Genomic DNA, 56394 nt, shown 5'->3' with positions numbered 1-56394 from the left:
CGTGGAGGACAGCAGCAGCAAAACCGCCGCGGTGGCGCAGCACAAGGTGGCCCGAAGCCAGGCGGCAACCGCGGTGGAGGACAGCAGCGTTCCGGTGATCGTCCGGCACCACGTCCAGGCGGAAACGCCGGCGCAGGTGGTGGCGGTGGACGCGGACGCACCCCGTCGCCAGCGGAGATGCCATCACACCCAAGCCCAGGTCAGATGCCGTCTAAGGCACCTGGTCGTCGCTCCGGCGGCGGAGGACGTGGCGCTGGTCGCGGTGGCCAGGGCAACGGTCCAAGCCAGGGAGGCGCACCGGGTGCAGGTGGCGGTTTCCGCGGCCGCGGCGGTCGTCGTGGCGGTACCGCTGGTGCATTCGGACGCCCAGGTGGCGCACCGGGTCGTGGACGCAAGTCAAAGCGACAGAAGCGCAGCGAGTACGAAGAGCAGCAGGCACCAAACGTAGTCGGTGGCGTACGCCTTCCAGATGGGCGTGGCGAAACGGTACGTTTGCGTCAGGGTGCCTCCTTGTCTGACTTCGCTGAGAAGATCGGCACCGATGCTTCGAACCTGGTTCAGGCTCTGTTCAACTTGGGCGAGATGGTCACCGCGACACAGTCTGTGTCCGAGGAGACCTTGCAGCTGCTGGGCGCTGAGATCAACTACGAGGTCCAGCTCGTTTCCCCTGAGGACGAGGATCGTGAACTACTCGAGTCCTTCGACCTACAGTACGGCGAGGACGCGGGAGAATCCGAGGATCTTGAGCGTCGCCCGCCGGTAGTGTCCGTCATGGGTCACGTTGACCACGGTAAGACTCGACTGCTTGACAGTATCCGCAAGGCTAATGTTGGTTCCGGCGAGGCCGGTGGCATTACCCAGGGCATTGGTGCATACCAGGTAACGGTCGACGTTGACGATCAAGAACGCACCATTACCTTCCTGGATACCCCAGGTCACGAGGCATTTACCGCCATGCGTGCCCGTGGTGCTCGCTCGACCGACTTAGCTATCCTTGTGGTCGCAGCGGACGACGGCGTCATGCCGCAGACCGTGGAGGCGATCAACCACGCGAAGGCAGCCGACCTGCCAATCGTCGTGGCTGTGAACAAGGTGGATAAGCCAGAGGCGCAGCCGGAGAAAATCCGTGGTCAGCTGACTGAGTACGGATTGGTTCCGGAAGAATACGGTGGCGACACCATGTTCATCGACATCTCTGCAAAGCAGGGCACCGGTATCGATGACCTCCTAGAGGCCGTTACCTTGACCGCTGATGCGGCGCTGGAGCTCACTGCGAACCCAGACATGGATGCGCAGGGTATCTCCATCGAAGCTCACCTCGACCGTGGTCGCGGTCCTGTCGCTACCATTTTGGTTCAGCGCGGTACCTTGAACGTCGGTGACTCCATTGTCGTTGGTTCCAACTTCGGTCGCGTTCGCCGCATGGTCGATGAGTGGGGCCACGACGTGGAGGAGGCAGGTCCATCCCGCCCAGTCCAGGTCCAAGGCCTCAACGGTGTTCCTGGGCCAGGCGACAACTTGTTGGTCGTTGAAGATGACCGTGTTGCACGTCAGATTGCTGCGCAGCGTGACGCTCGCCAGCGTTCCGCACTGCAGGCGCGTCGGAAGAAGCGCGTTTCCCTGGAGAACCTGGATCAGGCGCTCAAGGAAACCAGCATGCTCAACCTCATCCTCAAGGGCGACAATGCAGGTTCTGTCGAAGCGCTCGAGGACGCGTTGCTCAACATCGAGGTCGACGACGAGGTACAGGTCAACATCATCGACCGTGGTGTCGGCGCTGTTACTCAGACCAACGTCACCCTCGCTGCGGCATCCGATGCAGTCATCATTGCGTTCAACGTTCGCTCCGAGGGCAAGGCCACTGAGGAAGCCAACGAAGAGGGCGTGGATATTCGTTACTACACGGTTATCTACGAAGTCATCGAACAGGTTGAGGCTGCTCTGAAGGGCATGCTCAAGCCGATCTACGAGGAGAAGGAAGTTGGTGCTGCGGAGATCCGTCAGATCTTCAAGGCATCCGCTGTCGGCCTCATCGCAGGTTGCATGGTTACCGAAGGCAAGCTCAAGCGCAACGCGAAGGCACGTTTGGTCCGCGACGGCAACGTCATTGTTTCCGACGCGACGATCAACTCGCTGCGTCGCGAGAAGGACGACGTTACCGAGGTAGACAAGGGCTACGAGTGTGGTGTGGTTCTGTCCTACCCAGAGATCCAGGTTGATGACATCATCCAGGTCTACGAAATGGTCGAGGTCCCACGCACCTAGCACCAGCACGCTTGACGACGACACCCCCGCTCGCGGTTTTGAACCCGTGGACGGGGGTGTCGTCGTTAAGCAGGTTGAGACTTAACAGACTGTGTGCGACTGGGTACACTGGTTAGGCTAGACATACCCGACCGACTCGCAAGGAGATGACATGGCTGATAGTCCACGCGCGGCCCGCCTGGCCAAGAGGATCCAGACGATTGTTGCCAGCGCTATCGAGCGTTCCGTTAAAGACCGACGCCTTGAACTAGTCACCATCACCGATACCCGAGTAACTGGCGATTTGCACGATGCAACTGTGTATTACACGGTTCGCGGTCGCACGATCGACGAAGAGCCCGACGTAGCCCAGGCAGCAGAGGCGCTGCATAAGGCGCGTGGTCAGCTGCGCAAGATCGTCGGCGATGAACTCAACGTGCGCTTTACCCCAACGCTGTCGTTCGAGCTTGACACCGTCCCGGAGGCATCTGCCCGAATGGAAGAGCTTTTGGCTAAGGCACGCGCACGCGACGAAGAGCTGGCTAAGCTGAAAGCGAACGCAAAACCAGCTGGCGATGCGAACCCATACAAGACCGAAAGTGACGGTCAGTAGATGACTCACGCCAAGGCGATTGATGTAGCTGGAGCTGCGCGTGCCATTGCTCAAGCAGCAACGGTAACGATTGTTACCCACATCCGCCCCGACGCCGATGCCATTGGATCCGCGTGTGCGCTCGCCGCTGCGCTGGAGAAGAATGGCCAGCGCGTCCACGTCGTCATTGGCGAAAACGGCTCGATCCCGGAAAACCTTCGGTGCATACCTGGATCCTCGTCGATTGTGTTCACCGGCGAACTTCCCGACGCAGATCTCATCGTGACCGTGGACTGTGCGTCGCTCGATCGCACCGGTGCACTGGCGCCAGCGATCGATACCGTGAAGGACCACGTTCTGGTCATCGACCACCACGTAACCAACCCAGGTTTTGGCGGTATGAACCTGATCGCCAATGCGGAATCCACCACGACGATTCTCTATGACATTATCGGTGAGCTCGGGATCGAGCTGGATAACACCATTGCGTACTGCCTATACGCGGGATTGCTCACCGACACAGGTAGTTTCCGCTGGGGCACGCCACATATGCATACCTTGGCCGCGAAGCTGATGGAATATGGGCTGGATACACGCCAGATCTCGACTGATTTGATGGATGCGGTGACCGCCGAGGATCTCCAACATCTGGGAACAGTATTGTCTCAGATCCAGGTCAAGGAAGCACACGGTCTCAAACTCGCGGTGCTCGTAGCGCGTGACGAACACTTGTCGCACATGACTCAGCAAGCCATCGAGGTGCTGATCGACTACGTGCGGGTTCTGATCGGCACCGACGTCGGCGTAGTGTTCAAGGAAATCGCGCCTGAGCACTGGTCAGTCTCGCTGCGCTCCATCGCCATCGATGTTTCCCAGGTAGCTGGCCGACTTGGCGGTGGCGGGCACAAGCCGGCTGCAGGGTACTCGACGTCCGGGGCGCCTGAGGCAGTTGTCGACGAGCTGATCGGCGTGCTTGCATAACAGTGACCCCAGAGATACGAGAGATTTCTGCCCGCACCATCTTTTCACTCGCTTTTCCCGCACTAGGGGTGCTGGCGGCGATGCCGTTGTACCTGCTGCTGGACACTGCAGTGATTGGCCGGCTCGGCTCCGCTGAACTCGCCGCCCTAGCAGCCGGCACTACAGTGCAATCGACTGTAACCACGCAGCTGACCTTTTTGTCCTACGGCACTACTGCGCGCTCGTCGCGTTTGTACGGCCAGGGGCAAAGGGACAAGGCCATCGCAGAAGGCGTGCAGGCCACGTGGGTCGGACTTTCCGTGGGTCTGATTCTTGCCACCATCGTGTGGGTCTTCGCGTACCCCATCGCATTGGGGTTGACAGGAGAGCCTGACACCGCGGAGCGATCTGCGGCTTGGCTCCATGTTTCCGCCTTCGCAATCCCACTGACGCTGATCGTCATGGCTGGCAACGGTTGGCTCCGTGGCATACAAAACACCAAGTGGCCGTTGTATTTCACGCTGGCAGGTGTGGTTCCAGGTGCGGTCGCGATACCGATCTTCGTGGACATGTGGGGCTTGGTCGGATCTGCTGCAGCGAATGTCCTGGGAGTAACGATCACAGCAAGCTGCTTCCTGGTTGCTTTGCGACGACAACACCGAGGTAGTTGGCGCCCAAAGTGGGCCGTGATGAAGCGCCAGCTTGTGCTTGGTCGCGACCTCATTTTGCGGTCGCTGTCCTTCCAAGTGGCATTCATTTCGGCGGCTGCGGTTGCCGCCCGTGTGTCTGTTGTAGCACTGGCCGCGCATCAGATCATGTTGCAACTGTGGAACTTTATTACCTTGGTGCTGGACTCGCTTGCCATTGCAGCCCAGACTCTGACGGGTTCGGCCTTGGGCAGCGGAAACACTGACAATGCTCGCAAAGTGGGGCAGAAGGTCACCTTGTATTCAATGATCTTCTCTCTGGGTCTTGCAGCGGTCTTTGGCATTGGTGCTGGTGCAATCCAGGGAATCTTCACTTCGGAGCAGGCCGTGCTGGAGCAGATGCAAACCCCTTGGTGGCTGCTATTGATCATGATCGTGCTCGGTGGTGTTGTGTTCGCGCTCGACGGTGTGTTGCTCGGCGCAAGCGACGCTGTATTCCTGCGCAATCTCACGATTTTGTCGGTGTTGTTGGGATTCCTGCCGGGTGTGTGGATTAGCCATTTGGTTGGCGGTGGGCTCACGGGAATCTGGATTGGGCTGCTTTCGTTTATCCTCATTCGCTTCGTCGGTGTGATCTTGCGGTTCAAATCCATGGCGTGGGCAACCACCGAGCTGGTAGAAAGTTAAGTTATGACGACAACACTGTGGGCCGTCTCCGATTTGCACGCGGCGGTGAAAGCCAATCATGCGCACATCGCTACGTTGACGCCGCCCAACCCCAACGACTGGCTAATTGTTGCCGGTGATGTCGCCGAACGAACCGACGTGGTCGTCCGCGTGCTGGGCGAATTCACGCAGCGCTACGCCAAGGTGATCTGGGTCCCCGGCAACCACGAGTTGTTTTGTCGTGCCACCGACAGGGCACGAGGCCGCCACAAGTACGACGAGCTGGTCCTCGCTTTACGACGAATCGGCGTAGTCACACCAGAAGACGAATACCCAGTCTTCGACGGGGTCACAATCGTGCCACTGTTCACGCTGTACGACTATTCCTTCCGCGGGCCGGGAATGACAGTGGAGGAAGCCGTAAAGGCAGCCGAAGAGAAGCACATCATGATGACGGACGAGCTGGCTATCGCGCCGTTTGTCGATGTACGTGCTTGGTGCTGGGACCGCCTGACGTATTCGACCAAGCGCCTGTCACGTATTGAAGGCGAGACAATCCTGATTAACCACTGGCCGTTGGTGCAAGAACCAACGATGCGGATGCGGTGGAGCGAAATCGCGCTGTGGTGTGGCACCAGGCATACCCGCGGGTGGGCGCAGCGCTACAACGCCAAAGCAGTGGTCTACGGTCACCTACATATCCCAGATGTCACCACCTACGACGGCATCGAGCACATCGAGGTGTCCTTGGGCTACCCCAAGGAGTGGTCGAAATACGAACGTGAAGAACCGTGGCCGTATCCGGTGCTGGAGGTGGAGGACTAATGCAAGACGAAGAGCTTTTCCCGTCGGCAGCACGGTACGTCTATATCCTCTCCGAGCCCAAAGGAGTGGACCTGACTAATTACCACGAGCTGGATCCGTTGGAGCAGCTGTTGGTATCGCAGTCGGTTGATCGTCGTAAAGCAGAATTTGGCGATGCCCGCTGGTGCGCCCACCGAGCCCTGCATGAGCTTGGTGCGGACAATCGCGGCCCGATCTTGCGCGGAGAACGCGGTATGCCACTGTGGCCTGAGGGTTTTACGGGTTCTCTAACACACACGAAGGGTTTTCGCGCGGCGGTGGCGGCACCGAAATCGAAGGTGCTGGCGCTTGGTGTCGATGCCGAACCAGCGGAACCGCTTCCGGAGGGTGTGCTCGAGCAGATCGCGCGCCGTGGAGAGCTGAGCCAACTGCATAAGCTGCGCGCCGCGGGAATCAAGGGTGCCGACAGGCTTCTATTCTGCGCGAAGGAAGCCGTGTACAAGGCATGGTTCCCGATGACGCATCGCTGGCTCGGCTTCGAGGACGCCGAGATCGATCTGCGCCTCGACGGGACACTGGTTGCGTACCTGCTGGTGCGACCAACCCCATTACCGTTCATCGAGGGTCGTTGGCGAGTCCGCGGAAACTACGTCATCGTGAGCACCGCGATCAAGGCCTAAAGCGTAGATGGCCGCGCCACGAACACTGTCGAAAGACGCTTGCCCTGCTCTTTGATAAGCGCTACGACGCGACCGTCGGCGCCCACCGCCGCGTGCACGCCCTTGAGCCCGCGCGGTTCAAGCCACTTGCCCATGGACAGCGCGGCGTACTCATCGACGTTCACTTCGACGACGGGCCAGGCACGCTTCATGGCTTCGTCGATCGTGAGCGAGAATTTCGGTGCCGCTTCCAAGTCAGCCAGGGGCGTGGCGTCGTCGAGGGTGAAGGAACCCACTGCTTCTCGTCGCAAAGCAGTTAGGTGCCCGCCGACTCCCAAGGCTACACCGAGGTCGCGCGCGAGTGCGCGGATGTACGTGCCCGAGGAGCAGTGCACCCACACGTCGACGTCGATGAGCTGGTCGTGGCGACGGATTGCGCGAACATCGAACGTGAAAATCGTGACCGGGCGGGCCGGGATATCAACCTGCTTGCCTTCGCGCACCAACTCGTGCGCTCGTTTGCCGTCGATCTTGATCGCGGACACGCTCGACGGTTTCTGCTCGATCTCGCCGGTCAGTGCGGCTACCCCGGTCATGATCTGCTCGTCGCTGATCGACGAAGCATCCACCGTACTCGTGATCTCACCCTCAGCGTCATCCGTGGTTGTCGCTTGCCCCAGACGGATCGTCGCAGCGTAGACCTTGTCATGGGCAACAAAGTGAGCGAGAAGCTTAGTGCCACGACCGATACCTGCGACGAGCACGCCAGTGGCCATTGGGTCCAAAGTTCCAGCGTGGCCCACTTTGCGGGTAGAGAAGAAGCGGCGCAGACGGGCGACGACGTCGTGGCTTGTCATACCTTGTGGCTTGTCCACGACGACGATTCCGGATTGATGAAGGGGATCGGTCATAAATATCAAGTATGCCGTACTCTTTACGGTGTGGATATTTGGTATGGACTAGATTCAGTTCCCGCTTTAGAAAAGGGAACTGTGGTCACCATCGGTGTTTTCGACGGTGTTCACCGCGGTCATCAGCGGCTGATCACCAACGCGGTAGAAAAAGCACGCGACCTTGACGTGCCGTGTGTGCTGATGACATTCGATCCGCACCCAGTTGCCGTTTTCGCCCCGGAGCGCACCCCGACGATGCTGGCAACTCCAGCAGAGCGTGCGGATCTCGTTGCCGAGTTGGGCGTCGATCACCTGCTGATCATCGATTTCACTGAGGAGCTCGCAGGGGAGAGTCCGCAGGATTACTTCCGCAACGTGATCGTCGACAAGCTTAATGCGAAACACGTGTTGGTCGGGCAGAACTTCACTTTTGGCGCCGGTGGGTTGGGTACGTCCCAGACCATGGAGTCGTTGGGGGAGCAGTACGGTGTGGGCGTGACCATCGTCGAGTTGCTTGTCGACGATGGCGTGCGCGTGTGTTCCACGAATATTCGAAACGACCTCACCGCGGGCGACGTGCGCGGTGCAGCGGAAGCCCTCGGGCGTCGTTTCAGCGTGACTTCTGAGATCGAGCGAGGGGCTGGCCGTGGTGGCAAAGAGCTGGGCTACCCGACAGCTAACCAATACTTTGACGAAGCGGAAGCACTTCCAGGCGATGGCGTCTACGCAGGCTGGTTTACCGTAGTGGATGAAGGCGAGCTGGATGGCGATATGGAACCAGGCGTGCGCTATCCCGCGGCGATTTCGATCGGCACCAACCCGACTTTCGGGGACAATCAGCGGTCCGTGGAATCGTTTATCTTGGACCAAGATGCCGACCTGTACGGCCGTATCGCAACCGTTGAATTTGTGGAAAAGGTTCGTGACATGGTGAAGTTCAACTCCGTCGACGATCTTTTGGTCAACATGGCTAACGATGTGGCAACGACTCGCAAGATCCTTCAGCTGAATTCCTGAACCGGGTCTACAGTGTAAGGCGCATTTCTACTTTTCATTTCAAGGAGATTCTTTTATGGCCCGCAAGATCATTTTGGATCTGGATACTGGTATCGACGATGCTCTGGCGCTTGCATACGCGTTGGGCTCCGACGAACTAGAGGTGATCGGAGTTACCGGCACGTACGGCAATGTCTTGGTGGAGACGGGAGTGCGTAACTCACTAGCCATCTTGGAGCTCTTTGGCCGCGATGATGTTCCCGTGTTTGCAGGCCCAGATCACGCGCGCAAGCGTGATTCGTTCGAAGTATTAGAGATCTCCGAGTTCATCCACGGCACCAACGGGATCGGCGAGGCAGTACTTCCTGAGCCGAAGCGCCATGCAGAAAAGAAGTCCGCGGTGGATTTCCTAGTCGAATCAGTGCGTAAGTACGGCGACGACCTCGTGATCGTACCAACTGGCCCGTCGACCACCATCGCGGCAGCCATCGAAGCGGACGAAGACTTTGCCAAAAACGCCCACATCGTGATGATGGGCGGAGCCCTGACCGCACCGGGCAACGTTTCCGCGTGGGCCGAAGCAAACGTGAACCAAGACCCTGAAGCGACCAACCTACTCTTCCGTCGGGCCCAGGACGTGACCATGATCGGTCTTGATGTCACCCTGCAGACTCTGCTTACCACCAAGGAGACCACCCAGTGGCGCGAGCTCGGCACCCCTGGTGGCACCTTCCTCGCGGACGCTACCGACTACTACATCAAGGCATATGAGACCACTGCGCCTCACCTGGGTGGTTGCGGCTTGCACGACCCGTTAGCCGTGGCGGTTGCGGTGGATCCCTCGTTGGTTACCACCATCGACATCAACATGAAGACAGAGGTCGACGGCTGCACCCGAGGTCGCACCATCGCTGACGAAGAGCGCTTGAACGATCCGGTGAAGACCGCCAAGGTTGCAGTCGGTGTTGATGTCCAGCGTTTCCTGGGCGAGTTCATGCAGCGCCTGACCGCGCTGGCTTCCGCGAAGGCTTAGTGGAGGCCAAGGTCAGCGATTTGGAGTTCTCAGTCCGCGTCGCGTAAAGTCTCGTGAGGCTTTTAACACCGATGACTGTGGTTCGCAGCAGTCAGTCTAAAGCCATTCCGAAGAATGCGGACTGAAACAAACAAGGAGACTCCGATGGCACTGACCACCGAGAAGAAATCTGAAATCTTGAAGGAGTTCGGTCTTCACGAGACCGACACCGGTTCCCCAGAAGCACAGGTCGCACTGCTGACCTACCGCATCAACAACCTCACCGAGCACCTGAAGTTCCACAAGCACGACCACCACTCCCGTCGTGGCCTGCTGCTGCTCGTCGGTCGTCGTCGTGGCCTGCTGAAGTACCTGGCAGACAACAACGTCGAGCGTTACCGTGATCTGATCGCGCGCCTGGGTCTTCGTCGATAAGCTCAGCGCAGCTTTTCGATCCCAATCCCGTCCTGGCAACAGGGCGGGATTTTTGCGTCCTCACAACGGACCTCGTGCTTTTCGGGAGTGCTCGGCGCAAATACCGCGAGCCGACGCTAGTTTCACTCCGACTATTCGATCCGCTGAACGAGAATGTCCGTGAGTGACGTTGAAACCCATGGGGTCATATTGTTTGAACTGTGCAAACGCCGTGCGGACTGATAAAATGGCTCGCGTTACGAAAGTTCATCACGTCGGCGGCACCGAAGATCGCCGGGATTGACCCAACGAAAGGGCACACTTGAGTAAGCACACCCCCCAAAACTCCGTTGAATTCGCAGAATACGACGACTTTGGAATCACCGAAGCAATTGCAACGATCGACAATGGCGACTTCGGTACCCGTACCATCCGCTTTGAAACCGGACAGCTAGCACGCCAGGCTGACGGCTCCGTCACCACCTACCTTGACGACGACACCATGCTGCTGGCTACCACCACAGCATCGAACAATCCTCGGGAAGGTTTCGATTTCTTCCCGCTGACCGTTGATGTTGAAGAGCGCATGTATGCAGCCGGAAGCATCCCGGGTGGTTTCTTCCGCCGCGAAGGTCGCCCGTCTACCGAGGCAATCCTTGCTTGTCGCTTGATTGACCGCCCGTTGCGCCCGACCTTTGTCAAGGGCCTGCGCAACGAAGTCCAGGTTGTCATCACGGTTATGTCGATGAACCCAGAGGACTACTACGACGTTGTCGCTATCAATGGTGCATCGGCCGCGACCCAGCTGTCGGGTCTGCCTGTTTCTGGCGCCGTTGGCGGTGTACGCATCGCGTTGATCGCTGACGACAAGCACCCAGAAGGCCAGTGGGTTGCATTCCCTAACCACGAGCAGCACGAGCGTGCGCTGTTCGAGATGGTTGTCGCCGGTCGTATGGTTACTCGTAAGCGTGGTGGAAAGACCGTTGACGATGTAGCGATCATGATGGTCGAGGCTGGCGCAGGCAACAATGTTGTCGAGCAAATCAAGAACGGTGCACCCGCGCCGACGGAGTCCACCGTCTCCGAGGGCTTGGAAGCTGCGAAGCCATTCATCAAGACTTTGTGCGAGGCCCAGGCTGGTCTGGCAGAGCGCACCGCGAAGGAAACGCAAGAGTTCCCACTGTTCCCTCCGTACATCGACGAGGTGTACAAGAAGGTTGACAAGAAGGCGCGCAAGAAGCTCTCCGAGATCATGACCATCGCGGGCAAGCAGGAACGCGAAGACGCTTCCAACGCCTACATGGAAAAGATCGTTGACGATCTTGTCGACGACTTTGAAGACGAGCTTGACGACGACGCCGCCGAGAAGCAGATTCGCGCTGCTTTCAACGCTGTGATGAAGGACGTTGTTCGTGGCAAGATCCTTGCAGAGGGCTACCGCATCGACGGCCGTGGTACCACCGACATCCGCGATCTCGGCGTCGAGGTTGAACTCATCCCACGCGCCCACGGTTCCGCACTGTTTGAGCGTGGCGAGACCCAGATCCTCGGCGTGACCACCCTGGACATGCTGAAGATGGAGCAGCAGCTCGACTCCCTGCACCCAGATAAGTCGAAGCGCTACATCCACCACTACAACTTCCCGCCATACTCCACCGGCGAGACCGGACGTGTTGGCTCCCCGAAGCGCCGCGAGATCGGCCACGGTGCGCTGGCGGAGCGTGCGTTGCTTCCTGTGATCCCATCCCGCGAGGTGTTCCCGTACACCATTCGTCAGGTGTCGGAGGCCTTGGGCTCCAACGGCTCAACCTCCATGGGTTCCGTTTGTGCGTCAACTCTGTCGCTGTACAACGCAGGCGTACCCCTTGAAGCGCCTGTCGCTGGCATTGCGATGGGGCTTGTGTCCGGCGATGTCGATGGACAGGAAAAGTTCGTCGCTCTGACCGACATCCTTGGCGCGGAAGACGCATTCGGTGACATGGACTTCAAGGTCGCAGGTACTTCTGAGTTCATCACCGCATTGCAGTTGGACACCAAGCTCGACGGCATCCCATCCCAGGTCCTTGCAGACGCTTTGGATCAGGCGAAGGAGGCGCGCGATGCAATCCTGGAGACCATGGCTGTGGTCATTGACACTCCGGACGAGATGAGCGCACTGGCTCCGAAGATCACGACCGTGAAGGTCCCAGTGTCCAAGATCGGTGAGCTCATTGGCCCGAAGGGCAAGACCATCAACCAGATCACTGAGGACACCGGCGCAGACGTTTCCATTGAGGACGACGGCACCGTGTTCGTGTCGGCAGCTTCCGGCGAGGCCGCTGACCAGGCGCTGGAGAAGATCAACGCGATCGCTAATCCGCAGCTTCCTAAGGTCGGAGAGCGCTTCTTAGGTACCGTTGTGAAGACCGTGGCGTTCGGCGCATTCGTGTCGCTGACCCCGGGCCGCGACGGCTTGGTCCACATCTCCAAGCTCGGTGACGGCAAGCGCATCGAGAAGGTCGAAGATGTAGTCAACGTCGGCGACAAGATCCAGGTCGAGATCGCGGACGTGGACAACCGCGGCAAGATTTCCCTGGTTCCAGTCTCGGACGACGAGTAAGTACTGTTCGCTTAACGACGAACGCACCGCCACTGTCAACTTCAGCGGCGGTGCGTTTTCGCGTGTGCTACTTTTCTACGTCAACCACGACCCGCGTCGGGTTCTCTAGAACCGTGACAGAGTAGGGGCGCTGCTTGTCCACGCCGATGACATACTGCGTGTCTGCTTCGAATACCCCACCGTGAGTGACGCCTTGTACGTTTCCGGCTTGCAGGTCCATCGGACCCATTTGGATGAGCGGCGATTCGAGATCTCCCATGCCCATCGGCGTGCCGTGGATCATCAACTCGAGGTAGGCATCGCCCGTGACTTCGAGGGGCATTCCGGAAGCCTGCTGGCGAGGCTCGTCGGTGTAGCCCGCGTGATAGCCGGGGGTGCCGGTGCCGTCGAACTCGAAGACCACGCGGTCGAAGCCTTCGTGGGAGCCAACGCGGACATCCTTAATTACCAACTCTGCTAGTTCTGGAGTCGTGTCAGAAGTAGGGGCGACGTTAGCGGTACCAAGCATGACCTCTGGTTCGTCTGAAGCGATGGTCGATGTCGACTGATCGGAGGCTCCGTCTACTGAGTCTACTGAGTCTACTGAGGAAGCAGCCTCCGAGCTCGTCGACTGGGGCGCCGTGCTGGGCTGCTCGTTAGCTGGCGAGCACCCGGTCAGCACCAATGCCGCAACTAATGGGGCGGAAATAAACGCGAGTGTCTTCTGTTTCATAGTTTCACCATATCGTGCCACGAGACCGGTGCGAACACGCCAAGTGGAATCGTGAGCGAATCGTTGTACGTCGATCTCGTAGAGTAGAAACATGTCACCGCTACTCGACGACCTCCGCCGCGCCACCCCGACCGTGTGGCTAAACCCGAATCTCACCTCGTGGCGCAGTGCCCAAGCCGACTTAGAGTACGGGCGGATCGATATCGACGATGCCGAAGCGCTCCTACTCCGCCATGCGCCGTGGATCGCCGAGCACTTCGAAGGCACAGACCACGGGATTATCGAATCCCCTTTCATCCAGCGAGGCTCCATGTGGGTCAAACTTGACTCCCATCTGCCGATCTCAGGTTCGATCAAGGCCCGAGGTGGCATCTATACGGTGCTAAAGCTTGCCGACGACCTAGGTGGCCCACTTGGTGACCAAGCCTTCTATTCTCGGTACCGCATTACCGTGGCATCCACGGGCAACCTTGGGCTATCCATCGGAATTATGTCGGCCGCAATCGGTTTTCGCGTTGAAGTCCACATGTCGCGTGAAGCAAAGCAGTGGAAGAAAGACATGCTGCGCGAGAAAGGTTGCGTTGTCGTCGAACATGAGGGTGACTTCAACGACGCGGTCGCGATCGCACGGCAAACTGGGAAGGAGCCTGACACGTTTTTCGTCGACGACGAAAACTCGGCCGACCTGTTCATGGGATATGCCGTCGCGGGACGTCGCCTGAAAGCGCAGCTGGAACGGAGCGGGGTAGAGGTCACCCCCGAAAGCCCGCTCCACGTGTACCTTCCTTGCGGTGTCGGAGGAGGGCCAGGTGGTGTGCTCTTCGGCCTCAAAACCGAATTTGAAGACAACGTCCACGGCTATTTCGTCGAACCGACTCATGCGCCTTCGATGGTGCTGGGCCTCGCCACAGGGCGCTACGACGATATTGCAGTCGCAGACATTGGTCTCGATGGCATCACCGTGGCTGATGGGCTGGCTGTGGGAAGGACGAGCGGGTTCGTCGGCAAGCGAATGGGCAGGTCGGTAACCGCATGCGTTACCACCGACGACGCGACGATGCTGCGCGATGCAGAGCGCTTCTTTCATTCCTCCGGGTACTACCTTGAGCCGTCTGCGGCTGCGGGGTTCACGGCGTATGAACAATTCGCGCACTTGCCAGGCACGCACGTGGTCTGGGCGACCGGAGGATCAATGGTGCCAGAGCAGGAACGACTTAGTTCTGCTGAATAAGTTGGATGTAGTGGCCACAGGTGTCGTCGAAAACTGCAAAGGTCACATTCTCCATGGAGGTAGGCTCCATGGAAAACTGCACGCCGAGGGATTGAAGGCGGTGAAATTCACTTTGGATGTCGTCAACTGCGAATTGTGTGAAGGGGATTCCATCGGCATAAAGGGCCTCATTAAAGGTCTTTGAGGCGGGATGGCCGGTAGGCTCGAGAAGGAGTTCGGTTCCTTCTGGGTCTTCGGGCGACACGAGGGTGATCCAGTGTGCGTCGCCTACCGGCACATTATGCTTGACCTGAAAGCCAAGGGTATCGGTGTAAAAGTCGAGAGCCTTCAACTGATCGTCAAAGTAAATAGAAGTAATATTAATGCGCATATATCCCATTCTGCCTGATGCTCGTATCCAGCGACAACGGCAGAACGACGGAAGTGAACCGCGCACGCGTTAGCGAAACGTGATAAGACATTAGGTACAAAATTTAAGGAGCTTTTAATGACAATCAAAGTTGGAGTACTAGGCGCCAAGGGTCGCGTCGGTTCTGCTGTTGTCGCAGGTGTACAAGCTGCGGATGATTTGGAGCTCGTCGCAGAGGTCGATCAGAACGACTCTCTCGACGTGCTTGTTGAAAACGGTGCACAGGTCATCGTTGACTTCACCACCCCGAACGTTGTGATGGACAACCTCGAGTTTTGCATCAAGAACGGTATCCACGCAGTCGTCGGAACTACCGGTTTTGATGACGAGCGCTACGACCAGGTCCGCGCATGGATCAACGACAATCCACAGACCGGCGTACTCATTGCGCCGAACTTTGCCATCTCTGCTGTTCTCGCGATGGCTTTTGCAAAGCAGGCGGCACCGTTCTTCGAGTCTGCCGAGGTAGTTGAGTACCACCACCCGAACAAGCTTGATGCACCGTCGGGTACCGCGGTCAAGACCGCACAGGGGATCGCAGAGGCTCGTCGTCAAGCGAACCTTCCTGCGATGCCAGACGCAACCGAGACCTCTCTGGACGGCTCCCGTGGCGCCGACGTTGATGGTGTCAAGGTACACGCGGTTCGCATGACCGGCATGGTCGCGCACGAAGACATCATTTTCGGTACACGCGATCAGTCGCTGACGATCCGTCAGGATTCCTACGGCCGCGAGTCCTTCGTGCCGGGCGTACTGACTGGTGTGCGCCAGGTTGCGGACCACCCTGGTTTGACCATCGGCCTGGATAACTACCTAGGGCTCTAAGCGCAGATCAGGGCCTGTAAGCTGTAGTACCTAATACTGTTTGCAGGCTCTACAGGCAAGGATGGGTAGGAATGGCCGAGGTTAAAGAACTCGATGTGCAGCTCATTGCGGCGACGGAGTTTACTCCGCCAGCCGACGTGGACTGGAAGGCTGACGAGTCGGCAACCGACGCGGAGGCGCTAGTCGAATTCGCGGGTAGAGCGTGTTACGAAACCTTTGACAAGCCGAACCCGCACACCGAGGCCAACGAGTCCTACCTGCGCCACATCATGGAAGTTGGGCACACCGCCCTTCTTGAGCATGCCAGCGCCACCATGTACGTCCGTGGCCTGTCACGCGCAGCTTCCCATGAGCTGGTCCGGCACCGGCACTTTTCCTTCTCGCAGCTCTCGCAGCGCTTCGTCCATACCGATACCAACGAAGTCATCGTCCCGCCGCTCATTGCAGAAGATGAGGATCTCAAGCGCATCTTCCTCCGGGCGGTGGACGAGTCTCGATTCATCTACGACGAAATGCTTGCAGGGCTCGAAGAAAAGCTTGCCGACGAACCAAACGCCCTGCTGCGCAAAAAGCAGGCCCGCCAAGCGGCGCGCGCGATCTTGCCGAACGCCACAGAGTCCCGCATCGTCGTCACTGGCAACTACCGCACGTGGCGACACTTCATCGCAGCACGCGCAACCGAACACGCAGACGTGGAGATCCGCGGACTAGCAGTTGCATGTCTCAAGATCCTCCAAGACAAAGCCCCAACGCTTTTCGACGATTTTCTCATCACCACCCTGGCCGACGGATCAGAAATGGCGGCCAGTCCCTACGTCACTGAGTTCTAGTAGGTTCTAGTAGTTCTAGTGCGTGGGTCACACGACAACTCTACGAAGAAGGTAACCTTGAGCCCCATGAGCACTCCAATGACAGCACACAACGGAGCGGAATACTTCGGACGTGTCAGCGTCGCAATGGTCACCCCGTTTGACCCAAGTGGCGCACTTGATCTCAACGCTGGACGAAAGCTCGCAGCCCACCTGGTAGACAACGGAATCGATTCCCTTGTCCTAGCAGGCACCACGGGTGAATCTCCCACCACTACCGTGGAAGAAAAGATCGCGCTGCTCAAAGCAGTGAAGGAAGAAGTGGGTGACCGTGCCAAGCTGATCGCTGGCGCAGGCACCAACGATACTGCGACCTCAGTGGCGCTTGCACAGGCATCGGCTGAAGCGGGTGCTGACTCGCTGTTGGTTGTCACGCCTTACTACTCCAAGCCATCTCAAGAGGGGCTGGTACAGCACTACCGGAAGGTTGCGGAGGCAACCGATCTGCCGATTCTGTTGTACGATATTCCTGGTCGCTCTGGCATCCCAGTTGAAGCAGACACAATTCGCGCCCTGGCCGAGATTCCAACCGTCAAGGGAATGAAGGATGCGAAGGGTAATTTCAATGAAGCAGCCCCGCTAATTCAAGAAACGGGACTAGCCTGGTACTCTGGCGATGATCCGCTAAACGTGCCCTGGCTATCACTGGGCGCCACCGGTTTTGTTTCGGTGGTGGGACACGCAGCTCCTGCACTATTGCGCGAACTATTAACAAGCTTCGAGGAAGGCGACCTCGCCCGGACACGGGAAATCAACGCCAGCACCATGCACGTGCTTGCAAAGCAGCAGGCAATTTTGGGTGGTGCGACATTTGCTAAGGCAGCTCTGCGTCTGCAGGGCATTGAAGTAGGAGAGCCACGTCTGCCTGTCGTCGGTGTTGACGAAGCACAGATGGAAACTCTCCGCCAAGAATTACAAAAGGCTGGAGTCCTCTAAATATGAATGAACCCCGTAACCGTTCCCGAAAGGTCACTCGCAAGGCGGGTCCACCGGAAGCAGGCGACCAAGCGCCCGTATTCCAGGCAGCAGAGAACACTACTGCTCCGCAGGGCGATGACACCGGAAACAATGGCTCCAACGCCAATGCCAACGGAAACAATGGCAACAACGGAAACGGGGGCAACCGCGGTGGTGGCAACCGCCGTCGTGGAGGACGTGGACGCGGCGGGCAGCAGAACCGTCGCAACCCAATGAAATCCATGCAGGGCGCGGATATGACTAAGCGCCTTCCAGCTCCGCCGAAGGCTCCAAACAACGGGCTCCGTATCTACGCTCTCGGCGGTATTTCTGAGATCGGTCGAAACATGACCGTTTTCGAGTACAACGGACGTCTGCTCATCGTTGACTGTGGCGTATTGTTCCCTTCCTCCGGTGAGCCGGGCGTTGACTTGATCCTTCCTGACTTTGGCCCGATCGAGAAGAAGTTGGACAAGGTTGAGGCGCTCGTCGTCACGCACGGGCATGAGGACCACATCGGTGCGATCCCATGGCTGCTGAAGATGCGCCCAGACCTTCCGATCTACTCGGCTAAGTTCACCAACGCGCTCATCGCTGCGAAGACGAAGGAACACCGTCTTCGCCCGAAGTTGCACGAAGTCAACGAAAAATCCGAGATCACCGTCGGGCCATTCAATGTTCGCTTCTGGACTGTCGGACACTCCATCCCAGACGCTCTAGGTCTGTCGATCCGCACCGGCGCTGGACAGGTCATCATGACAGGCGACATCAAGCTGGACCAGACCCCATACGACGGCAAGCCAACCGACCTCCCTGCATTGTCACGCTTTGGCGACGAGGGTGTCGATCTGATGCTTTGCGACTCCACCAACGCGACCACGCCTGGTTTCTCCGAATCCGAAAAGGGTATCGAGGAGAACTTCATTCGCCTGATCGCGGGTGCGAAGCAGCGCGTGATCTTGGCTTCTTTCGCCTCCAACGTGTCTCGAGTACAAATGGCGGTAAACGCTGCTGTAGCGAATGGTCGCAAGGTGGCGTTTAACGGCCGATCGATGATCCGCAACATGGAGATCGCTGAGAAGATGGGGCTGCTGAAGGCTCCACGCGGAACCATCATCAGCATCGATGAAGCATCCAAGATGGCTCCGCACAAGGTCCTCCTGATCACCACAGGAACCCAGGGCGAGCCGATGGCAGCGCTGTCGCGCATGTCGCGTCGTGAGCACCGCCAAATCACGGTCCGCGACGGTGACCTGATCATCTTGTCCTCCTCAATGATTCCTGGCAATGAAGAGGCCGTTTACGCTGTGATCAACAACCTCGCCCAGATTGGCGCAACCGTTGTGACCAACAAGGATGCCCACATTCACGCGACCGGCCACGGCTACTCCGGCGAGCTGCTGTTCCTGTACAACGCGGCCCGTCCGAAGAACACCATGCCTGTACACGGCGAATGGCGTCACATGCGAGCTAACAACGAGCTGGCAATCTCCACCGGCGTCAAGCGCGAGAACACAGTCCTGGCTCAGAACGGTGTTGTTGTCGACCTAGTCAACGGCCGCGCACAGGTGGTTGGCCAGTACCAAGTTGGTCACCTGTACGTTGACGGCGAAACCATGGGTGAAGTCGAAGCAGACGTATTGGCGGACCGCACGAACCTGGCTGCAGGCGGCGTTGTGTCCATCACCTGCGTGATCGACTCCCGAACCGGCCGCTTGCTGGAGAGTCCACAGGTATCCACCACAGGCTTTTCCGAAGACGATCGTGGTGTGACCCCAGAGGTTGCCGAGATCGTGGAGAACACGATGAACGATCTTGCGGCCGAAGGCGAGAACGATCCATACCGTATGGTTCAGCAGGTACGCCGCAAGGTGTCCCGCACCATTGAGCAGAAGTACAAGCGCGAGCCTGTGATCTTGCCTACGGTTGTTCCGATGACCTCCGACAACCACTTGCCGGTGGACGACGACACCGTCGAGGCGGCACGCGAGTCCCTCTAAAAACGAGCCGGTTCTCACTCATGCACCTCAGCTATGCTGGGGTGCATGTCTTTTGCTCAGACGGAGAGAAACCGCTTAGCCCAGCTGCTTATCGACGAAGGCCCCGACGCACCGACCCTGTGCGAAGGATGGACAACCCGTGATCTGGCAGAACACCTCTACATGCGAGAAAACCGACCAGTCGCTTTCTTACCGGGTATTGGCAACCGCGCGCGCAAGTTTGTCACTGAGCGCGATTATGAAGCGCTAGTCAAGGCTTGGGCAGCGGGACCACCTGCCCCAATCAAGCCGGTGGATTCGCTTCTTAACACTGCCGAGAACTTTGTCCACCATGAGGACGTTCGTCGAGGCGACGGCGAGGCGCGGGTGCGAGATTTTAGCAAGCAGATCGACAAGGAACTGATGAGGTGTGTGGCTCGCTTTGGGCGCGTGCTCTTGTCTAAGTCTGCGGTGCCGGTGATTTTGTCTCCAACGAGCCTGCCGCCTGTGACAGTGGGTGACAAGCGAGGTGTCACGGAGCGCGGTGACAACGTCGTGCGCGTTGTGGGTGAGCCGGGCGAGCTGCTCCTATGGGTCTTTGGTCGAGACGCTGTAGACGTCACCGTGTCCGGCGATCCGGAGTGCATCGCAGTGTCAAGGCTAAACGCTTGACGCTTGCGAGGCTGGCGGGCTAAAAATATTGCACCGTGCCCGGTGTGGCAGATGTGAAAAATGTGACAACTGGTACTAGTCTTAGTGGCATGTCTGTCAAGAGTTCCGCGCCACGCAAGTCAGCGCGTTCGACCACCGGCCCGAAGGGGCGAAATGGTCGGACGCGTTCTACTCGTTCAACGACACGAAGCACTGCCTCTGGATCATCGCATGCAACAACGACGCAGCTGGCAGCCGTTACCGCCGACGAGCGCGTCGGCTCTGCCTACAAAGCTGTAGGCTCAGCCTTTGGTGCGGTGGCGCGTGGAACCGCGCACGGGATTGGATCCTTGACCCGCGGAGTCGCCTCGATCGGTGGTTCTATGGGCGAGCATAGAAATGACATCGAAAATTCCGAGGAGGAACAGATCGCACAGCGCGACGAACGCACATCTCGATCTTCGAAGAAGAGCAACGAGAAACGCGATGAAACTGAAGAGCAGGAATTTGCAAGGGGAGAAGGTTCCCAAAGAGCCGATGCGACCGGTCTAGCGCTTCTTGGTTTGGCGGCGATCATCGGTGCGTCGGTATGGCTCGATATCGCAGGCCCAGTGGGCGCAGCGATCTCTTCCGCAGTGCATTTGGCGATTGGTGCGGGTGCGCTCATCCTGCCAGTTGTCCTCGTTGCCATCGCACTTGCCTTGATGCTGGATTGGCATGCGGAGCGAAAGACTCAGACCAATGTGGTCATCGGCGTAACTCTCATCGCTGTGTCCATGCTTAGCCTGATGCACATTATTGTGGGTAACCCAGCCGAGTGGGAAGCGCGCAAAGTGGCCGGCGGTGCGATCGGTGCCTGGATCGGCGGCAGCATAGCGGCCGGCTTTTCCAGCTACGTCGCAGTTCCACTGCTGATTCTGCTCATCATCTACGGCGCACTGAAAATCACAGGTGTCACGGTGCGTCAACTCTTCGACCAAATCGTTGAGGCAATGTCCGCGCTCGGCTCAAAGAACTTCACCGACGACCCAGCCGCGGACGAGACCGACGACTATGACCTCTACTCCTATGTTGACAACGAGGTCGAAGACATCGTAGAGGGCCGTTCCCGCCGGGCACGGCCACGCCCAGCCCCGCGTGTGAAGCCAGTCACTCCAATGGACAACTACCCGGCGGACGAACAACAGACGCTTTTCGAGGCACCAAGCGACGAATTCAATCCTGATGCTGAGCCGGAAATCGATGTTGACGAACCTGCGCCCCCTGCTTCGCAGCAACCGAAGAAGCGTGCGTCAACTCGTCGTCGCCAAGCGCAATCCGCCCCTGCGACAGCTGTGGCGAGCGACGACACCGACGAGCTTCCGGCGGTAAGTGACGATGCAGTTGCCAGCTCGCGGGAAACAATGCGGCAGGCGATCATCGCACGATCGGGTATCGATGCCACCGCAATTCCGGCTTCGACTCCAAAGTCAGAGCTGAACAAGGAGGCTCCCGCACCCGCGCCACGCAAGCCGGAAGAGCACACCGACTACAAGTTGCCGTCCGCTGACTTGCTCACCCCCGGCAAGGCTCCGAAGACACGCACTGAAACCAACGACCGCATGATCGAGGCGATCACTGAGGTTTTTGATGAGTTTAAGGTCGATGCGCAAGTGACCGGTTTCTCCCGTGGCCCAACAGTGACCCGGTATGAGGTTGAGCTCGGCCCTGGTGTCAAGGTTTCCAAAATCACTAACCTGCAGTCAAACCTTGCCTATGCCGTTGCCACCGACAACGTTCGCCTACTTGCGCCGATCCCAGGCAAGTCCGCCGTGGGAATTGAGGTGCCTAACGCCGACCGCGAGATGGTGCGACTTCATGATGTACTGCAGGCTCCTGAGATCGTAGCGAACGAAGACCCGATGCTCATTGGTCTGGGCAAGGATATCGAGGGCGAGTTTGTCGCGCACTCGATCCAAAAGATGCCCCACCTGCTCGTTGCCGGTTCGACCGGTTCCGGTAAGTCTGCGTTTGTCAACTCGATGCTTGTTTCGCTGCTTACTCGCGCGACACCAGACGAGGTCCGTTTGATCCTCGTCGATCCGAAGATGGTTGAGCTGACACCATATGAAGGCATCCCGCACCTGATCACCCCAATCATCACGCAGCCGAAGAAAGCATCCGCGGCGCTGCAGTGGCTGGTCGAGGAGATGGAGCAACGCTACATGGACATGAAGTCTGCCCGCGTGCGCCACATCAAGGACTACAACGCCAAGGTTCGCTCCGGCGAGTTGCAGGCACCGCTGGGGTCCGAACGTGAAATGAAGCCTTATCCATTCATCGTGTGTGTTGTTGACGAGCTAGCCGACCTCATGATGACTGCGCCGAAGGAGATCGAGGATTCGATCGTCCGCATTACCCAAAAGGCTCGTGCTGCCGGAATCCACTTGGTGCTGGCAACCCAGCGTCCTTCCGTCGACGTTGTCACCGGTCTGATCAAGACCAACGTGCCGTCCCGACTCGCGTTTGCTACGTCCTCGCTTACCGACTCCCGCGTGATCTTGGACCAAGCCGGTGCCGAGAAGCTCATCGGTATGGGTGACGCACTGTTTATCCCACAGGGCGCTGGAAAACCGCAGCGTATGCAGGGCGCGTTTGTTACCGACGAGGAGATCCAAGCGGTTGTCGATGCAGCCAAGGATCAAGCCGAGCCGGACTACACCGATGGTGTCACCGAAGACAAGCAGGCCGAGAAGAAGGTCATCGATGATGACATCGGCAAGGACATGGACGATCTACTCGAGGCGGTTGAGCTCGTAGTAACTGCCCAGCTCGGTTCCACATCCATGCTGCAACGTAAACTGCGTATCGGTTTTGCCAAGGCAGGGCGCCTGATGGATCTCATGGAATCCCGTGGAGTCGTCGGACCATCCGAGGGCTCCAAGGCCCGCGAAGTATTGGTCAAGCCCGAGGAGTTAGACACAATAATCTGGATGATTAAGGGCGCTGACCCGGCCGAGGCTCCCAAGGAAGTTCTCGAAGAAGAGGCGATGCTTGACGACGACCCCGCCGCCCCGGAAGAGTCATCCAGTGATGATGACACCCGCGTGGTTCAAGCCACTTACAACCCATCGGCGGGTGCCTTCTAGTGTTCGACACCCCGGGGTGAGGAGAAACCGTAGGTCAGAGGCCTACGGATTCTTTTCGTATATGGGTGTGAGATCTGCACGCGTCGAGCACTCTCGGTCCTGCTGAGCATTCTGACTATCCTGGGACACATGGATACTAAGAACACATATCTCAATCTGATCGACCGCGTCGAAGCACAGGTGGACAAGCTGCCACGCCTGTCAGAGAAGCAGTTGAACTTCAAAGCAGCGGGCCATCCAAACACCATCGCATGGAATCTCTGGCACGCAGGTCGCGTCCTCGATGCGATGATCGCACCGGTCGCCGGCACCGAACAGGCGTGGGACACCCAAGGCTACCGCGAGAAGTTCGGGCTCGGGGACGCCGCCGAAGGAACGGGCTTTGGACACACGAGTGCAGACGCTGCCCAGATCGTGGTGAACAACAAAGAGGTCCTAGTCGATTACATCAAGGTTGGGTTAGAAAATCTGCGCGCCTTTGTCAATACCATCGGTGAGCAACAGTGGGACGAGATTATCGGCGAATTCCACGGAAAGCCGGAACGCCGTCAGGATCGCATCAGCCTTGTCATTGTTGATTCTCTGCAACACATCGGCCAAGCAGCTTTCCTAGCTGGCGCTCCCCACAATAAGTAATCTTTGTGTATAGTTTGCGGGGTATCTTGGAGGGGAGTACCCCGCAATCGGCTCCGATCGTCAACACGGTTCTTTAATGAACCCGGTCGAGTCGGCCTAGCCCGCTAGCTGGGCGGGGGAGACCTCCGGTCAACACACAGTTACTCAACGCTTATTAGACCGGAGGAAAAGTACGCATGTCCGTACCTTTGTGGATCTGGGCAGTCACGCTCATTGTGATTGCTGGGTTCTTCATCTTTGACTTCTACTCTCACGTCCGAACGCCACACGAGCCTACGCTCAAGGAATCGGGATTCTGGACACTCTTCTACGTCACAGTCGCGCTGCTTTTCGGCGTCTTCGTCTGGTTTGTTTGGGACCATGAACATGGTTTGCAGTACTTCACCGGCTATGTGACGGAAAAGGCTCTCTCGGTAGACAACCTCTTCGTGTTCGCGCTGATCATGGGAGCATTTAAGATCCCGCGTAAGTACCAACAGAAGGTATTGCTGCTAGGCATCGTGATCGCTTTGATCGCCCGCCTGATTTTCATTCTGCTCGGAGCGGCAATGATTGCGGCATGGTCGGACGTGTTCTACCTGTTTGCTATCTTCCTGCTCTACACCGCGATCAAGCTCTTCGTCGATGAGATCCGTGACGCTCCAGAAACAGACCCCAACGACATGCTGGTTGTCCGTTGGCTGCGCAAGGTCGTCCCAGTGACCAAGTCCTACCACGGTGATCGCCTTTCTTCGAAGGAAGAAAACGGCAAGTTCGCGCTGACCCCTTTGTTTGTGGCCCTCGTGGCGATCGGTCTGATCGACGTCATGTTCGCATTCGATTCCATCCCTGCGATCTACGGCATCACCTCTGAGGCATACCTAGTGTTCACCACCAACGCATTCTCCTTGATGGGTCTGCGCCAGATGTACTTCTTGCTGGATGGACTCTTGGATCGTCTCGTGTTCCTGCCATACGGTTTGGCGATTATCCTGGGCTTCATCGGCGTGAAGCTGATGTTCCACGCGCTACATGAAAATAACCTTCCATTTATCAATGGTGGCGAGAACGTGCCTGGAGTCCCAGAGATCTCTACGGTGGGATCACTGGTGACAATCATCGGTGTCTTGGTAATCACGGTCCTTGCCTCGCTGCTGAAAGATAAACGTGATGAGCTCCAAGGTGGCCACCGTGGGCCAGCCACCCGAATCGACTACGATGACCACGGCAACCGTCGGCGTGTAGACACCCGAGGTCGCCACATCGAGTGGATTGACGATCCAGCTACCTCGGGCCGCGGAGACCACACCGCATCTGGCTCCCGCGATGTCGATCACCTCGAACCCGAACCACACCCAGACGATCTGTAAACGATCAAGAGAATGCCCTCCCTGGCGCTAGCTAGGGAGGGCATTTGTCGTCGACAAGTTTTTTAGTCTTGGAAGACGTTCATCACGGGGTTCCATTCGCGGATGCTACGTCCCGCGAGCGCGTTTTCAGTATGGAATGGATCGCTGTCCATAAGCTCGGCAGCATCGTCGACGGTGGCTGGCTCATCTAGGCGGATGATGATTAAAGCGGATCCCAAGCCGTCGGTGTAAGGACCAGACCCGACGAGTTTTCCTTCGTCGAGAAGCTTGCCCAAAAATTCGCGGTGGGTCGGGCGGAGAGCGACGATGTTCTCGTCCTCGTTGGCGTAGGTGTAGTGCACTGCAAAGTATTTCATGGTTTGAGTCTAGCTATGGTGGGGTAGCAGTGAGGGGAAAATCCGCAGACGAGTAAGGTGAAAGCCGTGGAAGACGCAACGAAGAACACCGAGGCAGGCGAGAAGCCTTCAAATTTTAATCTGCCCAATGTGCTGACATCGATGCGCATTCTCTTCATCCCAGTTTTTGCGTGGCTTGCGTTGACGCAGCAGTGGTGGTGGGCGTTCGGCGTGTTTGTCGCCTTGATGATCACCGACAAACTCGACGGTGACATCGCTCGCGCTCGAGGGCTGGTGACTGATTTCGGAAAGATCGCCGATCCGATCGCGGATAAAGCGCTTATGATTACCGCGCTGATTTCGTTGAACATTGCGTCGACACTGCCGTGGTGGATGACAATAGTCATTGTCATTCGCGAACTCGGAATTACCTTTTGGCGCATGGCCTTGCTGCGCCAAGGAAAGGTCGTTCCTGCTTCCAAGGGCGGTAAGATTAAAACAACGTTGCAAGCCGTTGGCGTGGGCATGTACTTGTGTCCGTTGCCGGACTGGATGGACATTCCGACCTATCTCGTCATGCTGCTTGCAGTAGTGGTCACTGTAGTGACTGGTGTTCAGTACCTCATCGATGGTCAACGCGCGAATAGGAAATAGTATGTCTCAGGCACAATTGCTTATCGACGAGCTCGTAGCCCACAACCAAACGATCAGTTTTTGCGAGTCGCTCACCGCAGGTCTGGCGTGCGCAACTGTGGCCGATGTCCCTGGGGCCTCACAGGCGCTACGCGGTGGCTTGGTCACATACGCAACAGATCTGAAGGCATCCGTGGCTGGAGTTTCCCAGTCGGTATTAGACGACCATGGTGTGATCTCTCCCGAGACCGCGCGTGAGATGGCGCGCGGCGTGCGCCGGGTGTGCGGCTCCACCTGGGGCGTATCCCTGACCGGGGTGGCCGGACCAGATGAACAAGACGGGCACCCAGTTGGCGAGGTCTATATCGGAATCTCCGGCCCAGCCTGGACAGCTGCTTGGCCTGCCGGTGAGGTGGTTGATCCGGCTTTGGCGCAGTTCCGATTGTCGTCGGCGAACGCAACCCCGATTCATGTGCTCACTGGATCGCGCGATGATATCCGCAAGAATGCAGTTGCAGCTGCGATCAATGGAATCCTCCGCGTCGTGCGGGAACAAAAGTAGGGCATTGTCCGTTGAACATCATGATGGCAACTACAACAGCACTTTTAGAAAAACCGACTCTGGGAACCGAGCTCATTGATTCTCCAGTGCCTTCAGTGCAACAACCTGAGCCACTGTTGAGAGAAGCTCTTGGTTTGTCCCTCCGTGCCTTCCGTGCGGACAAAGGGGTTACCCTTCGTGAACTGGCGCAGCGCGCACGTGTGTCGCCGGGCTACCTGTCTGAACTGGAACGTGGCAGGAAAGAAGTCTCGTCTGAACTGCTCGCTGCGGTGTGTAATGCACTTGGCACTACGGTGGCCGAAGTCCTTGTCGAGGCGGCACAAAACATGACTCTGCAATCCATGGCAGAGGAGCTCGCACAAACTTCTCCTGCTGCAGCGGAAGCGTAGCTAGGCTCGCTCCGCTACTATGGAACCGCAACAAGAGTTGAAACGAAACTTTTTCCTTCACGAAAGGTCGGATTAACCGAGATGGCTAACCCATTCAGCAAACTGTGGAACTACCTCATGGCCCTCTTCGATTCTAAGATCGAAGAAAACGCCGACCCGAAGGTACAGATTGAGCAGGCCATCGGTGAAGCTCAGCGTCAGCATCAGGAGCTGTCCCAGCAGGCAGCTGCCGTCATTGGCAACCAGCGCCAGCTGGAAATGCAGCTGAACCGTCGACTTGGCGATATCGAAAAGCTGCAGGCAAACACCCGTCAGGCGCTCGAGCTTTCCGACAAAGCACGTATGGAAGGCGACGAGAAGAAGGCAACCGAGTACGAGAACGCTGCGGAAGCTTTCGCTGCGCAGCTGGTGACCGCTGAGCAGAGTGTCGAGGACACGAAGCAGCTCCACGACCAGGCACTGCAGCAGGCACAGCAGGCAAAGAACGCTGTTGAGCGCAACTCCATGGCATTGCAGCAGAAGGTCGCTGAGCGCTCCAAGCTGCTGAGCCAGTTGGAGCAGGCAAAGATGCAGGAGAAGGTGTCCGAGTCTTTGAAGTCGATGAACTCGATCACCTCCGGCTCCACTCCTAACCTGGATCAGGTTCGCGACAAGATTGAGCGTCGTTACGCAGATGCGCTTGGACAGGCTGAACTCGCTCAGAACTCTGTCGAAGGACGTATGGCAGAGGTTGAGCAGGCAGGCATCCAGATGGCCGGTCATTCTCGCCTCGAGCAGATCCGCGCGGAAATGAAGGGTGGCGCTCTTGGCTCCGGCGAGAAGCCAGCAATCGAGGGCGGCAACGCGAATAACTCCCCGGTTTCTGATTCTGCAGTTGAGCAGCGTATGCGCGAGCTTCGTGGCGAGTAGTTTTTAGCGTCAAATTCTTTCGGCCCGCTTTCTCTTGGTGAGGAAGCGGGCCGAAAGTCTTTGGGAGTATTGGCAATGAGGCTAGTCTGTGACTTTGTCCGCTAAATGGCGTGACATTTTGATCGCTGTGTGGCGCCCTCAGAGTGTCCACTCGTGAGACGCGTCGCCGGTAGGGTGAACAGGTATGAAACCCACCTGTCTCACAAACGCATCAACGACAGACGGTGACACCGCTCTGGCAGGCCTTCTACTCAACTCCTTGCCGCTCAACCGCCCCGTCTATGCCGCCTGTCTCGCCACAGTCGGCCCGGCAGGCGCTCGCATCGCCACGATCGGGTGCGACCTGCAGAAAACGTTCCACATCGGTTCAATCAGCAAAGCCCTCAACGGCTTGATCTACACCGACATGGTGCAGACCAGGCTGATCTCACCGCACGACCGGCTCGAAGACTACCTCCCCCTGGCCGGAACAGCTGCCGGTGAAGCGACTTTGGAGTCCTGTCTGACCCACACCTCAGGACTGCCTGCCACCGGCGGGGAATCCGCTCAGCAGCCCGAGCGCTCAGTGCTGTACTGACAGGTGGTGATCCACAACCCGAGAACCTCGCCGATCTGATGAACCAACTTCGCCGATCGCGTGTCCGTCATGCCGGGCGCTTCAGCTACTCCAACCTCGCTGCCTCAGCATTGGGCCACGCGTTAGCGGCCGCCGACGGGGCGGACTACCCGACGCTGGTGCGAAACAGGCTGACGATACCGCTGGGGTGTTCACGCCTGCGCGCTCAGCAACCTGCACAGCGAAACCTCCCGCATGACCTCAACGCTGTCACCGTGTGGGGCACTGACCAACTGCCCTGGACCGGGCAAGGCTATGGACCGGCCGGAGTGATCAGGGGAAGCGCCCATGATTTCGCCACGGTCATGTCAACCCTTCTCGCCGATGACTGTGTCTACGAGGATGCTTTCCGAGTGCGCTTCACTGATGACACTGAATCTGTCGCGGCGGGGTGGTTTGTTGAAGACAAATCCGATCGACCCCTGGTGTGGCACAACGGTTACGCCTCCGGATTCGGCGCTCACATGGTGCTGGATCGCCAGCGCCGACGAGGGGCGTTCATCTCGGTGGTCAGCCCGTATCCCGACGCGGACATCGAGCCCGTCGCGATGACAATGCTGGATGCGGCGGTGTAAGCGACATCCTCTGTACGAGGCCACGACGACAGCAGGACGTTCTCGTCAGTGCCCGAGGACCAGGGTGCTGGCAGCAGCCTCAATGACATCGTCGGTGATGGTCTCCAACTCGTTGATCTTCAACACCCGCTTGATCTGGGGGAACAATCGCTCCACTACGCGGAAGTTGCCGCGGGTCAGTCGCTCGATCGCGGCGATGGCTTGCGCATCTGTGAAGTCCTCCGGGTCCAGTTCTCTACCTAGGCGCTTGTAGTGCCGGTTCAGCACGAACAGCAGCTCGTCTTTGCCCAGGGCACGGTAGCGATGAGAGAAGCCCAACCGGCTGAACAACTGGGGGTAGTGCCGGAAGCGCTGGTCAATGCCGGGCATGCCGATGAACATGATCGCCACACCGTCACGATCATGGATGTCGCGCAGCATCTCCAGGGCGGTGGGAGGCAATCGTTCTGCCTCATCAATGATAATCAGTTGGGTGAGCTTCTCACCACTGGATCTGCGCATGTGGAGCCTGTCTCGCTGCCCGGTGGCCATCAGATGCTCCATGATGCAGACATCGAGTTTGCCCTGGTAAAACTCGATATCCTTGATCAACGTCCGGTACTTCGGTTGGACCTCAGGGGTGCAGAACACCGTGCGGGCCCGGTGGGCTGCCGCGTAGATGGCCAGGTCTGATTCACTGCGCGGTCCCCATTCATCGATGAACGTGCCCAGGGTGTCCCAGTGGGCGTACCGTCTGGCGGACTGTGTTTTGCCGACTCCTGCCTCGCCGTGGCAGATGCCGATGGTGGTGTCTTTTCGGATGGCGTTGGCGAACTCGACGAAGCGACGGTGCTCTTTGGTGACAATGAAATCGCGGCTCATGGTGACAGGTCCTCTTCATAGGTCCGCAGGCGAGATGCACGGTCACGCGGAACTGGCGTTTCGGCGTTCACAGGCCCAAGGGCTGGTGGTCGTGGTTCGTGGGTAGGGATGCGATCGTTGATTTCGGCACGTAGTTGACGTCGTCGGCGTCGACGAGCGGCCTGGATATCTGCCAGGCTGTAGCGCTGGTTGGGGTGGTCTTCATCCACGGCGACGCACAGCAACGTGTCGTGGTCGTAGACCCGGATCTCGGAGAGATCCCTCGGGTCGTAGCGGATGGTGACGTCATGGCCGACAAAAGGTGCCAGGGTCGGACTGAGGTAGCGCTGTCCTTGGAAGTGGATGCCGTCTCGCTGCACCCGGCGGTGGGTGGAGACCCGCAGCAGGAGCCCGTCGAGTTCTTCCAGGTTCTCTGGCATCCTGGGAATCCATCCCCGTCCGATCCACGCGGCCTTCGGGCTGGTGTTGATTGAAGAATGCGTGCGTTGGTTATAGCTGCTGATGAACTCGCCGACAGCGGTATCCAGGCTTGTCAGGTCCAGTACGGGGTGTGGGTTTCGGACGCCAGGGGCGAGGTGGCCGGGCAGGGTGGTGAGCAGTTCGGTGTTGACGGTGCTGAAGAACCGCTCGATCTTGCCGCGCCCCTGCGGACGGGCAATAGTTGAATGGATGATCCGGATCTTCAGCGCTGTCGTGGTGTATGTGATGTGGCCACTGGTGAAGTCGGAGCCGTGATCGACATAGAGGACGTCGGGAATACCGCACATCGCCCAAGTGGGGTCTGTTTTCCGCCAGATAGCTTGGCGTAGTGCCAGGGCGGTGTTCATCGCTGAGGGCGCGGTGGTGGTGACCATGTAGCCGCACACTGCCCGGGAGTAGTCGTCGATGATGATGGTGAGCCAGGGGCGAGTCGGCGTGCCGTCCGGGTTCTGGATGAGAATGTCGAGTTGGGTGTGATCGGCCTGCCAGATGGAGTTGGGGCGTTCAGCCCGGTGCCGGTAGACGAGTTCGTGTCGATCCCGGTAGGACGCCGGGCCCTCCAAGGCGAGGGTGACCATCGCCGGGTCAAGCGCTTGGATGATGCCACGCACCGTGGCGTAGCTGGGTGGTTTCACCGATAGTTGCTGTGCTCGGGAGTTCACCAGGCGGTGCAGGGCGGCCATCGATGGCCGTGGCCTGGTGAGCCCGAGGTGTTCTATGTAGGCGACCAGTTCCGCGGATATGCGATGTGCCCCGGCATCGGATCGTGTGGTGGTGCGCAGACCGTGGATTCCGTCGGCCCGGTAGCGGGCAGCCCACCGGGATAGAGTGCGGGTGCTGATGCCGGTGGACCGTGCCAGGTCGGTCAGGGTGATGCCGTCTTCGATGTGCAGGCGAAGGATCTCCCAGCGCTGCATCTCGTCCATCACCATCACCTCACGACCTGGTCATTGTGCCCGCATCAGGCGGGCAGTGCTGACTGTCGTCGTTTAGCACCCTGCAGATGCCGGTACAGTGTTGCCCTCGACCAGCCGACCATGCTCGCGGCGTCTCCGGCACTACGGCCTTTGGCTCTCTCCTCGGCGACGATAGCGAGCTTGCGGTCGACCACCTCTGGATCCACAGGTGGTCGGCCGAAGCGGGTGCCCTGGGCTTTCGCTGCGGCGATGCCGGCGTTGACGCGTTCGGTGATCAGTTCTCGTTCGTACTCAGCCAGAGTCCCCAGCATCCCGAGCATCAGCCGACCCGAGGACGTCTCCGGGTCGATGCCGTCAGAGACCGACTTAATCTTCACCTCTCGTTCGCGCAGCAGGTTCACCGTGTTGAGTACGTCGAGCAGGGATCGGCCCAGCCGGTCGATGCGCCACACCACCACCGTGTCACCGGGTTGGGCATAGGCGAGAAGTTTCTTCATTCCGGGACGCTCGATCGCATTCTTCGCCCCGGAGGTGACATCGCTGAAGACATCACGGTTCTGGACCCCGGCGGTGACCAAGGCGTCGTGTTGAAGTGTCGGATCCTGACCGACGGTGGATACCCGGGTGTAGCCCAACAGTCTCATACCCACCATCATGCCTCACTAAATCCCAGCATGGAAGAAGGCGGGACACTTTTCGGTGAGACAGGTCGGTAAGACATTTTTCGTGTTGGTTTCCGCAGGAGCCGCGGATTTTGAGATGCTCGTTGTGCGTGTCTTGTAAACCTTTTGGTTTAAGAGGCGCCCACACTTGGAGCTAGGAACATACACCGTTTATATGTTTTTTGCGGACGGAGATGTATGCGGTCACCACCCAAGGATCTGAATGATCTTTTCGGCGATGTCGTCGGGCTCTAGGGTGTCGGTGGCGATTCGGTGAGCGGCGCTTGGAGATCGAGCGTCGAGGAACCGGGCCGCCCGTGCGCTCCTGCTGACATGTTCACTCAGGCTGTCGCCTTGTTCGCGGCGCCCCAGTCTCTCTTCCGTTGTCTTATCAGATGCTTGCAGCAACACGGAGGTTACTTTTGTCTCTTCCCCCAGTGCCCAGGCAAGCTTGTCTGCTTCCAGAACACTGACGGTGTTGGTGTAGATCAGCCGGCGATACCCGTCGGCGGCGTAGTTGTTCCACATGGCCCTGAGGTTTCGCTCTGCCATCTGCTGTTCCCACGGTGCCGGATATGCGAGATCGAGCGCATCGCCCTCGATGACGGCGTGCTGGACACCACGTGCTGACAGTAGGTCATGGAGGGCGAAGGCCACGGTGGATTTTCCTACACCGGATCGCCCTCCGATCAGAAGCATATGCGCGCTGTTCATGAGCTCATGATGCCATGTCCGGAGGTCGGAAAACGGTCAATGGTTTCTCTACCTAGTGATGTCATGATCTTCTCGCGTATGTGGCAGCAGGCCACTTCGAGTGAGCCAGGGGTATTGAAAGGTAAACTGGCCGCATGCAGCAGACTCAGCCACACGTCATATGGATCAACGGTGCGTTCGGCTCAGGCAAGACGACGGCAGCGAAGTTGTTGGCCCAGAAAGTTCCCGGTGCGGTGATCGTGGATCCTGAAGAGATCGGGGCTCTTCTAAGACCTGTTCTTCAGCCGGTGGTGCCAGTCCACGACTTCCAGGAGTGGCCTGCGTGGAGGAAACTTGTGGCTTCTACGCTTAACGCTGTCCTCCGGGAGTTGCCGGAAGACAGCCCTATGATCATCGTTGTCCCTCAGACTGTGACGGTGGAGGACTACTGGTCGGAGATTACTTCAGACCTTGATCCATCAGTCCGACTCACGCCTGTGGTACTGAACATCGACCTGGTAGAACACCGACGCCGCGCAGAAGAGGACACCGAAGAGCCTGATGCTCTGCGATGGCGGCTGAACAACTTCCCAGTCTCTCAACAGTCGGCATGGCTCCGACGCGCGTTTACCGACATCGACGTTTCCTCGTTGACCCAAGAACAGACGGTCGCAGCTATCAGGGCGGTGGCGTTCCCTCCCGACCCTGAAGCCGTGTGAGGGGCAGGGCACGATCGGATACAAAACCTCATGCCCCTCTATATATCGCGACCCCGTTTAAGATGACAGCTTTCGGTGACGTGTCGGGCCTGCACGCCACAGAGCGATCACAGAACCACGCCATATAACGATCACATTCACAGGCTAGTCGCCGACGCCTCGGGCCATAAGTGCCTCGCCAAGCTGTCGAGCACGACGAATGCTGCGAATGACCACGGGAGTGCCAAAAGCCGCAACGCTGAATCCGGCGCCGCGAGCTTTGCGGGCCTCGAGAACCTCGTTCACCGTGGACAGCATTAACGGGATCAGCCGAATTGTGAGAGACAGAGCCAGGCTAATAGTCTCCACGGGAAGCCCGAAACGCTCGAAGGGGCGAAGCGCACTCTCTAGAGATTCCATAAGCTCTGCAATGGTCGTGGTTAGCGTGAGCAAAGTCGCGGCAGCCACAGAGGCAAAAAGACCTACAACCAGAGCCACTGCTTCGAACCATGATGCCTGCCAGACCTGGAACGCTCCGATGATCAGCAAGAACGGTAGAACAGGAAGTGTCTGCTCTGCGGCGGTTCGAAGGGGAATACGCGCAATAAGATACCCAATGACGACGATCGCGAGCGCGATGCCAGCTTGCGTGGGTGTTTTGGCCCAAATGGCCACGACGATGATGAAAGCAATCAGACCAACGAGCTTGGCTGATGCGGGCAAACGGTGGATGGCCGAGTTGCCCGGCACGTACGCGCCTAGTGGGATGGATTGGATCATGATCGTTGTTCCATGCGATCAACGTAAAACTCGATTGCGTCTGCTGCGGGGCCATCAAAGACAAGCGACCCGTCGTCGAGACAGATCACGCGCTCGTAATCCGCGACCAGTTCTAGATCGTGTGTGACTACAACCAACTGCTGGTCAAGCGCGGCAAATTCACGTGCGATTCTGCGCCGATTTCTCAGATCAAGCAGCGTTGTGGGTTCGTCGGCGATGATCGTGGCAGGGTTGAGCACCAAGACCGAAGCTAGTGCGAGAAGTTGTTTCTCTCCGCCGGACAGAGTGTGCGGGGAGTGGTCGGCGAGTTCTTTGAGATCGAAACGCTGCATGACGGCTTCCACTTTGGCATCTCTTTCCTCTTTGGGAAGCTTCATGCGGCGCAGAGAAAAAGCGATATCATCGGCTACTCGTGGCATCACGATTTGGGATTCTGCATCGGAAAATACGAACCCGACGTTCTTGCGAATCTCTTTGCCGTGGGTGGCAGTGGAAAGGTCGTCGTAAAGCACTGTGCCGGAGGTAGGATCGACAAGGCCGTTAATCATGCGCGCAAGGGTGGACTTGCCGGATCCGTTTGCACCGATGATGCCGATCCGATGTTCGCTGAGCGTAAGCGATATGGGGGCGAGCACGACGCGATCGTCATACTCAACGCTTACCTGATCAAAAGTGATGGTGGGCACAGCGAGAGGGCCTACTTACGACGAGCGAGATCAGGGAACGCTTGGTGCACGGCAAGAGCGATGATCACCATGACTGCAACCTTCGCGGAATCCGGAAGAAGGAACGGCACCTGCGCTACCGCAGCCGCAGCAAGGTCCATGTCAGCGCGGAACATCAGGCCGAGCGTGCCACAACCGTATTGGCAAGCGAGTCCCGCGATTCCTGCCAGGATGAACCAGACAACGCGAGTAGCGGGCTTGGATTTCACGCCGGCGTAGGCAATCGCGCCAGCTACGAAAGCCGAGACGAGGTAGCCCACCAAGTAGCCGACAGTCGGGCCCGCGAGCGCGGCGAGCGTTGTGCGGCCACCAGCGAGGACGGGGATGCCGATGAGGCCGAGTGCGAGGAAGAGTAAAGCCGAGAGGAAGCCTCGGCGTGCACCTAGCACCAAGCCCGCCAGAATTACGGCGGCATTTTGCAACACGATGGGCACGCCTGCGGTGCCAACGGGGATGGAGACGAAAGCGAGGACAATAATCAGGGTCGCGAAGACTGCAATATATGCTAAGTCGATAGCAGTAGAGTTCTTTGTGTTTGTCATGAAACATTACTCTACTTGAACACTGTTCAAGAGGAGTAATTGACGTGGCAGAGCGCGGGTAGAGGGTGTACCTCGCGTATATTTGGGGCCATGCGTTTGACTGAATTTCGCCAGCTGATTGAGGATGAATTTGGCAGCCAAAAGGGGGAATGGATTGTGCACTCCCATGTCGTTTCCGGGCTGGGTGCAACCTCGGAACAGTTGATCGAAAGAGGAGTCGACCCCCGGCAAGTCTGGGAGGGGCTGTGTGAAGATTTTGATGTTCCCGAAGAGCGCAGGCTAGGTGTCGATCGGCCGGGGGAGTAGGCAAAATATAGACACGCCCCGACAACGCTCGCTTTCGAACATGCGTGCGTGTACATTCGAACTTGTGTCGGGCGAAATCCCTACGATGTGATTTGTCGCTATGGGAACCGCAGCCCGTGTTCCGCAGTCTAATAGGGTGAAAGCCCGCAGTTAAACACCAATAAATCTGAACTAGTAAAGGAACTCTTAGCATGGCAGTAAAAAAGAAGGCCGCCGCTTCCGCAACCGGAGATCGCCAGAAGGCGCTCGATGCTGCAATGGCGATGATCGAAAAGGATTATGGCAAAGGCGCCATCATGAGGCTTGGCGACGACCAGCGCCCTCCGATCCAAGTTATTTCCTCTGGTAACACTGCAATCGACGTTGCGCTGGGACTGGGTGGATGGCCACGTGGACGAATCGTCGAGATCTACGGCCCAGAATCTTCCGGTAAGACAACTGTTGCGCTGCACGCGATCGCTCAGGCGCAGCGTGCCGGCGGCATCGCTGCCTTCATCGATGCCGAGCACGCGCTGGACCCTGATTACGCAAAGAAGCTTGGAGTGGATACCGACAACCTGCTCGTGTCCCAGCCGGACACAGGCGAGCAGGCGTTGGAGATCGCAGACATGCTTGTCCGCTCTGGAGCAATCGACATGCTGGTGATTGACTCGGTGGCGGCACTGACTCCAAAGGCGGAAATCGAAGGCGAAATGGGTGATTCTCACGTTGGTCTTCAAGCTCGTCTCATGTCCCAAGCGCTGCGCAAGATGACAGGTGCTCTGTACAACACCGGCACTACCGCGATCTTCATTAACCAGCTGCGTGAGAAGATCGGCGTCATGTTCGGCTCCCCAGAAACCACTACCGGTGGTAAAGCACTGAAATTCTATTCTTCGGTTCGCTGCGACGTCCGACGCATTCAGACCTTGAAGGAAGGTCAGGATGCGATCGGTAACCGTACCCGTTTGAAGGTTGTAAAGAACAAGGTTTCCCCTCCTTTTAAGATTGCGGAGTTCGACATCATGTACGGCGAGGGTATTTCCCGCGAATCGTCGATTATCGACATGGGTGTAGATAACGGAATCGTGAAAAAGTCGGGTTCGTGGTATACCTATGAAGGCGATCAGCTTGGCCAGGGTAAGGAAAAGTCACGCAACTTCCTTAAAGAGAATCCCGAGATTGCCGACGAAATCGAGACCAAGATCTTCCAAAAGCTAAAGATCGGCGAATTTGCCGAAGTAGATGATGCTCTTACCGACGATCCCGTCGACATGGTTCCAAACATCGACTTTGATGATGATGAAGCCGATGACATGAATCTGGAGCAGCCTGCGAAGTAGTGAACACGCCCGATCCAGACAAGCTTGCCAAGCTTCAGGCAGCGCTTGAAGCCTACGAAGCAGGTGAGACTTCCGACCTATTCGACCACGCTGGTGAGGAAGCTCGAGCGCCGATCAGGAAACGCGCCCTTGGTCTACTTGATCAACGAGCGCGTTCACGCGCCGAGCTTCGCGAACGCCTAGTGAACGCTGAGTTCGACCCCGAGCTTGTCGACGATGTCTTGGAAAGCTTTGAACGCAATGGGCTTATCGACGACAGCGCATTCGCACACGAGTGGGTGCGGCAACGAGCTGCCCGCCGAGGTAAATCGTCGCGTGCACTCGATTTGGAGTTACGAGACAAAGGCGTCGCCCCACATGTACGAGCTGAGGCCTTGAGTCAATTAAGCCAGTCCGACGAAGAATCGATCGCACTTGCCGTGGCAGAAAAGAAGGCGCGGGGTGTGCGGGAAGCGCCACAGGATAGGGCTGAATACGACAAGGTTTTGCGCAGGATTGTCGGCGCGCTTGCCCGACGGGGATTCGGAGCCTCTATGAGCTTAACGATCGGACGACGGGCGCTGGACGCGCGGATCGCTGAGTTGGAATAGGTGTAGTTAGGACTCACCCGTGATGGCAGTTAGAATTCCTCACCGTGGCGCAACAACTAGATTCTCAGTCCCCCAATATTTCTCGCACGTATGAGGTTCGCACATTCGGATGTCAGATGAACGTGCACGACTCTGAGCGGCTTTCCGGCATGCTCGAAGAGGCGGGATACACCGCGGCAGGCGAAACTGCAGAGCCAGATTTGGTCGTATTCAACACCTGCGCCGTGCGAGAAAATGCAGATAAGCGTCTGTACGGCACACTGGGATCTCTTAAGGATGTCAAGGAAAACCATCCTGGGATGCAGATCGCCGTGGGCGGCTGCCTTGCCCAGAAAGACCGTGACGCCGTGGTGCAGAAAGCCCCATGGGTTGATGCTGTCTTTGGTACGCACAATATGGCAGCTCTCCCGACACTTCTGGAGCGCGCACGTCACAACAAAGCAGCCCAAGTAGAAATCGTTGATGCACTGGAGGCCTTCCCGTCGGTCTTGCCTGCTAAGCGAGAGTCGGCTTATGCCGGCTGGGTCTCAATTTCAGTGGGCTGCAACAACACCTGCACGTTCTGCATCGTTCCTTCGCTGCGTGGCAAGGAGGTGGACCGCAGGCCGGGCGATATTTTGGCTGAAGTCCAGGCTCTAGTCGATCAAGGTGTGTCCGAGGTGACTTTGCTTGGTCAAAACGTCAACGCTTATGGGGTTCACTTTGCGGATCCGGAGATGGAACGGGACCGCAGCGCATTCTCCAAGCTGCTGCGTGCATGCGGGGAGATTGAAGGGCTGGAGCGTCTGCGCTTTACGTCTCCTCATCCCGCAGAGTTCACCTCAGATGTCATCGATGCGATGGCTGAAACCCCGAATATTTGCCCGCAGTTGCACATGCCTCTGCAATCGGGATCGGACAAGGTGCTCAAAGACATGCGCCGTTCGTACCGTTCAAAGAAATTCCTGGGCATTCTCGACGAGGTGCGTGAAAAGATTCCGCACGCATCGATCACCACCGACATCATCGTCGGCTTCCCCGGGGAGACAGAGGAAGATTTCCAAGCGACCATGGATGTCGTCGAAAAGGCACGATTTACTAGTGCCTTTACGTTCCAGTACTCGGCGCGTCCCGGCACGCCGGCAGCAGAGATGGAGAACCAGGTCCCCCGTGAGGTCGTGCAAGAGCGATTTGAGCGTCTGGTCGCCCTGCAAGACAGTATTGCGTGGGATGAGAACAAGAAACTCATCGGCGCCGACGTGGAACTACTAGTCCAAGAGGACGGCCGCAAGAACGACAAGACACACCGCATGTCTGGTCGTGCCCGCGATGGACGTTTAGTTCACTTCGGGGTAGAAGGCAACGTTAATGGAGAAATCCGCCCAGGCGACATTGTCCACGTTACGATCACGGAGGCGAAGCCGTTTTTCCTCATTGCTGATTCTGGGATCGCGGAGCACCGTCGTACCAAGGCCGGTGACATGGCAGAGGCCGGCAAAGTTCCGACGACTGCCCCTGTCGGCGTTGGCCTGGGTCTACCAAGTCTTGGTCGTCCCGCGCCGCTTCCAGATGCACCGAGCTGCGGTTAGGTAGATCCAGTGGGGTAGACTCGTGCGCTATATCGAACTTTTGATTCACACGCGAGCGAGGTCGTAATACCGTGAGCACCACTCCACACTCCACTAGCGCAGACGAGGCAGCGAAACTCGCCGACAAAGAGCGCGAAATCGCTGGAAAAATTGACTTCGGCGGTTATCGCTGGGCGATTCTTGCAGCCATAGTGCTTTTCGTATTCTCGCTGATTATTCCATTCGCTGGTGGCGTCAATGGTTTCGAGGTCTTGCTGAACACTCAGTCAGCGAAAGACGCCGGAGTTAAACTTCCCGAGATGCTCTTCGCTTGGATTGGCCTTATCGGCTTGGTGATTGTCGGCAGTATCGGAATCGGGCTTCGAAACTCCACCGCATTCATCATCTCGTGGAGCCTCACCACAATCGCGCTAATCGAGTCTTTGCTCGCACTGTGGCTGCGTCAGACAGATCAGGGCTACGGTACGGCCTTTGGCATCTACCTTGCCATCCTGGCTGTAATAGTCGCGGAAATTTGCTACATCATCGTCGGCACAAGCCGAAATCCCGAACAAGAAGCCATCGCGCGCGAGCGCCAAAAGGTAGACAATATCGACGAAATCGGCGAGGTTCAGCTGTCAGCCACAGAGAACGCTGCAGACAAATTCAGTGGGCCAAATCCGCTGCTTATCGACGACCGCCGCGCCCGCGCTGCCGAACGCCACCGGAGGCCGGACAACAGCTAGAGTTTCTGCCACGCTGTCGTCGCTGAGATCACTTCCTCGCCAAGCTCCTTGTTCAGATGGGAGATTTCTTTGGAAGCGGCGGGGTAGGAGGTATACCCAACGCTTACCTCTGGCCATCGCTTCCGAGCTTCTTGGATGGCGGCCATCATAACCTTGCGCCCGAATCCTCGGCCACGGAAGCCGTCCAAAACATAGGTAGCTCCCAGTTCGATTACCGACTCTTCCGCACCCGCAAACCGCATCACCTCGCTGAACGCAACTACATGGCCACCGACCACGTCGTATGCGGTGATTTGCTCGCCACCTTTGTCACGCAGACGCTTCGAAGCATCGATAATGCGCTGGGGCGACCACGCGATCGTGTCCAGTATGAGCTCCCCACGGGGAAGCCCAGCCGATGCGGCGGTATACAGAGTGGCCATCTCGTGCGCTACTGAGTCGGGAAACTTTAGGTCATAAGCGAGATGAGCCTGCGCAACGGCATCGGCAAGCCGCACTTTGGCCTGTAGCTCAGTAAAAGCTCGACGGTAACCTGCAGACTCTATCTCGCGAGGACAAGCCACACCCGGGGAATGGGTTACCCACACCTGGCGGATGTGGCGTTGAAGTTTGGCCGATAGGTCGTCGACAAGCGATAGCGACGCCTCCCATGCATCAGATGCCTCCTCGGACCACTCGCCGGGCAAAGGAGCGATAGAAGCATCGAGGGTGATATTTGCTTCGAGGACTCGCAAGTCTTCTAACAAGGGCAGCGAAATGAACACCCACGCGCTGGCATCGACATCAGGACCGCCGCCGGTAGAAGGGATCTCGGGAAAGCCGAAAGCCCCGGTTTGTCGGGGTCCCACGGGCGTGGTGCACAACGCGAAGAGGAAGGCGTCGGACTCCGCGGAACCGGATAGGCGTGTGGCCACGCGCGAGGCAGAAGTTCCTGAGGTGAAATCACATGTGATGTCTTGGACAGCTAGCGTCCCCGAAAACGCGTACTGATTCAGAGCAGAAGAAGCGCCCGCCCCACGGGTAGGGCGGGCGAGGACTACAGGGTGCAGCATCTACTGTTCGTTGACAGCCTTGGCGGCGACGTCTGCGAACTCTTGCCATTGCTTTGCCTGCTCGCGAAGTTCCGCAGCCTTCTTCTCCTTGCCGGCTGCAGCTGCCTTTTCAGCTTGGGCTGTCAAGTCGTCGGCTTTGTTCTGGAACTGGTCCACGCGAGCCTGAGCCTCAGGATCGGTACGGCGCCAGCGCGATTCTTCTTCGTCGGCAATGCGCTTTTCTACAGCAGCGATCTTGTCCTCGTACTCGCGTACCTTTCCGCGAGGGACAAAACCGATCTCCTCCCATTTCTCCTGCAGCTCGCGAAGCTTGTTCTTTGCCTGCTGGAGGCCCTTGGACGGATCGATCTGCTCGTCATACTCGGCAAGGAGTGCGTCTTTCGCCTTGGCGTTGTCTTCAAACTCACGGTCGCGCTCGTCGTTGACAGCGTTGCGTGCGTTGAAGAAGTGATCCTGAGCCGCACGGAACTGAGTCCATAGTTTGTCGTCGTCGCCACGAGGCGCCCGACCGGCCGCCTTCCACTCGGTCATGAGGTCACGGTAGGCTCGCGCGGTCTCGTTCCAATCGGTGGAATCTTGCAGGGCTACTGCGCGCTCGACAAGCTCTTCCTTCTTCTTCTTCGCCGATGCCCGGGTTCGATCGAGTTCAGCAAAGTGAGAGCCACGGCGACGATTGAATGCGTCTCGCGCGCGGGAATAGCGCTTCCACAACTGGTCGTCGGTCTTGCGATCGATGCCGCGGATTGTCTTCCACTCGTCCAGGATCGCGCGGATTCGGTCGCCAGCGGTCTTCCATTCGGTGGAGTTTTCGGCGATGTCCTCTGCCTCGGTTGCGAGTTCTTCCTTGCGGGCAATCGCAGCTGCACGTCGTTCGGCCTTGGCTTCCTTCGCCTTCTCGCCGGCCTCGTCGGACTCGTCGATAATTGTTGCAAGGCGCTTATCCAAGCCGTCGAGGTCTCCGATGACGGTGGCTTCTGGCAAAGTTTCCCGGATTTGCTGCGCAGAATCGCGGATCGAGGCTGCATCGTCAGGGTGTGCGGTGAGACGAGCTTCGAGCAGCTCGACTTCGGTGGCAAGATCGTCAAAACGTTGCCCGTAGTGAGCTAAGCCTTCCTCGGGAGTGCCAGCCTGCCATGAGCCGATGGTGCGCTCGGTGCCGTTTTGGGTGACGTAGACAGTACCGTCGTCGTCAATGCGTCCAAACTTGGATGGGTCGGTCTTGGGTGGTGCTTGAACTGGCACCGGCGATGGAGTCGGACGTTGTGATTCCTGACCTGGACGCGGCCCAGGCTTTGGTGTTTTGCCCGGCATTGCGGCGGGGCTCGGGCGACCTGGGGTAGGCGAAGGAGTAGTCATCGGGGTCCGTCCTTAATTTCTCGTATTGCCGCGCGACACGGCTGCCATATTGTTTTACAAACATACCGCTAATCTTCGTGCCGTGTCTTGTAAAGCCTGGGAAAAGGTTGTTCCATCCCCCCATTTCGCTAGGGTTGGATAGGTGATCGATTCTTTCAGTCCTAACCTGCTGGTTATCCCGGGGAGTCCCGCTTTGGTGCGAGAGCTTTCGCCCGGCGATGTCGCAGGTGCGCGACTGCTGAGCTCGGCGCGTGCCATTGCCAACGCATGGGATCCGACGCGCGCCGTTGAAGCAGTCGGAAGCTCTGATATTCGGTGGCGAACGGCACTGACGGGATCCTTTCACGCATGGGGCGCCGACGTCCGCGTAGGCCACGGCCACGACCTCGCCGAGTTGCTGGCCCGTTATGTCGTCGGAAATGTCACATCGTTTCGCTCGACGCTGCTTCCGTTGAACCCGGCCGCGTTGACAGTGGTGGTGTTGGATGGGCCTGCAGGTCTGACGGACCGGGCGCCACTTGCGTTACTCGATGACGCCCCTAGCTGTCACGAAGAGCTGAAAGCCGTGTTATCGGGTGGGGCAGTGGAGCTTGACGAGGAAGAGCTTCGCCACGCCGGGGTTATCGAGCCAACTCTGTGGCTGCAGTTGGCCAGTCTTAGCCCAAGGCAGGCAAAACTTGTTGCTAGTGATGAAAGTTTAGGAGTCGGTCGCTATGTGGCGGCTTGGGAGGTCTGAGGTGAATACACCGATAGCAGTTGTTGGTCCAACTGCTTCAGGAAAATCGGCGCTAGGAATCGCGTTAGCGCATGAGCTTGATGGCGAAATCGTCAACGTCGATTCCATGCAGCTGTATAAGGGCATGGATATCGGCACGGCTAAGCTGCCGGTGGAAGAGCGCGAAGGTATCCCGCACCACTTGCTCGATATTTGGGATGTCACCAAAACGGCTAGCGTGGCCGAGTACCAATCTCTCGCAGTGCGCACCGTTGAACAGATCCAGTCACGTGGAAAGACCCCCATTATGGTGGGCGGATCCATGTTGTATGTGCAGTCGCTGATCGACGCATGGGAGTTCCCGCCCACCAATCCACGAGTCCGGGCTACCTACGAAGCCCGCCTTGAAGAAATCGGCATCGACCTTCTTCACGACGAACTCGCAGCAATCGATCCCGAAGCCGCCGCGATCATCGAGGACAAAGATCCGCGCCGCACAGTTCGCGCACTGGAAGTCATCCAACTTACCGGGAAACCGTTCCAGGCTTCACAACCGCCTAAGGACGCCCCGCCCCGCTGGAACACCACTCTTGTCGGTCTACGTACGCACACTGATTGGCTAAACCCACGCATCGAGTTGCGCACCCAACAAATGTTCTCAAATGGACTTGTTGGTGAAGTGCGCTCGCTTGTCGACGATTGCGGGCTCGTCGCCGATTCGACTGCGGGCCGGGCGATTGGATACGCCCAGGTCCTCGATGTGTTTGCAGGAAAGCTCACCGAGGAGGAAGCCGTAGAAAAGACGGTTATCGGGACTCGGCGTTATGTTCGTCGTCAACGCTCTTGGTTCAACCGAGATAAGCGCATTGAGTGGTTGGATGCCACAGATGGCAACCTGGTGAGCGAGGCGCTCGATTTGGTCCAGAGCTAGGTGCCTGGGCCCAGCCGTTTGGCAGCGCGACGTGCGTCGGCCCACGCGAGTGAAAGCTCCGCTGCGCGCTCGTCGGTGACCGCAATCAGCTTTTCCAGAGAAGCTCTATCAAGCGATGGATCTTCAATGTGGTAATCCAATCGAGAGACAAAACGGCGCGCAGCGGCGACGCGTAATTGAAACTCCTCGATTGCCGGCACTGTTGATGATTGTTCCGCCAGGGCCGGGAAATGCAATGTACGATCCGCGATGGCTTCAGTTGTTGTCCCGAGCAGCAATGTGTCGTAGGCCTGAATGATATCGGCAACGTCATCGCGCGCGATGGTCAGCGAGGCGCGCAGGCTGGCGATTTCGGGATCGTTACCTTGGGGCAGGGTGAGAAAAAAGGTAATCGTGGCGATGAGCAAGGACGCGATGAGGCCGAGGAGCCCAAAGCGCGAGGTAAGCAGAATACCCACGACGATAACGAGGGTAACCACCATGACCTTTGTCAAATCCTTACGCGGCGCCATGACAACTTAACTACCTAGCTTCCGCAGCCGCACGAACCGCCACAGCCACCGCCACCGCAACCTGCAGGAGCGATGAGCGCGCCGGTAAGTAGTGCGGTTCCAGCCACGACTGAGTCGCGCTCAGGCAAATCGCCGTCTGGCAGGCACACGTCGAATGGGAAAGCGCCATCCACACTCACGTGGATGAAGCGCTGGCCGGTGAGCTGGTTGTTTCGGTATTCCGCCTCCAAGACTCGAGCGGAGAAGGAAGCGGAGGCATCAGGAACAATGGAACCGCTGCCTGCAGAAACCGCCTGAGCGCCTTCGGACAAGATCATGCCCAAGACACCGCCGGTGGCTTGGAGATATGCATCAACCGATTCGTAGCGCTGAACATCGATTGCTAGGGCAGTAACTCCCATTTCTTGCCACTGCTGAGTTGGCTCGTCGGCGATGAGCGGACCCTGGGCGAGGTTGACCGTAACGCTGGTGATGACGTTTCCATGCGGATCAATGATGTCGCAGTAGGCAACGACATCATTGAGCATGGTGACGTGGGCGTAGGTGCGGGTGGTCGAGTCGAATCCAGCGTAGGTCGCAAACGGTTCAACGGCCAAGATGTTGATTTGGGCACCCGAGCCGTCGTTGAACTGAATCAACTGACCGCCGCGGACCTCTCCGACAACTGCGAGGTGGTTGGTAGCAATTGCAGCTTCAACTGCGTCCTGCCATTTGTCGTACATCAGACCGATGCTCTTTAGATCACTACTCATGGGTTGATACTCTACCGCTTGGAGGGGGAGAAGAGAACCACTGGCCTGTGAGAATGCTCTTGTTGCAGACCAATTTGAAAAGGATCTTGTGCCCGCACATTTGCGAGGAGTAAGGTTAGCCTAACCAAGATAGGAATTTTACCTATCGCAGAGATATGGAAAGGCTACTCCCATGGCGAAAGCATCGGTGAGCAATGAACAGCCTGACCAAGCCATGGGTTTGGTACGACTGGCCCAACTGAAAGCGGGCGAGACTGCGATTCTGCGCGTCGTCGATAAGCAGGTGGCCCCGAAGTACGCACGTAGACTGGCTCATTTGGGGCTTCGCGAGGGCTCTACAATCACCGTCGATCAGCTTTCAAGCGGAAGTAGCGTTGTGATTACTAGTGGACGCTCCCGGTATTGTCTGGATCGCGCGACCTCCCAGGCATTGCTGGTGGCGGTGCAGTGAAAGATGCCTCTTGTCACTCCAACGCGCTGCGTGGCGCGAAGGAGGGGAGCCCAACCATCGCCTTAATTGGAGCGCCCAACTCGGGAAAATCCACTTTATTTAACGCCCTCACCGGCGCGAAAGTACAAATGGGCAACTGGCCGGGCACATCCGTGGAGATTTCGCGTGGTGCCTGGCGCACAGGGCGAGAAGAGTACGATGTGATCGACTTTCCCGGCGCGTACTCGCTAGATCCCGTCAGCCCCGACGAGGCGTTCACCCGTCGCATGGTGGTGGAGTGTAATCCGCAGGAAGCGCCTGACCTCATCGTTGTCGTCTTGGACGCTGCAAATATCGCACGTGGGTTGTTCATGGTGGCACAGTTGCAAGAGCAATCTGCGCCAGTGGTAATCGCATTGACTAAACAAGACGTGGCTGCCAAGCACGGTGTCAGCGTTGATCCAGAAGCACTGTCACGGGCAACCGGTTGCGCCGTAATCCCCGTCAATCCTCGTCGCCCCAGCGAAGACATCGCCGAGCTAGGCAAGGTCTTAGAAAACCCGCCCGCGTGGCAGCCACAAGCGCTTGCCGATGACGGCGAACGATTCACCTGGGTTGCCCATGTGCTAGAAAGCGCAACCACCGAGGTCGAGGTGCCCCTGTCGGCGTCAGAGCGGATCGACAAGATTATTCTGCAGCCGGTCCTTGGTCCACTGATCTTCCTGGGCGTGATGTGGGTCGTATTCCAGATCACGACAACAGTGGCGGCACCGTTTCAAGACTGGATGGACAGGCTCTTTGCAGGTCCCGTGAGTAACGTGGCATTGGCACTGCTGAGCTGGGCTCCGCGATGGCTCCAAGCGTTTGTTACCGACGGTCTCATCGCCGGCGTGGGCACCGTTCTCACCTTCGCACCGCTGATGGCCTTGATGTTTATTTGCCTCGCCGTGCTGGAAGACTCTGGCTACATGGCCCGCGCCGCCGTCATCACCGATCGGACGATGAAGCTCATGGGGTTGCCGGGCAAAGCATTCATCCCACTCGTCGTTGGCTTCGGGTGCAATGTCCCCGCCATCTCTGCGACGCGTGTGTTGGGGCATCCTCACCAGCGGATCCTGACCGCACTATTGATTCCCTTTTACCTCCTGCACTGCACGATTAGCGGTGTACGTGATGCTTGCATCGACGTTCTTCCCAGCGCATGCCGGCAGTGTCGTGTTCTTGATGTATGTAATCTCCATCGCATTTGTCATCGCAGTCGGTATGGCGTTGCGGACAACAATATGGCGTGCGATGGGCAGCGAACCCCTCATCATCGATTTGCCTGACTACCAGATCCCAACCGTGGGACTCGTTGCCAAGTCGATGTGGCTGCGCCTGCGAGGTTTCCTCCAGACGGCAGGAGGCATCATCGTGGCCTGCGTAGTTGCGGTGTTCATTTTGCAATCCACACCGGTAGTTGCAGGAATGAGTTTTGCTGATGAGGAATTAGCCGTGGAAGATTCCGCCTATGCTCAAGTCGCCGACACGGTGGCGCCTGTGTTCACTCCGGCCGGTTTTGGGTCATGGTCGCTCACAGGTCCTTTGATCACAGGCTTTCTTGCCAAAGAGGCAGTAATCTCGACGTGGGCGCAGACCTACGCGCTGGACGATCCATCGGACGCTGCGCCTCGCGAGCAAGGAACATCGCCATTGGCCGACGCTGTGCGTGAAGACTTCGCAGCGACATCGGGCGGGCATACCATCGCTGCGGTGTGGGCATTCATGATCTTCCTGTTGGCATACACGCCTTGCGTCGCAACAATCGCTGCTCAACGACGCGAAATTGGCTGGCGTTGGACGCTCACCGGTCTAGTCATGCAGCTTGTGCTTTCCTGGTGCGTGGCTGTAGCAGTATTCCAAGTACTCAAGATGGTGCTGCCATGACTTCGCCGATCGACCAGGTGCGCCAAGCACTGAATGATGGGGCATCAACGCGCAGTTCTATTGCTAGAACCACGGGTCTTTCCCGTCTCCTCGTCGACGCGGTTTTGGATCACATGCTCGCAACCGGCTCCCTCGAGCGCGAGGTGCAGCCCACCGCATGCTCGGGGCGTTGTACGGGATGCGAGCTTATCGACGAGCACACTGGCTCTTGTCACACTGCGAAAGCTGATCGCAATGGCCTTGTCGTTTTGCGCCTGGCAACCCCTCATTTCCCTGCATAACGGGCACATGGAACAATAGAGGGCAATGACAAAATCTTCTGATGAACAACAACCGCTGACTCACGACGAGCTATTGGAGCAAGCCTTTCGCTTCAACGCCCCTCAGCCGGATCCCGCCGATGAGCCCGGGATTGATCTAAGCGATCTCATCTCATCGACACCTACGGTAGGCGATCTCGATCTTGCTGAGCGCAACGCTTTTCGACGAGTCGAGCGCGGCGAGAACGTCGGTGCCCAAGATGCGGAAGACATCTACGAGGTCGAGTACCGCAAGCTGCGTCTGGAGCAAGTCATCCTGGTCGGCGTGTGGACCGAGGGCACGACCGCCGAAGTCGAAGCCAACATGAACGAGCTGGCCGCGCTGGCAGAAACGGCCGGAGCCCATGTTGTCGAGCTGCTCTATCAAAAGCGCGACAAGCCTGATCCCGGAACCTATATTGGCTCGGGCAAGGTGCGCGATCTGCGCGACATCGTGGAATCAACCGGCGCGGATACCGTTATTTTCGACGGTGAGCTATCTCCTGGCCAGCTTGTCACGCTGGAAGAAGAGCTCAAGACCAAGGTGATTGACCGCACCATGCTGATCTTGGATATCTTTGCCCAGCACGCGAAATCCAAAGAGGGTAAAGCCCAGGTATCGCTGGCGCAGATGCAGTACCTCTACACACGTACCCGCGGTTGGGGTACAAGTCTGTCGCGTCAGGCGGGCGGCCGAGCGGGTTCGAACGGCGGCGTGGGTCTGCGTGGTCCGGGTGAAACGCGGATCGAGGCGGATCGTCGTCGCCTGCGCACAGACATGGCGAAGATCCGCAAGGAACTCGCGGCAATGAAGACTGCGCGTGAGATTAAGCGTGCACGACGCAGCAGGTCAACCCTGCCAAAGATCGCAATCGCTGGTTACACCAACGCGGGTAAGTCGTCGCTGATTAATGCGATGACAGACGCAGGCGTTCTCGTCGAAGACGCGCTGTTCGCCACGCTGGATCCGACTACGCGCAAGGCCCAACTGGCCGATGGTCGCTCGGTCGTGATGACCGACACGGTCGGGTTTGTCCGTCACCTGCCGACCCAGCTCATCGAGGCATTCAAGTCGACCCTGGAAGAAGTTCTCGGAGCAGACTTGATGCTCCATGTGGTGGACGGCTCAGATCCATTCCCGTTGAAGCAAATCGACGCGGTGAACACGGTGATTTCGGAGATCGTTCGGGAGACAGGTGAGGAAGCTCCGCCGGAGATCATCGTGGTGAACAAGATTGACAAGGCTGACCCATTGACCTTGGCGGAAGTTCGCCACGCCTTGGCAGAGAGCCACAATGTGGTCTTTGTCTCTGCAGTCACGCACGAAGGCATCGATGAACTTGAAGCGCGCATCGAGCAGTTTATCAACACCCTCGATGCTCACGTCGAGATGCTTGTTCCATATACCAGGGGAGATGTCGTTTCCCGGATTCATGAAGAAGGAACAGTAAGACGCGAAGCCTACGAGGCCGAAGGCACGCTTCTCGACGTTCGGCTGCCGCGCGTCCTGGCAGAACAATACGAAGAATTTGTTGTCGATGCAGTGGACGCGGATAATGAAGCTCTGTGAGCAAACTTCTCGGCTGGACAATCCACGGCGACGGTAAACGAATTCAACCTGGGGCAGTGGTGGCCCCCGAAGAGCGGCTGAGCTGGCCGCGCACCATCGGTATTGGCATGCAACACGTTGTCGCCATGTTCGGCGCGACCTTGCTAGTGCCTACGCTTACCGGATTCCCGGTGAACACAACATTGTTGTTTTCCGGGCTGGGCACGATCATCTTCTTACTTATCACTCGTAATCGGCTGCCTTCCTATTTGGGCTCGTCGTTTGCGTTCATCGCTCCTCTGACCGCTTCGGCGCAATATGGAATGCCGGCGCAGATCGGTGGTGTCTTTGTCACCGGTCTAGCACTGATTGCGGTGGGCTTTTTGGTGAAATGGGCAGGAAAACGCGTCATCGATGCAGTAATGCCACCAGCTGTAACTGGTGCCATTGTCGCCCTGATCGGCTTCAACCTAGCCCCCACAGCGGTGGCCAACGTGGAGGCTCAGCCACTGGTAGCCGCGATTACATTGATCACAATCCTGGTATTCACCGTTGCCACCCGAGGCATGGCAACCCGCTTGTCCATTCTGATCGGCGTGGTCGTCGGATGGGTTTTTGCAGCGGTCTCCGGCAACTTGGCCGACGGTGCCGCCGAGACGATTCGGCAGGCACAGTGGATCGGCTTGCCAGAATTCCATACTCCTGAGTTCAACCTGTCGGCAATCCTGGTGACCTTGCCTGTCATCGTTGTGCTGATTGCTGAAAATGTCGGCCACGTCAAAGCCGTCTCCGAGATGACTGGTCGAGACTTGGACGATCTCGCCGGCGACGCGCTGATTGGAGACGGTATCGCGACCACGTTGGCAGGCGGCTTCGGCGGTTCAGGAACGACCACCTATGCGGAGAACATCGGAGTCATGGCAGCGACGCGAGTGTATTCAACGGCTGCTTATTGGGTCGCAGCGATCTTCGCTATTGCGCTGGCTTTCATTCCGAAGTTTGGAGCTTTGATTTTTACAATCCCTACCGGAGTGTTGGGTGGGGCCTGCTTGGTTTTGTACGGGCTGATCGGCATGCTGGGTGTGCGAATCTGGCAGGACAATAATGTGAATTTCAACAACCCGGTCAACCTAACTGCCGCTGCCGTCGCGATGGTTGTAGGCATCGGCAACCTTTCCCTGACCGTCGGAAATGTCCCGCTGGAGGGCATCGCACTTGGCTCTGTCGGTATCATCATTTTGTACCCGATCATGAAGTGGGCCTACACCACCGTCGGTGAAGGACAACGCAACGCAAAGTTTTATAACTGACACGAGTAATTGACCTCCTGATACGAAAAACCCCGATACCACCTGTGCAAGGCGGTACCGGGGTTCGTCGTTAAGCGAGGTGATTACTCAGCGTCGAGGTCTTTCTCGATCAAAGCAGCGATTGCCTCGACAGCTTCTGCATTATCGGAGGTGACGACGACCTCGTCGCCTTGCTCTGCACCCATCGACATAATCATCAGGGAGGAAGCCGCGTCGGTTTCGTCCTCGTCCTCGTCGCCAACCAGGGTCAGGATGATTTCGTCGTCGTATTCTGCTGCCGCATCAGCGATAATCGTTGCTGGGCGAGCGTGTAGGCCGACAGAGGAGCCGACTTTTACTGTTTTGGAAGCCATGTTAAGAGTCCTTTCAATCGAAATGAAGTGAAATCCAGTGTAGTGATTTTTACGCTGCGACCGCTGCTGCTTGTTCGACAGCCTTGTTAGGCCACAACTGTTTTGCCGCGATGACCGCAACCGCCGAGACGATTACGCCGACAACCAAAGCGATGAGCATTCCCCACCAAGGTTCGATAGCGAAGATCACGAAGATACCGCCGTGAGGGGCGCGAGAGCCGACACCGAGGGCCATGGAGACTGCACCAGCGGCAGCACCGCCCAGCATCATTGAAGGAATCACGCGGAATGGATCAGCCGCGGCGAACGGAATCGCACCCTCTGACACAAACGAGAGGCCTAGCAGCCATGCCGACTTGCCGTTTTCTTGCTCCGCAGGGGTGAATAGGTTCTTGCGAAGGAATGTTGCGATGGAGAGGGCGATTGGTGGAACCATGCCGGTGATCATGACCGCAGCCATGATTTCAAAGCTGGCTTGAGTACCGGCGGACAGACCGGCGGTGCCGAACAGGTACGCTGCCTTGTTCACTGGGCCACCGAGATCGAAGCACATCATCAGGCCAATGATGATGCCCAGAAGGATTGCGGAAGAGCCACTCATCGAGGATAGCCAATTAGTCAGCCCGGTCATGATTCCCTCGAGCGGACGGCCGAGCAAGAAAAACATGATCAGGCCGACGATCAGGGAAGTGAGCAACGGAATGATCACGACAGGCATCAGCGAGCGTAGCCAGCTTGGGACCTTCCAGTTACCAATCCAGTATGCGATCAGGCCTGCGAGAATACCGGTGATCAGACCACCGATGAAGCCCGCGCCAAGCAAGACGGAGATTGCGCCACCCACAAAGCCCGGTGCGATACCCGGACGACCCGCAAGCGAATATGCGGTGTAGCCGGACAAAGCGGCCACAACGAAGCCCATAGCCTGTTGTCCGATCGCAAAGAGAACTGCGCCGACATACAGTGCAATGCCAGAGCGGTCGAACGTCATCGCCTCGCCATCGACCATGACTTCGTTCCCAGGCAAGTTGGTAAATGAGTGCCCGGTAGCGATTGCTTGCCAACCGTTAGCCATATCGTATCCACCGACCAGGAAACCAAGGGCGAGCAGCAGACCACCGGCCGCGACGAATGGCACCATGTAAGAGACACCAGTCATTACTGCCTGTTGGATGCGCTTTGGCCAACTTTCGTTGGCGGCGGTAGAAGATTGGGTGGATTCTGTGCCCGCTGCTTGAACTCGACGAGCTTGTGGATCTTTCGCTGCGGCAACCGCCTCATCGAGCATCGCGTCCGGTTCATTGATTCCGCGCTTCACCGGCGTCTGGATCACGGGCTTGCCCGCGAAACGAGCCTTGTCCCGCACGGCAACATCGGTTGCAAAGATAACGGCATCTGCATCCTTGATGACCTGAGGGTCCAAAGGCTCAACACCCGATGAACCCTGTGTCTCAACGTGGAATTCGATGTCGTCACGTTTTGCAGCTGCTTGAGCAAGTGAATCGGCTGCCATATAGGTGTGAGCGATTCCGGTCGGGCACGATGTCACAGCGACAATTCGTGTCACATCGGCTTTGGTCACTGGTGCTGCATCCTTGGGCTTCTTTTCGGCGTTCACCACGGCGAGGACTTCGTCGACAAGCTCTTGCTCGGATGATGCGTTTCGCAGCTTGTCGACGAAGTCACCGCGGACCAAAGCTCGTGCGAGTTTGGACAGAATCTTCATATGCTCTTTGCCGCCGCCAGCCGGTGCAGCGATGAGGAATACTAGGTCAGCATCCCCGTCGGGGCCTGCGAAATCGACTGGCTGCGCAAGCCGAGCGAAAGCGAGAGTGGGTTCCTGGACGGATTCGGAACGGCAATGGGGGATTGCGACACGACCGTTAACACCGGTGCCTGCCTTGGCTTCGCGCTCTTGGGCATCAGCTGCGAGCGAGGAAGCTTCGGTGGCACGGCCGCTGTCAGCGACGAGTTGGGCCAGTTGGGCGATGACTTCGTTGGGTGTTGATCCCATCTTGGCATCGAGCCTGACCAGCTCTGGGGTGATGAGGTTTGAATTCATGGCGAGAGTCCTTATTGAATTAGAGTTGAGAAACGATTGTTTGGGAGATATTGGCTTGTTCCCGGGTAGGAATTTCAGTGCCGGGCAGCCCAGCTGCTGCGGAACCATAGGCCACGGCGAGTCGAAGACATTCCGGAAATTCCAGGCCTGACACACGGCCAATGAGGTAGCCAGCTAGGGAGCTATCGCCTGCGCCGACTGTGGAATGAACTTCTGTTGGAGGTGGGGTTGCAGACCATGCACCTTCGCGGGTGACTAAGCATGCTCCTGCGCCGCCGAGGGTGATCAGTAACTCGTCGATGCCAGCGGCGAGGAGTTGTTTTCCGGCTTCAAAAACGGGAATGAAGTCGCCTGCCTCAGCCGAGGCTTCTAACGCATAACCGTCGTCACCGGTAAGTTGAGCTACCTCAAACGCATTCGGTTTGAGCACGTTTGGGGCACTGGTTCGGAGTTGCTGGCCTAGTTGAACTAGAGGGTCATCGGATGTGTCTACGGCGATGAGCAGAGCCGGGTTTTGGCTGCGTAGCATCTTGACAAGTTGTGGGTACCAGTCCACTGGAGCACCTGGTGGCAAAGAGCCAGCGAGGACTACGGCTCTAGCGTCTGCCGATGCGGTAAGAAGTTGGTCTGCGAGGCGTTGTACGTCTGCGGGGATGAGGGGCGCACCGAGTTCGTTTACCTTTGTTGTTGTGCCGTCGGGCTCGGTGATTGCAGTGTTTGTGCGCACATTTCCCTGGACCGCTACGGGCATGAGCGGAATATTGCTCGCGTTGGCCAAATTGACAAAAGTGTCTGTGGGTGCGGCAGGGACTAAGGCCGTGGTTTCTACTCCGGCTTTAACCAGAGCGTGCGAAACGTTGACGCCTTTGCCACCTGGATTTCGGAGTGCTTGAGACGGTCGATGTACTTCACCACGGCTGAGTGGTTCATCGATGACAAGCGTGGCGTCTATTGCCGGGTTTGGTGTGAAAGTCAGGATCATTGAAGATACTCCCAACGTAAATTGTGGTCAAATGCGGACTTGGCGATATGAGTGACTGATGCCACTTTGCGTTACCTACTAGTATGTCCGTTTGTTTTTGATCGGTCAACCCAATGTGGGAAATGTCTCCGGTTGTGCGTGTTTTTAGGAGGCGAGAACTACTTCAATCCCACGTTCACGTAGTTCCGATACGAAACTCTCCGGGGCTTCGTCGTCGGTAACTATGACATCGATGGAATCTAGAGAGGCGAAGCTGACTAGGTAATCGTTGCCCAACTTGGTGGAGTCGGTGAGGACGATAACTTTACGAGCATTGGTAACCATTGATGATTTAACAGCGGCCTCTTGGGCATCTGCGGTAGATAATCCATGATCAATTGTGAGGGCGTTTGTGCCGATGAAGGCAACGTCTGCACGCATGAGAGCGAGGGTTCGCAGAGCCGTGTCGCCGACAACCGCTTGAGTGATCGCGCGAACGCTTCCACCTAGGAGCTGAACGTTGGACAGGCCAGCACCCGATAGCTCAAGTGCGATGGGTAGGGAATTTGTGACAATCGACCAGTCCTCGGCGTTGGGGTGGTCACGCATCAGGTCTGCTAGCGCGTTGGTCGTCGTGCCTGCATCAAGAAATACACTTCCGTCTTTGCCTGGTAGAAAGTGCAGCGCCTCACGTGCAATAGCGGATTTCGCAGAAGGGGAGGAACGGAAACGAGAGTCTAGGGTGAACTCAGCGGTGAGGAACGACTGGCTAGCTACGGCGCCACCATGAACGCGATGAACGACACCCTCACGATCTAGAACGGCGAGGTCACGTCGGATGGTCTCCGCGGTGACGTCGAACTTTTCGGAAAGTTCAGTAACGTTTACGCGCCCTTCAACTGCGGTGAGGGATGCAATCTGGCGGCGTCGTTCTTCGGCGTACATAGAAAATGCTCCCTAGTAGTGAATTGGGAAAGTCAACTGTCTTCGATATCGCCATTCTTTCAAACAAAGCATGTCCGAGTATGTGAGTTGATGCCCGATTCCCCCGTCAGGGTGTAGCTAAAGTGCGACTGAGGTACAGAAAAGGCTTCACCGAGAGCTAAAGCTTGCGCATCACCGACACAACCTTGCCCATGATCTCTGCGTCCTCTGCTGGGATCGGAGCAAAAGCTTCGTTGTGTGGAAGAAGCCAGACACCGGTGGAGTCTCGGTGAAACTCCTTTACGGTTGCTTCGCCATCGAGCAGCGCGGCAACGAATTCACCTTCCTCGGCGATCGGTTGTGCCCGAACAATTACCCAGTCGCCGTCGAGGATCCCTGCGTCTCGCATCGACTCGCCAACTACCTGGAGCATGTAAATCTCGCCCTCGCCAACAATGTCTGCGGGCATTGGGTAGTACTCGTCGATGTGCTGCTCCGCGAGGATGGGATTTCCTGCGGCAATCTGTCCGACCACTGGAACGAAACTTGTTTGAACCGTGTCTTCTGGCGCTGGCTGTGGGGTGTCGGACTTCTTCTTTTTCAGAGTCGAGTTTGGCAAATGACGCAGGTCGACAGCGCGGGGCTTGTTTGGATCTCGTCGCAGAAATCCCTTCTTCTCAAGCTCTTTGAGTTGGTACGCCACAGAGGACGTGGACTGAAGTCCTGCTGCGTCACCAATCTCCCTGATGCTCGGCGGATAACCGCGCAGGACGACGGCATCCTGAATGACTTCGAGGATCCGCTTCTGACGGGCGGACAGTTTTGACGGGTCTGGTTTTGATGTCGAGTTTTTGGGGCGCGCCATGATTGCTCCTGATCTTGATGCGAATCGTTACCTCTATGTGTAGCACGAAACTGCAAGTTTGTTCGACTTCGGTGCCCAGCGCTAGACAAAAATATTCAGTGCTGGTATAAATCGAACATAGAAGCTAATTCGAACACGTGAACGGATTGATTGTTCGAAACTGTCGGGGTCCAGTCCTATGATTGGATCACAGTGAAAGGGAAACGAAAATGACACTCCAGATGGATAGCAACACTACAGGTACAACTTATAACTCATCCCGTTCTTCAGTCGTCCC

At 57.7% G+C, this 56394-nt stretch carries 57 protein-coding genes and 1 pseudogene (1 of these 58 running past the window's edge); 38 read left to right on the top strand and 20 right to left on the bottom strand.

The genetic code is table 11. The features are described from left to right. The 6 genes from infB to QP027_RS06725 form a co-directional block, all read left to right on the top strand. Positions 1 to 2265: the 3' portion of a translation initiation factor IF-2 gene (infB, locus tag QP027_RS06750; protein WP_284823500.1), read on the top strand. 681 nt of this gene lie to the left of the window's left edge; 2265 of the gene's 2946 nt are visible here — the last part of the coding sequence; the start codon falls outside the window, past its left edge; its stop codon occupies positions 2263 to 2265. A 151-nt stretch (positions 2266 to 2416) separates the two neighbouring features. Further along, on the top strand, positions 2417 to 2857 hold the full coding sequence (rbfA, locus tag QP027_RS06745; RefSeq protein ID WP_284823498.1) for a 30S ribosome-binding factor RbfA: 441 nt from the start codon (positions 2417 to 2419) through the stop codon (positions 2855 to 2857). Next, positions 2858 to 3817: a DHH family phosphoesterase gene (locus QP027_RS06740; RefSeq protein WP_284823496.1), complete on the top strand. Its 960-nt coding sequence runs from the start codon at positions 2858 to 2860 to the stop codon at positions 3815 to 3817. It abuts the gene before it with no gap. Between the two features lie 80 nt (positions 3818 to 3897). Then, positions 3898 to 5130: an MATE family efflux transporter gene (locus QP027_RS06735; protein ID WP_432418623.1), complete on the top strand. Its 1233-nt coding sequence runs from the start codon at positions 3898 to 3900 to the stop codon at positions 5128 to 5130. A gap of 3 nt (positions 5131 to 5133) precedes the next feature. Beyond that, complete coding sequence (locus QP027_RS06730; RefSeq protein WP_284823494.1) at positions 5134 to 5934, top strand: metallophosphoesterase family protein; 801 nt, start codon at positions 5134 to 5136, stop codon at positions 5932 to 5934. Then, positions 5934 to 6593: a 4'-phosphopantetheinyl transferase family protein gene (locus QP027_RS06725; protein WP_284823492.1), complete on the top strand. Its 660-nt coding sequence runs from the start codon at positions 5934 to 5936 to the stop codon at positions 6591 to 6593. The genes QP027_RS06730 and QP027_RS06725 overlap by 1 nt, the downstream gene beginning before the upstream one ends. On the opposite strand, the gene truB is transcribed toward QP027_RS06725, so the two are convergent. Beyond that, positions 6590 to 7483: a tRNA pseudouridine(55) synthase TruB gene (gene truB, locus QP027_RS06720; RefSeq protein ID WP_284823490.1), complete on the bottom strand. Its 894-nt coding sequence runs from the start codon at positions 7481 to 7483 to the stop codon at positions 6590 to 6592. The two genes, QP027_RS06725 and truB, sit on opposite strands and share 4 nt — an antisense overlap. Positions 7484 to 7513: 30 nt before the next feature. Here truB and QP027_RS06715 point away from each other — a divergent pair, with 30 nt between their 5' ends. From QP027_RS06715 to QP027_RS06700, 4 genes are all read left to right on the top strand, one after another. Continuing rightward, positions 7514 to 8482: a bifunctional riboflavin kinase/FAD synthetase gene (locus QP027_RS06715; RefSeq protein ID WP_284823488.1), complete on the top strand. Its 969-nt coding sequence runs from the start codon at positions 7514 to 7516 to the stop codon at positions 8480 to 8482. A gap of 55 nt (positions 8483 to 8537) precedes the next feature. Then, positions 8538 to 9494, top strand: a complete 957-nt coding sequence (locus QP027_RS06710; protein ID WP_284823487.1) for a nucleoside hydrolase — start codon at positions 8538 to 8540, stop codon at positions 9492 to 9494. 144 nt (positions 9495 to 9638) lie between these two features. Beyond that, complete coding sequence (gene rpsO, locus QP027_RS06705) at positions 9639 to 9908, top strand: 30S ribosomal protein S15 (protein WP_284823486.1); 270 nt, start codon at positions 9639 to 9641, stop codon at positions 9906 to 9908. Positions 9909 to 10209: 301 nt separating this feature from the next. Next, on the top strand, positions 10210 to 12486 hold the full coding sequence (locus QP027_RS06700) for a polyribonucleotide nucleotidyltransferase (RefSeq protein WP_284823484.1): 2277 nt from the start codon (positions 10210 to 10212) through the stop codon (positions 12484 to 12486). A 67-nt stretch (positions 12487 to 12553) separates the two neighbouring features. Here QP027_RS06700 and QP027_RS06695 read toward each other — a convergent pair whose 3' ends face one another. Further along, on the bottom strand, positions 12554 to 13198 hold the full coding sequence (locus tag QP027_RS06695) for an AMIN-like domain-containing (lipo)protein (protein ID WP_284823482.1): 645 nt from the start codon (positions 13196 to 13198) through the stop codon (positions 12554 to 12556). A gap of 91 nt (positions 13199 to 13289) precedes the next feature. Between QP027_RS06695 and dsdA the strand changes: the two genes are divergently transcribed. Continuing rightward, positions 13290 to 14429: a D-serine ammonia-lyase gene (gene dsdA / locus QP027_RS06690; RefSeq protein ID WP_284823480.1), complete on the top strand. Its 1140-nt coding sequence runs from the start codon at positions 13290 to 13292 to the stop codon at positions 14427 to 14429. Here dsdA and QP027_RS06685 read toward each other — a convergent pair. Continuing rightward, positions 14413 to 14799: a VOC family protein gene (locus tag QP027_RS06685; RefSeq protein ID WP_284823479.1), complete on the bottom strand. Its 387-nt coding sequence runs from the start codon at positions 14797 to 14799 to the stop codon at positions 14413 to 14415. The genes dsdA and QP027_RS06685 overlap by 17 nt on opposite strands. 117 nt (positions 14800 to 14916) lie before the next feature. Here QP027_RS06685 and dapB point away from each other — a divergent pair, with 117 nt between their 5' ends. The 8 genes from dapB to QP027_RS06645 all read left to right on the top strand — a co-directional run bounded on the left by dapB (position 14917) and on the right by QP027_RS06645 (position 25232). Next, positions 14917 to 15663, top strand: a complete 747-nt coding sequence (dapB, locus tag QP027_RS06680; protein ID WP_284823478.1) for a 4-hydroxy-tetrahydrodipicolinate reductase — start codon at positions 14917 to 14919, stop codon at positions 15661 to 15663. Between the two features lie 71 nt (positions 15664 to 15734). Then, a complete protein-coding gene (thyX, locus tag QP027_RS06675; RefSeq protein WP_284823477.1) occupies positions 15735 to 16493 on the top strand; it encodes an FAD-dependent thymidylate synthase in 759 nt (252 codons plus the stop codon). Positions 16494 to 16559: 66 nt separating this feature from the next. Beyond that, positions 16560 to 17468, top strand: coding sequence for a 4-hydroxy-tetrahydrodipicolinate synthase (gene dapA, locus QP027_RS06670; RefSeq protein ID WP_284823476.1), 909 nt, complete (start codon positions 16560 to 16562; stop codon positions 17466 to 17468). A 2-nt stretch (positions 17469 to 17470) separates the two neighbouring features. Then, complete coding sequence (locus tag QP027_RS06665) at positions 17471 to 19489, top strand: ribonuclease J (RefSeq protein WP_284823475.1); 2019 nt, start codon at positions 17471 to 17473, stop codon at positions 19487 to 19489. Positions 19490 to 19534: 45 nt separating this feature from the next. Then, positions 19535 to 20140: a TIGR03085 family metal-binding protein gene (locus tag QP027_RS06660; RefSeq protein WP_284823474.1), complete on the top strand. Its 606-nt coding sequence runs from the start codon at positions 19535 to 19537 to the stop codon at positions 20138 to 20140. An 89-nt stretch (positions 20141 to 20229) separates the two neighbouring features. Then, entirely contained in the window at positions 20230 to 23247 is a 3018-nt protein-coding gene (locus tag QP027_RS06655) for a DNA translocase FtsK (protein ID WP_284823473.1), read from the top strand. Between the two features lie 129 nt (positions 23248 to 23376). Continuing rightward, positions 23377 to 23883, top strand: coding sequence for a DinB family protein (locus QP027_RS06650; protein WP_284823471.1), 507 nt, complete (start codon positions 23377 to 23379; stop codon positions 23881 to 23883). 176 nt (positions 23884 to 24059) lie between these two features. Next, positions 24060 to 25232: a TerC family protein gene (locus QP027_RS06645; RefSeq protein ID WP_284823469.1), complete on the top strand. Its 1173-nt coding sequence runs from the start codon at positions 24060 to 24062 to the stop codon at positions 25230 to 25232. A 62-nt stretch (positions 25233 to 25294) separates the two neighbouring features. On the opposite strand, the gene QP027_RS06640 is transcribed toward QP027_RS06645, so the two are convergent. Beyond that, entirely contained in the window at positions 25295 to 25588 is a 294-nt protein-coding gene (locus QP027_RS06640; protein ID WP_284823467.1) for a YciI family protein, read from the bottom strand. Positions 25589 to 25654: 66 nt separating this feature from the next. Here QP027_RS06640 and pgsA point away from each other — a divergent pair, with 66 nt between their 5' ends. The 6 genes from pgsA (at position 25655) to QP027_RS06610 (ending at position 29251) form a co-directional block, all read left to right on the top strand. Then, complete coding sequence (pgsA, locus tag QP027_RS06635; RefSeq protein ID WP_284823465.1) at positions 25655 to 26221, top strand: CDP-diacylglycerol--glycerol-3-phosphate 3-phosphatidyltransferase; 567 nt, start codon at positions 25655 to 25657, stop codon at positions 26219 to 26221. Between the two features lies 1 nt (position 26222). Next, on the top strand, positions 26223 to 26762 hold the full coding sequence (locus QP027_RS06630) for a CinA family protein (protein WP_284823463.1): 540 nt from the start codon (positions 26223 to 26225) through the stop codon (positions 26760 to 26762). 23 nt (positions 26763 to 26785) lie between these two features. Then, on the top strand, positions 26786 to 27151 hold the full coding sequence (locus QP027_RS06625) for a helix-turn-helix domain-containing protein (protein ID WP_284826968.1): 366 nt from the start codon (positions 26786 to 26788) through the stop codon (positions 27149 to 27151). Between the two features lie 81 nt (positions 27152 to 27232). Continuing rightward, on the top strand, positions 27233 to 28060 hold the full coding sequence (locus QP027_RS06620) for a PspA/IM30 family protein (RefSeq protein ID WP_284823461.1): 828 nt from the start codon (positions 27233 to 27235) through the stop codon (positions 28058 to 28060). 184 nt (positions 28061 to 28244) lie between these two features. Continuing rightward, complete coding sequence (locus tag QP027_RS06615) at positions 28245 to 28637, top strand: serine hydrolase (protein ID WP_284823460.1); 393 nt, start codon at positions 28245 to 28247, stop codon at positions 28635 to 28637. Further along, entirely contained in the window at positions 28559 to 29251 is a 693-nt protein-coding gene (locus QP027_RS06610; RefSeq protein ID WP_349293188.1) for a serine hydrolase domain-containing protein, read from the top strand. Before QP027_RS06615 ends, QP027_RS06610 begins: the two co-directional genes overlap by 79 nt. Before the next feature lie 45 nt (positions 29252 to 29296). Here QP027_RS06610 and QP027_RS06605 read toward each other — a convergent pair whose 3' ends face one another. The 4 genes from QP027_RS06605 to QP027_RS06590 all read right to left on the bottom strand — a co-directional run bounded on the left by QP027_RS06605 (position 29297) and on the right by QP027_RS06590 (position 32885). Beyond that, complete coding sequence (locus QP027_RS06605; RefSeq protein ID WP_284823458.1) at positions 29297 to 30112, bottom strand: AAA family ATPase; 816 nt, start codon at positions 30110 to 30112, stop codon at positions 29297 to 29299. Beyond that, on the bottom strand, positions 30109 to 31518 hold the full coding sequence (locus QP027_RS06600) for a TnsB C-terminal domain-containing protein (RefSeq protein WP_284823455.1): 1410 nt from the start codon (positions 31516 to 31518) through the stop codon (positions 30109 to 30111). The genes QP027_RS06605 and QP027_RS06600 overlap by 4 nt, the downstream gene beginning before the upstream one ends. A 35-nt stretch (positions 31519 to 31553) precedes the next feature. Then, entirely contained in the window at positions 31554 to 32162 is a 609-nt protein-coding gene (locus QP027_RS06595; protein ID WP_284823453.1) for a recombinase family protein, read from the bottom strand. 213 nt (positions 32163 to 32375) lie between these two features. Next, positions 32376 to 32885 (bottom strand): adenylyl-sulfate kinase, encoded by a 510-nt coding sequence (locus tag QP027_RS06590; RefSeq protein ID WP_284823451.1) that lies wholly within the window; start codon positions 32883 to 32885, stop codon positions 32376 to 32378. A 134-nt stretch (positions 32886 to 33019) separates the two neighbouring features. Between QP027_RS06590 and QP027_RS06585 the strand changes: the two genes are divergently transcribed. Next, positions 33020 to 33583, top strand: a complete 564-nt coding sequence (locus QP027_RS06585; RefSeq protein WP_284823449.1) for a nucleoside/nucleotide kinase family protein — start codon at positions 33020 to 33022, stop codon at positions 33581 to 33583. A 144-nt stretch (positions 33584 to 33727) separates the two neighbouring features. On the opposite strand, the gene QP027_RS06580 is transcribed toward QP027_RS06585, so the two are convergent. The 3 genes from QP027_RS06580 to QP027_RS06570 are packed head-to-tail and all read right to left on the bottom strand — an operon-like array spanning position 33728 to position 35609. Beyond that, positions 33728 to 34342, bottom strand: coding sequence for an energy-coupling factor transporter transmembrane component T family protein (locus tag QP027_RS06580; RefSeq protein ID WP_284823447.1), 615 nt, complete (start codon positions 34340 to 34342; stop codon positions 33728 to 33730). Further along, a complete protein-coding gene (locus tag QP027_RS06575) occupies positions 34339 to 35028 on the bottom strand; it encodes an energy-coupling factor ABC transporter ATP-binding protein (protein ID WP_284823446.1) in 690 nt (229 codons plus the stop codon). The genes QP027_RS06580 and QP027_RS06575 overlap by 4 nt, the downstream gene beginning before the upstream one ends. An 11-nt stretch (positions 35029 to 35039) precedes the next feature. Further along, complete coding sequence (locus QP027_RS06570) at positions 35040 to 35609, bottom strand: biotin transporter BioY (protein ID WP_284823445.1); 570 nt, start codon at positions 35607 to 35609, stop codon at positions 35040 to 35042. Positions 35610 to 35699: 90 nt separating this feature from the next. On the opposite strand from QP027_RS06570, the gene QP027_RS06565 reads away from it, so the two are divergent. The 5 genes from QP027_RS06565 to QP027_RS06545 all read left to right on the top strand — a co-directional run bounded on the left by QP027_RS06565 (position 35700) and on the right by QP027_RS06545 (position 40120). After that, positions 35700 to 35915 (top strand): DUF3046 domain-containing protein, encoded by a 216-nt coding sequence (locus QP027_RS06565; RefSeq protein WP_284823443.1) that lies wholly within the window; start codon positions 35700 to 35702, stop codon positions 35913 to 35915. A gap of 191 nt (positions 35916 to 36106) precedes the next feature. Then, positions 36107 to 37237 carry a recombinase RecA gene (gene recA, locus QP027_RS06560; RefSeq protein ID WP_284823441.1) on the top strand — a complete coding sequence of 377 codons (1131 nt, stop codon included), beginning with the start codon at positions 36107 to 36109 and terminating at the stop codon, positions 37235 to 37237. Next, the gene (gene recX / locus QP027_RS06555) at positions 37237 to 37827 is read left to right on the top strand and encodes a recombination regulator RecX (RefSeq protein WP_284823440.1); all 591 of its coding nucleotides are present in this window, start codon (positions 37237 to 37239) and stop codon (positions 37825 to 37827) included. Before recA ends, recX begins: the two co-directional genes overlap by 1 nt. A gap of 44 nt (positions 37828 to 37871) precedes the next feature. Next, positions 37872 to 39395: a tRNA (N6-isopentenyl adenosine(37)-C2)-methylthiotransferase MiaB gene (gene miaB, locus QP027_RS06550; RefSeq protein ID WP_284823438.1), complete on the top strand. Its 1524-nt coding sequence runs from the start codon at positions 37872 to 37874 to the stop codon at positions 39393 to 39395. 71 nt (positions 39396 to 39466) lie between these two features. Then, a complete protein-coding gene (locus tag QP027_RS06545; protein WP_284823437.1) occupies positions 39467 to 40120 on the top strand; it encodes an Rv2732c family membrane protein in 654 nt (217 codons plus the stop codon). Here QP027_RS06545 and QP027_RS06540 read toward each other — a convergent pair. Together QP027_RS06540 and QP027_RS06535 are read right to left on the bottom strand one after the other, a co-directional pair. Then, positions 40117 to 41172 (bottom strand): GNAT family N-acetyltransferase, encoded by a 1056-nt coding sequence (locus QP027_RS06540; protein ID WP_284823436.1) that lies wholly within the window; start codon positions 41170 to 41172, stop codon positions 40117 to 40119. The two genes, QP027_RS06545 and QP027_RS06540, sit on opposite strands and share 4 nt — an antisense overlap. Next, entirely contained in the window at positions 41173 to 42528 is a 1356-nt protein-coding gene (locus QP027_RS06535; RefSeq protein WP_432418581.1) for a DUF349 domain-containing protein, read from the bottom strand. Positions 42529 to 42670: 142 nt separating this feature from the next. Between QP027_RS06535 and QP027_RS06530 the strand changes: the two genes are divergently transcribed. Both QP027_RS06530 and miaA read left to right on the top strand, forming a co-directional pair. Continuing rightward, a complete protein-coding gene (locus QP027_RS06530; protein WP_284823434.1) occupies positions 42671 to 43264 on the top strand; it encodes a hypothetical protein in 594 nt (197 codons plus the stop codon). Position 43265: 1 nt separating this feature from the next. Continuing rightward, positions 43266 to 44174: a tRNA (adenosine(37)-N6)-dimethylallyltransferase MiaA gene (miaA, locus tag QP027_RS06525; RefSeq protein WP_284823433.1), complete on the top strand. Its 909-nt coding sequence runs from the start codon at positions 43266 to 43268 to the stop codon at positions 44172 to 44174. On the opposite strand, the gene QP027_RS06520 is transcribed toward miaA, so the two are convergent. Next, positions 44171 to 44656, bottom strand: coding sequence for a hypothetical protein (locus QP027_RS06520; RefSeq protein WP_284823432.1), 486 nt, complete (start codon positions 44654 to 44656; stop codon positions 44171 to 44173). The genes miaA and QP027_RS06520 overlap by 4 nt on opposite strands. A gap of 44 nt (positions 44657 to 44700) precedes the next feature. After that, positions 44701 to 45438 (bottom strand): hypothetical protein, encoded by a 738-nt coding sequence (locus tag QP027_RS06515; protein ID WP_284823430.1) that lies wholly within the window; start codon positions 45436 to 45438, stop codon positions 44701 to 44703. Positions 45439 to 45610: 172 nt separating this feature from the next. On the opposite strand from QP027_RS06515, the gene QP027_RS06510 reads away from it, so the two are divergent. The 5 genes and pseudogenes from QP027_RS06510 to QP027_RS06490 all read left to right on the top strand — a co-directional run bounded on the left by QP027_RS06510 (position 45611) and on the right by QP027_RS06490 (position 50952). Beyond that, positions 45611 to 45889, top strand: a complete 279-nt coding sequence (locus tag QP027_RS06510) for a FeoA family protein (RefSeq protein WP_284823429.1) — start codon at positions 45611 to 45613, stop codon at positions 45887 to 45889. Continuing rightward, positions 45886 to 47794: pseudogene (gene feoB, locus QP027_RS06505) on the top strand (ferrous iron transport protein B). The gene QP027_RS06510 and the pseudogene feoB overlap by 4 nt, the downstream one beginning before the upstream one ends. After that, positions 47791 to 48075, top strand: coding sequence for a FeoC-like transcriptional regulator (locus QP027_RS06500; RefSeq protein ID WP_284823427.1), 285 nt, complete (start codon positions 47791 to 47793; stop codon positions 48073 to 48075). The pseudogene feoB and the gene QP027_RS06500 overlap by 4 nt, the downstream one beginning before the upstream one ends. A gap of 25 nt (positions 48076 to 48100) precedes the next feature. Further along, positions 48101 to 49663 carry a GTPase HflX gene (gene hflX, locus QP027_RS06495; RefSeq protein ID WP_284823425.1) on the top strand — a complete coding sequence of 521 codons (1563 nt, stop codon included), beginning with the start codon at positions 48101 to 48103 and terminating at the stop codon, positions 49661 to 49663. Further along, positions 49660 to 50952 carry a uracil-xanthine permease family protein gene (locus QP027_RS06490; RefSeq protein ID WP_284823423.1) on the top strand — a complete coding sequence of 431 codons (1293 nt, stop codon included), beginning with the start codon at positions 49660 to 49662 and terminating at the stop codon, positions 50950 to 50952. Before hflX ends, QP027_RS06490 begins: the two co-directional genes overlap by 4 nt. An 83-nt stretch (positions 50953 to 51035) precedes the next feature. On the opposite strand, the gene QP027_RS06485 is transcribed toward QP027_RS06490, so the two are convergent. The 5 genes from QP027_RS06485 to lexA form a co-directional block, all read right to left on the bottom strand. Next, positions 51036 to 51305 (bottom strand): HPr family phosphocarrier protein, encoded by a 270-nt coding sequence (locus QP027_RS06485; protein ID WP_284823421.1) that lies wholly within the window; start codon positions 51303 to 51305, stop codon positions 51036 to 51038. A gap of 49 nt (positions 51306 to 51354) precedes the next feature. Continuing rightward, on the bottom strand, positions 51355 to 53367 hold the full coding sequence (locus tag QP027_RS06480; RefSeq protein ID WP_284823420.1) for a PTS fructose transporter subunit IIABC: 2013 nt from the start codon (positions 53365 to 53367) through the stop codon (positions 51355 to 51357). Between the two features lie 19 nt (positions 53368 to 53386). After that, the gene (locus QP027_RS06475) at positions 53387 to 54349 is read right to left on the bottom strand and encodes a 1-phosphofructokinase family hexose kinase (RefSeq protein ID WP_284823419.1); all 963 of its coding nucleotides are present in this window, start codon (positions 54347 to 54349) and stop codon (positions 53387 to 53389) included. Between the two features lie 144 nt (positions 54350 to 54493). Further along, entirely contained in the window at positions 54494 to 55273 is a 780-nt protein-coding gene (locus QP027_RS06470) for a DeoR/GlpR family DNA-binding transcription regulator (protein ID WP_284823417.1), read from the bottom strand. A 157-nt stretch (positions 55274 to 55430) separates the two neighbouring features. Then, positions 55431 to 56117, bottom strand: a complete 687-nt coding sequence (lexA, locus tag QP027_RS06465) for a transcriptional repressor LexA (protein ID WP_284823415.1) — start codon at positions 56115 to 56117, stop codon at positions 55431 to 55433. Between the last annotated feature and the right edge of the window lie 277 nt (positions 56118 to 56394).

Source organism: Corynebacterium breve, from assembly GCF_030252165.1.
Lineage (GTDB): Bacteria > Actinomycetota > Actinomycetes > Mycobacteriales > Mycobacteriaceae > Corynebacterium > Corynebacterium breve.
This window is presented reverse-complemented; position numbering and strand designations above follow the sequence as displayed.

What these genes read in the sequence shown, in the direction of transcription:
- QP027_RS06535 (WP_432418581.1), bottom strand. Translation starts at nt 42,528, where the DNA reads ATGACTACTCCTTCGCCTACCCCAGGTCGCCCGAGCCCCGCCGCAATG.
- QP027_RS06585 (WP_284823449.1), top strand. Translation starts at nt 33,020, where the DNA reads ATGCAGCAGACTCAGCCACACGTCATATGGATCAACGGTGCGTTCGGC.
- QP027_RS06645 (WP_284823469.1), top strand. Translation starts at nt 24,060, where the DNA reads ATGTCCGTACCTTTGTGGATCTGGGCAGTCACGCTCATTGTGATTGCT.
- QP027_RS06630 (WP_284823463.1), top strand. Translation starts at nt 26,223, where the DNA reads ATGTCTCAGGCACAATTGCTTATCGACGAGCTCGTAGCCCACAACCAA.
- QP027_RS06730 (WP_284823494.1), top strand. Translation starts at nt 5,134, where the DNA reads ATGACGACAACACTGTGGGCCGTCTCCGATTTGCACGCGGCGGTGAAA.
- QP027_RS06480 (WP_284823420.1), bottom strand. Translation starts at nt 53,367, where the DNA reads ATGAATTCAAACCTCATCACCCCAGAGCTGGTCAGGCTCGATGCCAAG.
- QP027_RS06580 (WP_284823447.1), bottom strand. Translation starts at nt 34,342, where the DNA reads ATGATCCAATCCATCCCACTAGGCGCGTACGTGCCGGGCAACTCGGCC.
- QP027_RS06605 (WP_284823458.1), bottom strand. Translation starts at nt 30,112, where the DNA reads ATGAGCCGCGATTTCATTGTCACCAAAGAGCACCGTCGCTTCGTCGAG.
- QP027_RS06660 (WP_284823474.1), top strand. Translation starts at nt 19,535, where the DNA reads ATGTCTTTTGCTCAGACGGAGAGAAACCGCTTAGCCCAGCTGCTTATC.
- QP027_RS06615 (WP_284823460.1), top strand. Translation starts at nt 28,245, where the DNA reads ATGAAACCCACCTGTCTCACAAACGCATCAACGACAGACGGTGACACC.
- rbfA (WP_284823498.1), top strand. Translation starts at nt 2,417, where the DNA reads ATGGCTGATAGTCCACGCGCGGCCCGCCTGGCCAAGAGGATCCAGACG.
- truB (WP_284823490.1), bottom strand. Translation starts at nt 7,483, where the DNA reads ATGACCGATCCCCTTCATCAATCCGGAATCGTCGTCGTGGACAAGCCA.
- QP027_RS06600 (WP_284823455.1), bottom strand. Translation starts at nt 31,518, where the DNA reads ATGGACGAGATGCAGCGCTGGGAGATCCTTCGCCTGCACATCGAAGAC.
- QP027_RS06710 (WP_284823487.1), top strand. Translation starts at nt 8,538, where the DNA reads ATGGCCCGCAAGATCATTTTGGATCTGGATACTGGTATCGACGATGCT.
- QP027_RS06470 (WP_284823417.1), bottom strand. Translation starts at nt 55,273, where the DNA reads ATGTACGCCGAAGAACGACGCCGCCAGATTGCATCCCTCACCGCAGTT.
- QP027_RS06500 (WP_284823427.1), top strand. Translation starts at nt 47,791, where the DNA reads ATGACTTCGCCGATCGACCAGGTGCGCCAAGCACTGAATGATGGGGCA.
- QP027_RS06510 (WP_284823429.1), top strand. Translation starts at nt 45,611, where the DNA reads ATGGCGAAAGCATCGGTGAGCAATGAACAGCCTGACCAAGCCATGGGT.
- QP027_RS06695 (WP_284823482.1), bottom strand. Translation starts at nt 13,198, where the DNA reads ATGAAACAGAAGACACTCGCGTTTATTTCCGCCCCATTAGTTGCGGCA.
- QP027_RS06595 (WP_284823453.1), bottom strand. Translation starts at nt 32,162, where the DNA reads ATGGTGGGTATGAGACTGTTGGGCTACACCCGGGTATCCACCGTCGGT.
- QP027_RS06475 (WP_284823419.1), bottom strand. Translation starts at nt 54,349, where the DNA reads ATGATCCTGACTTTCACACCAAACCCGGCAATAGACGCCACGCTTGTC.
- QP027_RS06565 (WP_284823443.1), top strand. Translation starts at nt 35,700, where the DNA reads ATGCGTTTGACTGAATTTCGCCAGCTGATTGAGGATGAATTTGGCAGC.
- QP027_RS06570 (WP_284823445.1), bottom strand. Translation starts at nt 35,609, where the DNA reads ATGACAAACACAAAGAACTCTACTGCTATCGACTTAGCATATATTGCA.
- QP027_RS06640 (WP_284823467.1), bottom strand. Translation starts at nt 25,588, where the DNA reads ATGAAATACTTTGCAGTGCACTACACCTACGCCAACGAGGACGAGAAC.
- dsdA (WP_284823480.1), top strand. Translation starts at nt 13,290, where the DNA reads ATGTCACCGCTACTCGACGACCTCCGCCGCGCCACCCCGACCGTGTGG.
- recA (WP_284823441.1), top strand. Translation starts at nt 36,107, where the DNA reads ATGGCAGTAAAAAAGAAGGCCGCCGCTTCCGCAACCGGAGATCGCCAG.
- QP027_RS06540 (WP_284823436.1), bottom strand. Translation starts at nt 41,172, where the DNA reads ATGCTGCACCCTGTAGTCCTCGCCCGCCCTACCCGTGGGGCGGGCGCT.
- QP027_RS06515 (WP_284823430.1), bottom strand. Translation starts at nt 45,438, where the DNA reads ATGAGTAGTGATCTAAAGAGCATCGGTCTGATGTACGACAAATGGCAG.
- QP027_RS06740 (WP_284823496.1), top strand. Translation starts at nt 2,858, where the DNA reads ATGACTCACGCCAAGGCGATTGATGTAGCTGGAGCTGCGCGTGCCATT.
- QP027_RS06485 (WP_284823421.1), bottom strand. Translation starts at nt 51,305, where the DNA reads ATGGCTTCCAAAACAGTAAAAGTCGGCTCCTCTGTCGGCCTACACGCT.
- QP027_RS06655 (WP_284823473.1), top strand. Translation starts at nt 20,230, where the DNA reads ATGTCTGTCAAGAGTTCCGCGCCACGCAAGTCAGCGCGTTCGACCACC.
- thyX (WP_284823477.1), top strand. Translation starts at nt 15,735, where the DNA reads ATGGCCGAGGTTAAAGAACTCGATGTGCAGCTCATTGCGGCGACGGAG.
- QP027_RS06620 (WP_284823461.1), top strand. Translation starts at nt 27,233, where the DNA reads ATGGCTAACCCATTCAGCAAACTGTGGAACTACCTCATGGCCCTCTTC.
- dapA (WP_284823476.1), top strand. Translation starts at nt 16,560, where the DNA reads ATGAGCACTCCAATGACAGCACACAACGGAGCGGAATACTTCGGACGT.
- rpsO (WP_284823486.1), top strand. Translation starts at nt 9,639, where the DNA reads ATGGCACTGACCACCGAGAAGAAATCTGAAATCTTGAAGGAGTTCGGT.
- hflX (WP_284823425.1), top strand. Translation starts at nt 48,101, where the DNA reads ATGACAAAATCTTCTGATGAACAACAACCGCTGACTCACGACGAGCTA.
- QP027_RS06735 (WP_432418623.1), top strand. Translation starts at nt 3,898, where the DNA reads ATGCCGTTGTACCTGCTGCTGGACACTGCAGTGATTGGCCGGCTCGGC.
- QP027_RS06685 (WP_284823479.1), bottom strand. Translation starts at nt 14,799, where the DNA reads ATGCGCATTAATATTACTTCTATTTACTTTGACGATCAGTTGAAGGCT.
- QP027_RS06590 (WP_284823451.1), bottom strand. Translation starts at nt 32,885, where the DNA reads ATGAACAGCGCGCATATGCTTCTGATCGGAGGGCGATCCGGTGTAGGA.
- lexA (WP_284823415.1), bottom strand. Translation starts at nt 56,117, where the DNA reads ATGGCGCGCCCCAAAAACTCGACATCAAAACCAGACCCGTCAAAACTG.
- QP027_RS06650 (WP_284823471.1), top strand. Translation starts at nt 23,377, where the DNA reads ATGGATACTAAGAACACATATCTCAATCTGATCGACCGCGTCGAAGCA.
- dapB (WP_284823478.1), top strand. Translation starts at nt 14,917, where the DNA reads ATGACAATCAAAGTTGGAGTACTAGGCGCCAAGGGTCGCGTCGGTTCT.
- QP027_RS06725 (WP_284823492.1), top strand. Translation starts at nt 5,934, where the DNA reads ATGCAAGACGAAGAGCTTTTCCCGTCGGCAGCACGGTACGTCTATATC.
- QP027_RS06625 (WP_284826968.1), top strand. Translation starts at nt 26,786, where the DNA reads ATGGCAACTACAACAGCACTTTTAGAAAAACCGACTCTGGGAACCGAG.
- QP027_RS06665 (WP_284823475.1), top strand. Translation starts at nt 17,471, where the DNA reads ATGAATGAACCCCGTAACCGTTCCCGAAAGGTCACTCGCAAGGCGGGT.
- QP027_RS06520 (WP_284823432.1), bottom strand. Translation starts at nt 44,656, where the DNA reads ATGGTGGTTACCCTCGTTATCGTCGTGGGTATTCTGCTTACCTCGCGC.